The following is a 56,870-nucleotide window of genomic DNA, read 5'->3' on the forward strand; positions in this document are numbered from 1 at the left end:
GTCGAGGATATCGATCCCAACAGAATCGTCGGCACCTACGTCGAGGCCAAGGACTGGAACGCGCTGATCTCGGATCCCGAGACCATCGTCATCGATACGCGCAACGATTACGAGACGGCGATCGGCATCTTCAAGGGCGCAGTCGATCCCAACACCAAGACGTTTCGCGAATTCCCGGACTGGGTGAAAAACAATACCGGCCTGCACAACAAGCCGAAGATCGCCATGTACTGCACCGGTGGTATCCGCTGCGAAAAGGCGACAGCCTTCATGAAGCAGCAGGGTTTCGAGGACGTCTACCACCTGAAGGGCGGCATCCTGAAATATCTCGAGCAGGTGCCGGAAGAAGAAAGCCTCTGGGAAGGCGCCTGTTTCGTGTTCGACGAGCGCGTCTCCGTTGAGCATGGCCTGAAGGAAGGCAACCACAAGCTCTGCCACGCCTGCCGCAACCCGATCACCGCTGAAGAGATCACCTCACCCAAGTATGAGGAAGGCGTTTCCTGTTCCCATTGCTACGACAGCCGCACCGAGGAAGACCGGTTGCGCTACCGTCAGCGGCAGTTGCAGATCGCCCTCGCCAAACAGCGCGGCGTCAAGCATATCGGCAGCTAAAGCGTCCGCGAGAAGGATGGACTAACCTGAAAAACATCCTTTTTGTCTGCAGCCAGAACAAGCTGCGGAGCCCGACGGCGGAGCAGGTTTTCGCTGAGTGGCCCGGCTTCGAGGTGTCGTCCGCCGGCACCAACAATGATGCCGAAAACCCTCTCTCAGCCGAATTGATCGAATGGGCCGACATCCTGTTCGTCATGGAACGGACCCACCGGGCAAAGATCCAGCAGAAATATCGCTCGCAGCTCAAAAGCAAGCGGCTGATCTGTCTCGATATCCCCGACGACTACGGGTTCATGGATGCGGGCCTGGTTGCGATCCTGAAGACAAAGGTGCCGCGGCATCTCTAGCCTGAGACGTTTTCAGGCAATCCGCTTTCCGTCCCGTCCCCGGTCGGTGCGGTAGATGACGTCGATCTCATGGGCTTCCATCGGCCGACCGAAGAAATAGCCCTGCAATTCATCACAGCCCGTCATCCGCAACTTCAACGCCTGGTCCTCGCTCTCGACGCCTTCCGCCGTCACCGGCATGCCAAGCGAACGGGCAAGCGCCACGGTCGCCTGCAACGTCTGAACCGCGTGGTCACCCTCGGACATCGCATGCACCAGCGAGCGATCGATCTTCATCCGGTCGAAACCGAACTGCCGCAGATATCCGACGCTCGAAAAACCAGCGCCGAAATCGTCGAGAGCGATCTCGACACCGAGCTTTTTCAGCCTGGCAATCGCTGCGCGAGCGCGGTCTGGGTTCTGAATGAAATACCCCTCGGTCATTTCCAGCGTGATGCGCGACGGATCGGTTCCGGTCTTGCGGAACATCGAGGCCACATGCTGCGAAAATTCGGGATCACGGAACTGGCCGGGCGAGATATTGACGGCAAGCTTGATGCCGGGCCAGTCGGCGATGCGCTCGCAGGCCCGGTGCATGACGAACAGACCCAGCTGGTCGATCAGTCCGCTTGATTCCGCAATCGGAATGAACACATCCGGCGGCACCGGTCCGTAACCCTTGCGGGTCCAGCGGGCGAGCGCCTCGACGCCGATCAGCCGCCAGTTCGTTGCATCCACCACGGGCTGGTAGACGATGTTGATTTCGCGCCGCTCGATGGCGATCCGCAGGTCCACTTCCAGCCGGTTGCGCTCCTCGCGCTCGGCATCCATTTCCGGCCGGTAATTCTCATAGCGACCGCGGCCGGTTTCCTTGGCACGGTACATCGCCATGTCGGCCCGACGGACAAGCTCCTCTCCCGGCACGTTGCCGCGCGGCGAGATGGCGACACCGATACTGGTTCCGATCACAGCCACGCGCTCGCCGATGACGAAGGGCTCGCCGAAGAAGCCGAGAATGCGGTCGCAGAGAACAGGTGCCACCGGAGATGCCCCCATCACCGGCAGAGCGATGGCGAATTCGTCGCCGCCGACGCGCGCCAGGATCGCCTCGCTGCCAACAAGCGTCTTCAACCCGGCCGCCACGCCGCGGATCAGCTTGTCGCCGGTCCCGTGACCATAGGCATCGTTGACTTCCTTGAAGCCATCGAGATCCAGATAGAGAAGCAAAACATGCGCGCCCTGCGCCCGGCTTTCGAGAACAAGGGCGTCGAGAGCGGTAAAGAAACCTGACCGGTTCAAAAGCCCGCTCAACCGGTCGCACATCGCGAGCCGTCTCGCATCGGCTTCGTCGCGCTTGAGCTGATTTAGGGTGATGCTGCCACTGACCACGAGCAGCAGGAAAAACAGCCCGACCATGGCAAGCGCGCCGTAGACCAGAGGCTGCACCTGGGAGAAGCCGAGGTCGCCCGGACGCCGCGGCTGCCACGAAAGCTTGACCAAAAGCTTGCCGTGCAGGTTGCGAAGTTCGACGCTGTTGCTGGTCTGATCTGTCTTGTCGATGAACCGCAAACCCTCGACAACATAGGTCCTTGCAAGTTCCGCCACCTTTTTTTCGTCCAGCTGGCGGGCAAAGACGAGAAACCGTCTCTCCGAGAGCGGCTTGTCGAGCGCGCCGGATTTTTCGCGCACCAGGGCGACGCCGACAGCCGCAACGCCGTCGCGTGTCTGAACAAAGCCCGTGGCTTCCGGCAGACCGTCGCGACCCGTGGACAGGACCCGATCGAACAAGGTCCAGAGCGACGTATCGAAATACTCGCGCGGGTTCCATTCTGCCGGACGTCCCTCCTGATAGGACATCAGCACGTTGCGCTCGGTGTCCATCACGATCGCGATATCGAACAGGCCGCTGTTGGACGTCATATCGCCGTAATTGCTGACAACCCAATCCTGGCCGTCCTGGGCATAGACGAACTCGGCAGCATCATCCCATGCCGAATAATCGTTGAGGGTGGCCTGAAGCTGGGTTCGGAAGGTCTGCAGCGCGCCTTCGGTGGTCTGCATCGAGCGGCTGTCGTCATACCGGTTGGCATAATCTGCAATGCGGCCGACGGCCGTCAGAATGAAGACGGTCACGAGCGTGACGACGACTGCGAACAGGACAAGTTGCATCGCCACGACAGACCGACGGCCGGCCGGAACGGAACGCCGGAAATGTGACGGCATGAACAACAATAGCCCGCCCCTTCATTAAGGGGGCCACATTGGACGGCGATCTCTTCAGATATCGTTAACTTCAATAAGAAAAGCCGGTCTCCGCGGAGACCGGCCTCGATTAGATCACTTCACTCTGAGATCCTACCGTCTTTCGACGTGTTACCAGGACGGAATGACGACGCCCTTGAACGTGTCGAGCACGAACTGCTTCACCTCAGGGCTGTGATAGCTGTCGACCAGCGTCTTCACCCAGGCGGCATCCTTGTCCTTCGCGTTGATCGCGATGATGTTGATGTAAGGTGCCTTTTCGCCTTCCTTGGCGATCGTGTCCTTGGCCGGGTTGAGACCACCCTCGACCGCGAAGTTGGTGTTGATCACGGCCGCATCGACGTCATCGAGCGAACGCGGAAGCTGAGCTGCGTCGAGCTCGGCAAATTCGATCTTCTTCGGGTTTTCGGTGACGTCGGCCGGCGTTACCTTGAGGCCCTTTTCGGCATTGAGCTTGATGAGACCCTTGTCGGCCAGGATCAGCAGCGCGCGACCGCCATTGGTCGGGTCGTTGGGGATCGAAACCGTAGCACCTTCCTTCAGTTCGTCGAGGCTCTTCACCTTCTTGGAATAGACACCCATCGGGAAGTTGACGGTTGTGCCGACGGCGATCAGGTCGAACTTGCGGTCGGTCACCTGATTGTCGAGATACGGCTTGTGCTGGAAGGAATTGGCCTGAAGCTCGCCATCAGCCAGCGCCTGGTTCGGGACGACATAGTCGGAGAATTCGAGGATATCGATGTTGAGGCCCTTGGGGGCTGCGATTTCCTTGACCTTTTCCATGATCTGCGCGTGCGGACCGGGCGTCACGCCGATCTTGATGTCTTCGGCAAAAGCCGATGCGGCAGTGATGGCGCTGAAGGCGGCCGCGAGAATGATGTTCTTCATGTCTGTCTCCTTGGATTTTAAAGAATGAATGGCTTGTTCTTGATCAGGTCTTGCGGTTGCGCCTGTCGAAACGGCGGGCGAGACTGTCGCCGGCGCTCTGGACCAGCTGAACGAGAACGATCAGCACCACGACGACGGCAAGCATGACTTCCGGCATGAAGCGCTGGTAACCGTAGCGGATCCCGAGATCGCCGAGACCACCGCCGCCGACCGCACCGACCATCGCCGAATAGCCGATCAGGCTGACCATGGTCATGGTGAGTGCTAAGATCAGGCCGGGCCGGGCTTCCGCGAGCAGCACCTTGAAGACGATCTGCATCGGCGAAGCCCCCATGGCGCGGGCCGCCTCGATGAGACCGCTGTCGATCTCGCGGATCGCCGCCTCCACGAGCCGCGCAAAGAACGGAATGGTGGCGATCGTCAAAGGCACGATAGCCGCATTGGTGCCGATCGAGGTTCCCGTGATCAACCGGGTAAACGGTATGATCGCAACGACCAGAATAATGAACGGCGTCGAGCGCGCGGCATTGACGATGAGGCCGATGACGCGGTTGGCGGTCGGCGCCGGAAACAGCTCGCCACGGCCGCTGGTGGCGAGAAAGATGCCGATCGGCAGCCCGATGGCCGAGCCGATCAGGCCGGCGATCGCCACCATCTGCAGCGTCTGGGTCAGCGCCTTGGTGAGAAGGTTGATGAGCATCTCAAGCGACATAGCCGAGCACCTCCGTCTTCAGGCCGGTCTCGACATAGAATTGTTGCGCCCGCGCCATCACGGCCGGGTCAGCGGAATAGGAAACGACCAGCGATCCGAACGGCTCGCCCGCGATCTCCTCGATCGCACCCGCCAGAATGTTGACGTCGGCGCCCAGTTCGGCAACCAGACGTCCCGTCAAAGGCTTGAAGGCCGTATCGCCGAAGAACACCAGCCGCACCAGCGCCCGGTCCCCCGCCGATGGTTGCCGTTTGATGCCGTTGCGCAGCCATTCCGGCAGGTTGAGCGAAGAGGCAAGCAGCGTGCGCGTCGTCTCGTGCCTGGGGTCGGCGTAAACCTCGAACGTGCGCCCGGCCTCGACGATGCGACCCGCATCGATCACCGCCACATGGCTGGCGACCGTTTTCACCACTTCCATTTCGTGCGTGATCAGAAGCACCGTCAGCCCGAGTTCGGCGTTGATGCGCTTCAGAAGATCAAGGATCGAATGCGTGGTCTCCGGATCGAGCGCCGAGGTGGCTTCGTCTGAGAGCAGCAGTTTCGGATCGGTCGCCAGCGCGCGGGCAATGCCGACGCGCTGCTTTTGCCCACCCGACAGCTCGGACGGGTAACGCCCGGCCTTGTCGCCGAGACCGACGAGATCGAGCAGAGGCCCGACCTTGGCCTTGATCGCCGCCTTGTCCACACCGGCAATCTCGAGCGGCAGCGCCACATTGTCGAACGCGGTTCGCGAGGATAGCAGATTGAAATGCTGGAAAATCATGCCGACCTGACGGCGCAGCGAACGCAGTCCGTCTTCGCTAAGCCCGCCCACTTCGACGCCATCGACCACGACCGTGCCGGACGTCGCCTTTTCAAGCCCGTTGACCAGCCGGATCAGCGTCGACTTTCCGGCCCCGGATCGGCCGATGATACCGGCGATGGAGCCGCGGGCGACCGAAAAATCGATACCGTCGAGCGCGGTAAATTCGGGCTGCCCGGACGCACCGCCGAACCGCTTCACCACCTTTTCGAACGACACCATGGGCGCAGCATTCGCCACGTCAGGCGAAGCGGCATCGGCCACGGCAGTAACAAGTGTCATGATAAGCTCACACGTTCAGTCAGGTCATCCCGGCGACAAGGGTCGCCGTCTCAATTCATGCAGCCAAGCGGCACATTCGATGACAGGTGACTTTGCGGAGCATTCGATCGGCTTTCAATGAAGCCGGGAGGCCTCGTTATTGATGGCGCATCAATGCCCCGCCTGCGCCACATTTTACAGGGATGAGATTTCAAATTCGGCGAAAACGAGAAAAAATCTTCTACGCAGCGCAAAATTAAGCCGGTGCGTGGTTACCCTTGGGGAACTCTGCAGCCAGATCCCGATACCATTTGCCGCTCTGCTTGATCGTGCGAACCTGCGTCTGATAGTCGACATGGACGAGGCCGAACCGCATCTGATAGCCCTTGGCCCACTCGAAATTGTCCATCAGGCTCCACGCGAAATAGCCCTTCATCGGATAACCGTCGCGGGCGAGATCCGCGACGACGCCGAGATGTTCGACATAGTAGTCAAGCCGCATCGTGTCATCGATTGTGCCGTCGGCGCCAAGATCGGTATTGTCGCAGGCACCGTTTTCCGTGACGTAGCATTCCGGCAGGTCGTAGCGACGGTAGAGATCCTCGACCAGCAATTTCATGGCGGGCGCATAGATCTCCCAGCCGATATCGGTCACCGCCGTTTCGACGAAGGGCGCAGGCTGCGTTGCCGGGAATTCCGCACCCTCAGCGGTATCGGCAAGAACGCGCATCGGCGTGTAATAATTGAGGCCCCACCAGTCGAGTTTCTGGTTGATGACGGCAAGATCGCCGTCTTCCACTTTCGGCATCCGATCGCCAAGCGCCGACATCAGCGACGCCGGATATTCGCCCTTGAACACCGGGCCGAAAAAGGCGCCGTTGTGGAAGTCGAAGGCACGCTCGGCAGCAGCGCTATCTTCGGCGCTATCGGAACCCGCAATGACGGAATGTGCGTTGAGGACGAGACCAACAGGCACATTCGGCGTCACATGCCGGATCGCTTCGACCGCCAGTCCATGCGCGAGATTGGTGTGGTGCATGGCGGCAAGGGCCGCCTCCATGTTGCGCTCGCCCGGCGCATGCTCGCCGTAGAGGTGGCTCAGCCACACCGAGCACCACGGTTCGTTGAATGTCGCAACCGAATCCAGCCGGTCCCCGAGACGCGCCATCACCACCTTGGCATAGCGCTGGAACGCGTAAGCCGTCGATCGCGCGGCCCAGCCGCCGTCGCCCATCAGCGCCAGCGGCAGGTCCCAGTGATAGAGCGTCGCGAAGGCCTTGATGCCGCGCGCCTTCAATCCGTCGATCAGCTTGTCGTAGAAATCGAGCCCCTGCTCGTTGATCCGGCCAGTGCCCTCAGGAATGATCCGCGGCCAGGCCAGCGAGAACCGGTAGGCGGAAACACCCATCTCCGCGATCAGATCGAGATCCGCTTCCCAGCGATTGTAGTGATCGCAGGCAATATCGCCATTATCGCCATTATGCACCCGCCCCGGCATGTTGGAAAACGCATCCCAGATGGAAGGCTTCCTGCCATCCGCCTTGGTCGATCCCTCGATCTGGTAGGCGGCGGTCGCAACGCCAAAGGTGAAATCGCCTGGGAAACGGGCTGCGAGGGTCTGTGGATCAGTCATCAGGATGCCGCCATATGGAGGTGCGACCGAGACAATGACCCCGGCCGTCATAGCAGCGACGTGTACCCAAATGCCCGCCCGTTGTACAGGTTTTGGAGCGCGAAAACCCGTTCAGCGCGACGAGCTCGTTCGCGATTATCGTCTTAAGTACGCTCTATACTATCTCTCATAGTGAAAACGGCACTGGATGATTTGAAGTTGCTGGGTGCTTCCTTTACCCGACACACAATACACCAGTCGATGCTCCCCAAGAATGCGCCTCGACCAAAACCCGGAGAGACTGCCCTTCAGCGGTTCCGGTTTTCCAAGCCCCTTGAAGGGCGATCTCTTCGTATCCCTGATCAGCTCGTTGATTTTCTCGACCATCGATTGATCGACGCTTTGCCAGTATTGGTACTCTTCCCAGGCGTTTCCCGTCCAGAGAAGGTTCATGTCAGAGAGTCGGGTCTTTTTCGATCAGCTCTTCTCCGCGAAGCTGCGCAATACTCTCGCGCAGCCGATCAGAATTCGCTGGAGTGGAAAGAAGGTGCAGAGTTTCCTGCATGCTCTCGTATTCGCCCTCAGCAATCAGAACCAACGCCTCTGACCCCTGACGCGTGACCAGCAAAGGAGCGCGAGAGGCGATCACGTTGTCGAAGTGGGTCGCAATGTTCTGCCTAAACTCGGTCAAACGAACGTGGGCCACAATGCTCTCCTCTCAGAATGTACATATATCTGTACAGATTGAATGGAAATGTCAATATTGGGCTCCTGACACTGGAGGTAGATCCGGCCGCGGCGAGGGTTCCAACGCCTATCCGGGTGCCGCCACCTCTTCCCCAGGCCCCTCATCCGGCTGCGTCCTGCGGACCCTTCTCTCCGCAGTTGGGGAGAAGGTCCTTTGCCGCACGCGCCTTGCCCCGATCGAGCCACGTCCCCTCTCCCCGTCTACGGGGAGAGGGTTAGGGTGAGGGGCAGACGCCGCCCACCAAGTCTTTACACCTTCACCCAAGCACCATTGTTCCGAGACGACTCCACACAGGCCTCGACAAAGGCCACACCCTTCACGCCGTCATCGACGGTCGGATAGATCACCGCCTCGTCCAGTTTCGCTCCCGTCCGGTGGGCGTGGATTGCCAGTGCCGCTTCCGTGTAGATCGTTGCAAAGGCTTCGAGATAACCTTCCGGATGACCCGATGGAATGCGGGAGACACGCGCAGCAGCGGCGCCGGAACCGGCGCCATTGCGGGTGATCAGCCGCTTTTCTTGCCCGAACGGCGTGAACCACAGGTAGTTCGGATCGGCCTGCACCCATTCGATGCCGCCCTTGGTGCCGTAGACGCGGATCTTCAGGCCGTTCTCGTGGCCCGGCGCCACCTGGCTGCACCAGAGCATGCCCTTGGCCGGCTTCTCGTCGTGTCTCGCCGCAAACCGCAGCATCACATGCGCATTGTCGTCGAGCCGGCGGCCCTCGACGAAACTGTCTAGATCCGCGGCAAGGCTATCGAGCTTCAAGCCGGTGATGAAGCAGGCAAGGTTATAGGCATGCGTGCCGATATCGCCGGTCGAGCCGCCGGCACCCGATTGGGCCGGATCGGTACGCCACACCGCCTGCTTGGCGCCGGTCTGTTCGACCGCCTCGGTCAGCCAGTCCTGCGGATATTCCGCCTGGACGATACGGATATCGCCGAGCACGCCACTCTCGACCATCTCGCGGGCCTGGCGCACCATCGGATAGCCGGTGTAGTTGTGGGTGAGGATGAACAGTGCGCCGCTCTCGTCGGCTACCTGCTTCAGCGCCTTCGCGTCGGCAAGGTTGGAGGTCAGCGGCTTGTCGCAGATGACGTGGATGCCGCGCTTGAGAAACGCCTTGGCGGCATCGAAATGAACATGGTTCGGCGTGACGATCGACACCGCCTCGATGCCGTCTTCGCGCTCCGCCTCGCGGCTCGCCATCTCCTCATAGGAGCCGTAGGTTCGCTCCGTATCAAGCCCGAGTTCCCGCCCCGATGCCGCCGATTTTTCCGCCGTCGAGGAGAGAGCGCCCGCGACGAGTTCGAACCGGTCATCCAGCCGCGCCGCCATCCGGTGCACCGCGCCGATAAAGGCACCTGATCCGCCGCCGACCATGCCGAGCCGGATACGGGGTGCGCGTGTCTGTTCGTCCTTGGCTTCGATGGTCACGATGATGTCTCCTTGGAAATTCATTGCGGGGAAAGTCCCCCTCTGGCCTGCCGGCCATCTCCCCCACAAGGGGGAGAGACCCCTCCGCACCGTCTCGGGTCATGACCGAAGGGTGCGGCAGGTTAAGCCCTCCCCTTGTGGGGAGGGGTTTCTATGAAAGCCCCAGCATCCGCCTGTTGGCCGCCTCGTCCGTGCCGCCGGCGGCAAAGTCGTCGAATGCATGTTCCGTCACGCGGATGATGTGGTGCTTGACGAATTCCGCGCCTTCGCGGGCTCCGTCTTCGGGATGCTTCAGGGCGCATTCCCATTCGACCACGGCCCAGCCGTCGAAATCGTTGGCCGCCATCTTGGAAAAGATCGCCCCGAAATCCACCTGACCATCGCCCGGCGAACGGAACCGTCCGGCCCGGTTCACCCAGCTCTGGAAGCCGCCATAGACGCCCTGCCGCCCGGTCGGATTGAACTCCGCGTCCTTGACGTGGAACATCTTGATCCGGTCTTTGTAGATGTCGATGTTGTCGAGATAATCCAGGCATTGCAGCACGTAATGCGACGGATCGTAGAGCATGTTGGCGCGCGGATGGTTCTTCACCCGCTCCAGGAACATCTCGAACGTGACGCCGTCATGCAGGTCCTCACCGGGATGGATCTCGTAACACACGTCGACGCCGTTTTCGTCCGCATGATCGAGGATCGGCGTCCAGCGGCGGGCAAGCTCGTCAAAGGCGGTCTCGACCAGACCGGCCGGGCGCTGCGGCCACGGATAGATGTAGGGCCAGGCGAGCGCGCCGGAAAAGGTGGCATGCGCCGTGATGCCGAGATGCTTCGAGGCTGTGATCGCCATCTTCACCTGCTCGACCGCCCATTCCTGACGTGCCTTCGGATTGCCGCGCACTTCCGGCGCAGCGAAGCCGTCGAAGGCGTCATCATAGGCCGGATGCACGGCGACCAGCTGCCCCTGAAGATGGGTGGACAATTCGGTCACTTCGACACCGTTCTGGCGGGCGACACCGGCGAACTCGTCGCAGTAATCCTTCGACGAGGCAGCTTGTCTGAGGTCGATCAGCTGGCCAGCCCAGGTCGGCACCTGCACACCGAGATAACCCTTGTCGGCCGCCCATTTGGTGATGCCGTCCCAGCTGTCGAACGGCGCCTTGTCTCCGGCAAACTGACCGAGAAAAATGCCCGGACCCTTGATCGTCTTCATGGTGTTTCCTTTCCGATATGCCGCCCTCGATGTCGGGCTCGGTGCGTTCCGCAAACTCTCCGGCATTCCTGTGCTTGTCACAGGAATCCAGTGACCCGATGTCCGTCGGGTCAGAGAAACTTTCTTCAGCCCAGCGACTTGGGCTGGCTTAAATCCCTGGCACGAGCACAGGGATGACGCGAGGAAAGAGGGCGTCTTGCGACAAACGCCCCCTCTCGCCTTGTCGATCTCAGAACGGCGAGTCGGCGAAGTAGAAGTTCTGCGCATTCTCCTTCGTCACCAGCGTGGCGTCGAGGATATAGTTGCCGCTGACCGGGACCTGATCGTAGAAGTTGGCAGCCGTCAGCTGCATGGCCGTTGCCACCATCGCCGGCGGATAGAGCACGTCGACCGGCATCATCTTGTCGCCGTCCATGACGCGCTTGATCATGTCCTTGGAGCCGGCACCACCAACGACATACTGAATGTCGGTGCGCTTCGCCTGCTCGATCGCCTCCAGCACGCCAACGGCCATGTCGTCGTCCTGGCACCAGACCACATCGATCTTCTGATGCTTGGTCAGGAAGTCCTGCATCACCTTGAAGGCGTCGTCGCGGCTCCAGTTGCCATACTGGCGCTCCAGCACCTTCACCTTGGAACCGGCAATCCCCTTGTCGAAACCGTCCTGGCGCTGCTGGTCGATCGGAATCGGCAGGCCGCGGATCACGACGACCTGCGCTTCCGGCGTCTTCTCGGCGATGTACTTTCCAGCCACTTCGCCAAGCGCCGGGTTGTTGCCGGCCACGTAGAGATTGCGGATCGTGTTGTCGTTGACCGATGGTGCACGGTCAACCAGCGCCACGAACTTGCCGTCGTCCTTCACCTGCTGGATCGCGGTGACGAGCTGATCCGGATCGCTCGGCAGGATGACGAGCGCATCGATGCCCTGCACCGCCAGATCCTGCACCGCGTTTGCCTGGCTCGCCGGATCCGCCGAGGTCTTCACGATGACATTGAGCCCCTTGTGCTCCGCCATCAGCAGTTTCGCGACGCGTTCGGCATGAAACACCACGCCGGCCGTCCAGCCGTGGTCGGCCGCCGGAATGGACACGCCGATCGTCACCTTCTTCGCTTCCTGTGCAAGCGCGAGACTTGGTGCCGCCGCAACCGACGCTGCAAGTCCTGCAACGCCGAGACCGAATGTTCTTCTATGCATGTTCTCTCTCCCAGAGTTTAAGGGGTCATCCTCCCGAAACCGAACCCGCCCCAGAGGCCCGGCCAAACCATTGGTCTCAGCGACCCGAAACCCCTCCCCGCCCTGCCCACAAGGGGGCGGGCTTAACCCGGCAGCTATCGCCAACACTCGATCGAGGCAGGCGATTGCGGCAAGTCTTCTCCCCCCTTGTGGAGGGATGGCCGGCAGGCCGGAGGGGATCCCGTAACCTCTTACTTTCGCATCAGCGACCTCTGAACCAGCATGGCAATGATAATGATCGCGCCCTGGATCGCCCCGATCAGATATTCCGACACGAAGTTCGACAGGATCATGATGTTGCCGACGATTTCCAGAATGAAAGCGCCGCAGATCGTGCCCCAGATGCGACCCACCCCGCCCCGAAGTGCCGTCCCGCCGACGACGACCGCGGTGATCGCCTGCAGCTCCCACAGGATGCCTGTCGTCGCGGACGTCGATCCCAGACGCGGCACGTAGATCATGACTGCAACGGCAACGCAGAGGCCCTGCACTACATAGGCGATGGTGCGCACCTTGTTCACGGAGATGCCCGAATAGCGCGCCACTTCCTCGTTCGATCCGACGGCGATCACATGACGGCCATACCGGGTGCGGTAGAGTACGAAGGCCGCGAGTGCCGCCGTCACGAAGATCACGATGATCGGGATCGGCACGCCGAACACGTCGCCGAAATAGACCGGCCGGTAAAGCTGCTGCAGCTGCCGGTCCTTGAGCGTGATCGCGCCGCCCTGGGAAAGCCAGGTCGTCAGGCCGCGATAGATGCCCATCGTGCCGAGCGTCGCGATAAACGGCTCGATCCGCCCGAGCGTGGTGATAAGCCCGTTCGCCAGCCCGCAGGCAGCCCCCAGAACCAGCGCCACCGCCATGCCGGCCATCAGCATCAGCATCGGATCGGCAATCACGCCGGAATTCATGAACAGGATCATCAGGCTCGCGACAAAGGCGACCATCGCTCCGACCGAGAGATCCAGTCCCCCGGCCGAAATCACATAGGTCGCCCCAAGCGCGATCACCGCGATAAAGGCGCTGCGGGTGATGACATTGGTGAGGTTGGCAAGCGACACGAAATTCGGGTTGGCGAAATAGCCGAGCACCAGAAGCAGGGCCAGCGCCACAAACGGCGCGATGGCCGCCATGTCCCAGTCGCGCGAAGTCTTCGGCGCCTTCGTCTCAGTTACGACCGCACTCATGCCGCCTCCCCCGCATCACGGCCGACATTGACCCCGGTTGCAAGCTGGACGATCTCGTTTTCCGTCATGTGGTCTCCCTGAACTTCGCCGACGATGCGGCCGCCGCGCATCACCAGAATGCGGTCGCAGATGCCGATCAGCTCCGGCATTTCGGAAGAGACGACGATGATCGAGCGCCCTTCCGCAGCCAGAGAGGCGATGAATTTGTAGATCTGTTCCTTGTTGCCGATATCGATGCCGCGCGTCGGCTCGTCGATGATGACGACCTGCGGATCGAGCAGCATCATCTTGGCAAGCAGCAGCTTCTGCTGGTTGCCGCCGGAAAGCTGGCCCGCAAGGATCGTCTTCGTGCCGGTCCGGATGTCGAAATCCTCGATCGCCTTGTCGAGCGCCTGTGCTTCCCGCTTGCGATCGATCTGCAGGCCGCGGATGAACTTGCCAAGCGAGGCGAGCGTCAGATTGACGGTGAGGTCCTTGGTGAGAAGCAGGCCCTTGCCCTTGCGGTCTTCGGAAAGATAGGCGACGCCCGCCTTGAGGCTCGAATGCACGTCGGTAAACTGAACCGGCCGCCCCCGCAGCGTCACCTTGCCCTTGGCCGGTCGAAGTCCGACCAGCCCTTCCATGAGCTCCGTGCGACCGGCGCCGATCAGCCCGGCAAAACCGAGGATCTCACCCTTGTGCAGGGTAAACCCGGCATCGCGCGCATAGCCCGGCACGTCGAAACCTTGAACCTCGAGCACCGTTTCGGGCGCGATGGCCGCCTGCCGGTCCGGATAGAGCTTTGCCACGTCGCGACCCACCATCAGCCGCGCCATGTCGGCCGGTTCCAGCTCGCTTGTCGGGTGCGAAGCGACCAGCCGCCCGTCGCGCAGCACCGTCACGCGGTCGGCGATCTCCTTTACCTCCGGCAGCCGGTGCGAGATGTAGAGCACGCCGACGCCCTTGGCGCGGATATCGGTGATGACCTTCAACAGCGCTTCGGTTTCGTGCGGCGTCAGCGAAGCCGTCGGTTCGTCGAAGATGACGATGCGATGCGGCACCAGCAGGACCCGCGCGATCTGCACCAGCTGGCGCTGCGCGATCGAAAGTCTTGAGACGATGGTCTCGGGATCGATATCGGCACCCAGATCGCGGATCGCGTCTGCTGCGCCCGCATTCATCGCCCGGTCATCAAGCGCGATGCCCTTTCGAACCTCGCGACCGAGATAGATGTTCTGCGCCACCGTCAGATCCGGTGCGAGAAGGATTTCCTGATGCACCAGCACGATGCCATGCTTTTCCGCATCGACCGGCCCCGAAAAGCTGACGACCTGCCCGTCGATCGCAAGTTCGCCGCTTGTCGGCTGATGGTTGCCGGCAAGGATCTTCATCAAGGTGGATTTGCCGGCGCCGTTTTCGCCGATGATCGCGTGGACCTCTCCGGCACGAACAGTGAGCGCGATATCCTTGAGGACTTCGACAATGCCGAACGTCTTTGAAAGGCCGCGCGCATCGAGCAGAGGCGCAGCCGTTTGCCCGGGCGCATCAACCATGCACCGGCCTCAAAATCAGAAGCGTCGTGAAGCAGCCGCAACGCGGCACGCCCACAACACCTGCCTCCTCGCAAGTGGTGTGATGCACTGAAATTCCTCCCTGAATTTCAGGCTATCGAAGAATTTGAGGTACGTAAAGCAGTTTCAGCTCATGAGCTTCGTTCACATTCGCGACACCACCGGAAGTGGCGTTAGCGGCCGCGATAGACGAATTCAGGCGGCTCGGCGCGGCTGTCGATCTCTGCCTGCTCGACCAGGAGATGGCGCATCGGCGACAGGATGCAGACCGGGTCGGTGGTGGCGGCGTCGCCGGCCAACGCCATCGCCTGGCAACGGCAACCGCCAAAATCCACGCCCTTGCGATCGCAGGACCGGCAGAGATCCGGCATCCAGCTATCGCCCCTGTAGGCGTTGAACGCCTGGCTGTCATACCAGATGTCGGTCAGCGACATGTTGCGCACGGTCTCGAAGTTGAGCGACGGAATGCTTTCGGCTGCATGGCAGGGCAGAACCTTGCCCGATGGCGTCACATTGAGACCCGTGCGTCCCCAGCCGCCCATGCAGGCCTTCGGAAAAGTCGAATGGTGATCGGCCGGCACGTAATCGATGACGATGATGCCTTCCAGCCGCTTGCGCGCTTCCTCGACGAAAGCGTTGGCGTGCAGCACCTGTTCCTTGGTCGGCATCAGCGCCTTGCGGTTCTTCTCGGCCCAGCCGTGAAACTGCACGGTGGCGATCTCTATACGGCGCGCACCGAGTTCCACGGCAAGATCCAGCATGGCGCCCAGCTCGTCCATGTTCTGCTTGTGGCAAACGGCGTTGACGGTGAGCGGAATGCCGGCCGCATGTGTCCACTCGGCCACCGCGATCTTGCGATCATAACCGCCTTTGTAACCACCCACCTTGTCGGCCAGAACAGGCGTCGCGCCCTGGATCGAAAGCTGCAGATGGTCGAGGCCTGCTGCGGACAGCTCGGCGATGCGCTTCTCATTGAGGCCAATGCCCGACGTAATCAGGTTGGTATAAAGCCCGGCCTTGGCGGCAGCCGCCGTCAGCTCCACCAGATCGCGCCGCGACGCCGGTTCGCCGCCGGAGAGATGGAGATGCAGCACGCCAAGCGCTGCTGCCTCCTGAAACACCCGGATCCATTCCTGCGTGGAAAGCTCGGTACTGATGCCTTCCAACTCCAGCGGATTGGAGCAATAGGGGCAGGCCAGCGGACAGCGATGCGTCAGCTCCGCGAGCATGGCGATCGGTGCCGGAATGCGGATACGACCCGTCACGCCGTCCCGGTCGGTCCATTCGCTCGTTCTGTCGGTGGTCTTGGCACTTGTCCGCGCAATGCTGACATGCTCGTTCACGACTTCAACTCCAGCATGCGCCGCTTGGAAAACTCGTCGACGAAAGCAATGACGTCGACCAGGATCTGCTCCTTGGGCGCTTCGAATTTCACGGAGAACTCCTGCGCGATCGCATCGAGATCACGCTCGCCGTCGAGCGCGTTGACGATCATCACAGCGATCTCGTCAAGCGCCAGCGCCCGTTCCGGCGCAAGCAGCACCGTCTGGCCGCGCACCGGGTCTTCCCGAAGCCGCACACCGCGGGCGAGTTTCGCGATCGTCTGCGCCGTCACGGTGACTGCGGAAGGCTCACTCATTCCGCCGCTCCCCGGACCGGTTCTCTCAGAGCCGGCTGATCGAGAGCGCCGATCACGCCCTCCTTGCCGTCCCATCCACCCGGCGGCAGAAGTGCCGGCGATACGTAAGCGCTCTGCAACGCATCGAGCTGCGCCCAAAGCACATCCGTCTTGAAGGTCAGCGCAGCGGCAGCCGCATCCTGCTTTTCCAGCGTGTCGGCATGGTCGAGCACGTAGTTGAGCCCGAACGCGACATCGACCGGCGCCTCGTCCAGCCGCTTGCGGAAATAGGAGAGCGCGTCTTCATTCGCGAAAGCGTAGTGCTCGAGCAGTCCGGCGATGCGGTTCTTGTGGATCGTCGGCGCGAAAAGCTCGGTCAGCGACGCGGCAACCGCATCGAGCATCGGCATGTCGCGCACGAAACGCACATAGGCGTCGCAGGCAAACCGCGTGCCCGGCAGAACACCGCGGTTGGACGCGACGTAATCCGGATCAAGCCCGACCGCCTCGGCAAGCTTCAGCCAGCGCCGGATACCGCCGCCCTCTTCCCGCCCGCCGTCATGGTCCTCGATACGCTTGCGCCACGCGCGCCGGATCGAGATATCCTCGCAGCGCGACATAAAGGCGGCATCCTTCAGCGGAATACGGCTCTGATAATAGAACCGGTTGATCACCCAGGCGCGCACCTGCGTCATCGAGCATCCGCCACCATGCAGCATGCCGTGAAACGGATGCTTGTCGTGATAGCGCGCAGCACCGATGGCGCGCAGCCGGGCTTCAAAATCGGTTCTGTTCAGGGCAACATTCAGGGCGTCAGGCAAGTTCGATCTCCATGCCGTCATGGCCGACTTCGAAGCCGGCGTCTGTGACCGCGTCCCGCTCCGGGCCTTGGCGCCAGATCGGGTTCGTATTGTTGATATGGACATAAACCATGCGGCCTATGCCAAGCTTCGACAGCGCTTCTAGGCTACCGACACCGCCGGTGTCGTCGCCAGTGATCGGCATATGCCCCATGCGCTGGCCGGTCTTGATGCCGGTACCGACGCGGATCATCTCATCATCGGTAAACACGGTGCCATCGAAGAACACGAGGTCGGCGCCGCTTATGCGCTCGCAAAGCCAGTCCGGAAGCGTCGCACAGCCCGGAATATAGTAGGCGCGCTTGCCGTTTGCCACGAACTCGACGCCGATTGTCTGCTCGCCTTCGAGACCAAGCTCAGGCTCGCCATCCTCGAGAAACAAGGCAACCTTGCCCGGCACCGCGAATATGCGTGCCTCTAGCCCGTCGAGCGGTGAAAAATCCTCGTCAAGACGGATCGTCTTGCGCGCCACGAAATCAGGATCGAGCACCCGGAAGACAGGGCTCGCATCGAGCACCGAGCCGATCGCGGCCGTCGAAAACAGCGAAAACGCCTGCTTCTCGCGGATCGTCAGGAGACCGCCGATATGATCCACATCGGCATTGGTGATGACGACGCTTTGGATCGGGCTGTGGCGGAGGGCTTTCGGATGAAGATGCGGCGTCTGCTGGATTTGCTGGCGAATATCCGGCGAGGCGTTGAAGATCGCCCAGGTCTCTCCGTCAATACTTACCGCGAGAGACGACTGCGTCTGCGGCAGGATCCCCGAAGACGGATCGCGGGCGGCGGCGCAGTTGGAACAATTGCAGTTCCACTGCGGTAATCCGCCGCCGGCTGCAGAGCCGAGCACCAGAAACCGGAGACCGGTCATGGGTCCCGTGCTCGTCATGATTAAAACAGAACCGGCTCGCTGCCGTCTGCAGGTGCGTAACGGTTGATTTCCATGCCGCAGCTTACTTCGACAAACTTAGGTGCAGTCCACTTCATGTCATTCTCCTTCGTGTCGTTGGAGGCCTTTGCCGACCGCTTTCGCGACCGAGGCCTCGGCAGAACTCACGTTTGAAAGGGTCGCAGGATGATCCCGTTCGCCAAGCCTTAACATAAGCACGGGATCAAACGTTTCCAGCCCCGAAATGTTGCGCGATTTCTCGCCATTCCGGGGCCGTTCACGCCTTTGTCACAAGGGGACTAGGCTGCTTGTCTCAGACGTAGCGGTTTATCACGTTTTCGAGATATTCCTGACGTCCGGACTTCGGCTCGGGATTGATCCCTTCCTTCTCGACGCGGGCAGCGATTTCGTCGAGCTTGTACTCGCCGCGCAGCATCTTTTGCGCCTCCGGGCTGTCCCACTTTTCGTAGCGCGCATCGAGCGGCGTCTTCAGTGCACCGTCATCGATCATCTTCGCCGCTGCCTTCAGGCCACGGGCGCAGCAATCCATACCGCCGATATGACCGATCAGCAGATCTGCCGGATCGAGCGACTGGCGACGCAGCTTGGAATCGAAGTTGGTGCCGCCGTTCTTGAACCCGCCACCGGCGAGAACGTGATAATAGGCCAGCGCCATTTCCGGCACGTTGTTCGGGAACTGGTCCGTATCCCAGCCGGACTGGTAGTCGTTGCGGTTCATATCGATCGAGCCGAAAATGCCGAACGTGTTCGCCATGGCGATTTCATGCTCGAAGGAATGGCCGGCAAGAACCGCATGGCCCTGCTCGATATTGACCTTCACTTCCTTGTCCAGCCCGTGCTTCTGCAGGAAGGCATAGACGGTGGAAACGTCGTAGTCGTACTGATGCTTGGTCGGCTCCTGCGGCTTTGGCTCGATCAGGATCGTACCTTCAAAGCCGATCTTGTACTTGTATTCGACGACGAGGTTGAGGAAGCGGCCCATCTGGTCGAGTTCGCGGGTGAAATCGGTATTGAGGATCGTCTCGTAACCCTCGCGACCGCCCCACAGGACATAGTTCGCACCACCGAGACGCTTGGTGGCGTCGAGGCAGGTTTTGACGGTCGCCGCCGAAAAGGCAAACACGTCGGGATCGGGATTGGTGGCAGCGCCGGACATATAGCGGCGATGCGAAAACAGGTTCGCCGTGCCCCACAGAAGCTTCACGCCGGTCTCGGCCTGCTTCTTCTCGAAATAGTCGACGATCTCGTTGAGGTTCTTCGTGTTTTCCGCAAAATTTGCGCCTTCAGGACGCACATCCGCGTCGTGGAAGCAGTAGTAAGGCGAACCGAGCAGATCGAAGAATTCGAACGCTACATCCGCCTTCAGCTTGGCCGCCTGCATGCTGTCGTCGAACCACGGACGCTCGAATGTCTGGCCGCCGAAGGGATCGCCGCCCGGCCATGTGAACGTGTGCCAATAGGCAACGGCAAACCGCAGATGCTCTTCCATCCGCTTGCCGCCGACCATTTCATCCGGGTTGTAGTGCCGGAATGCCAGCGGATTGGTGCTGTCAGGACCTTCGTACTTGATCTTGGTGATATCGCCGAAAAAGCCTGTGCTCATGGTGGTTTCCTCCTTGGTAGAAACTTGGTTCTGGTAAATGCGCCACCGTGAGGTACGTACCTCACTATAGCCGGTAAAGCGTGGTTCGAGTTGCCCGACTTGCGGGGAGGAGATGTCTCCTCCCCTTTGCCGGTTAGTTCATCAAGCCGCGAATTGCAGGATAGGCAGCCCGGTAGCGCTGGTATGCAGCCTCATAGGCATCGTGAAGCCCAGCCTCCGGCTCGATCACCGCTTCCGTTTTGGGAGCGGAGCAAACGGCAACCGGATCGGCACCGGTTGCCGCGATCAGTCCGAGCCGGGCCGCGCCAAACGCCGCACCGAAATCGCCGTCGGCCGGAATATCCACGGGAACGCCAAGCGAGGTCGCAATCGACGACAGCCAGTAGCGCGAGCGCGAACCGCCGCCGATCGCGGTCACGCGGGAAATCGAGGTTCCCGCCGATTTCAGCGCTTCGAGATTGTCGCGGATCGCAAAGGTCACGCCTTCGAGCACCGCCTGGGTCAGCACCGCACGGCTGCTCTCATGTTCGAGCCCGAGAAAGGCGCCGCGGATGACGGCATCGTTATGCGGCGTGCGCTCGCCGGAAAGGTAGGGCAAGAAGGTGACGCCGGTCGGGGCCTTGAGGCCATCGCCAAGCTCGGCCACCAGATCGGCAGCGGCTTTGCCGGACACTTTCGAATGCCAGTTCAGGGCATCCGTGGCTGACAGGATGACGCCCATCTGGTGCCAGGTCTTCGGCAGCGCGTGGCAGAACGCATGTACGGCACTTTCCGGCTTCGGCAGATAGGAGGCGTTGGCGGCAAACAGCACGCCGGATGTTCCGAGCGAGACGAATGCATTCCCCTCGGCGACCGTCCCCATGCCGCAGGCAGACGCCGCATTGTCGCCGGCCCCACCGGCCACCACGACATCGCCGGCAATTCCCCATTTCGACTTCAGCTCGCCCCGCAGGCGCCCGGCTTCCTCAGTGCCCTCGACCAGCGCCGGCATCTGATCCTCGGTAAGATCGGTCGCCGCCAGGAGTTCCGATGACCACTTGCGCGCGCCCGTATCGAGCCAGGACGTGCCGGCCGAGTCGGACATTTCGGACATGTGCTCACCCGTCAGCCAAAGCCGCAGGTAGTCCTTGGGCAGCAGAACCTTGGCGACCTTGGCAAAGATCTCCGGCTCGTTGTTCTTCACCCAGGCAAGCTTCGGCGCGGTGAAGCCCGGAAACACGATATTGCCGGTGATGGCCCGGAAACGCGGATCCGCATCGAGCGCTGCTGCCTCCTTAAACGAGCGCGTATCGTTCCACAGAATGCAGGGCCGCAGCACCTTGTCCTCGGCATCGAGCAGCGTCGCGCCATGCATCTGGCCGGAAAGGCCGATGCCTTTGACTGCGGCAAGCTCCCTAGGAAACTTCGCCTTCAGCCCGTCGATCGCCTCTTCGCAGGCGCGGATCCAGTGAGCCGGCTCCTGTTCCGACCAACCGGAATGCGGGCGCGATACGTCGAGCGTCCCGTTCCCCGAGCCGATGATCGTCTGATCGCCGTCGATCAGCATCGCCTTGACGCCGGAAGTGCCCAGATCGAGACCGAGATACATGCTTGCCTTCTCCTGTTGCTGCCGCGTTTCGGCAGATCTTTGTTTCGCCACGCGTCGTGTCCGAGCCGCTTAACACGTTCCGGAGCGCGATTTGCCCGTCAGGGCAGGTTATCCTTCAAGAATATGTCGATACGAATGCGCTCCTGCGCGGCGATCACGGGAAGCCCGTCCGCCTTCGCCTTCAGCACCCTTATGGCGCTGCGCACTTCATGGCCCGCATCCTGGTTCAGCACCGCATCGACGACACCGTCGGCCAGCGCTGCCCGCGTCGATCGCGTCAGCTCATGCGCGATGATCACAGGTCTGCGTGCTTCCGGCAGGCTGCGCACAGCCTTCAGGATCCCGCGATTGCCAGCGCCGAGGCTGTAGAGCCCGATCACATCCGGATAGCGGCGAAACAGGCCCGTCACCAATTCCTCGGCAATAGCAGGATCGTCGCGCGCTTCGATCACCGGCAGGATGGCAAGCCGCGGAAAATCCTCCGATAGCACGGACAGAAACCCTTCCAGCCGCTCGCGGTGATCGCGCACCAGCATCGATCCGGCAACCATCGCCACCCGCCCGTCGCGACCGCTGAGAAACCTTCCGAGGAGATTGGCAGCGGTGCGCCCCGCCGCCTGGTTGTCGATACCGGCAAAATGGTGCCGCTGCGAGCCCGGCAGGTCCGACACCAGCGTCACGACGGCAATGCCCGCCTCCCGCAATCGTGCGACCGCTGCCTGCACGTCGCTGCTTTCCACCGCCACGAACGCGACGCCGTCAGGCCTGTCGGCAAGCACGCCGTCCAGCATGGTCGACAAGGCCTGCCCGTCGAAAGGCGGCACATCGACAACACTAATCCTGGTTCGCTCGGCCCCGGAGCGACCGACCGCCTGCTCCACTTCCTCGCGGAGGCCGATCATGAACGAGTTGTCGTTCTCAGGCAGCACGAAGGTGAAGGCGTAAGTCCGTCCCTTGGCAAGGTTCGCCGCCGCCACGTCGCGCACGTAGCCGAGGACGGCGATCGCCTCCTCGACCTTCTCCTGGGTGATGCGCCGCACGCCCGGCCGACCGTTCAGCACACGGTCGACGGTCGCCAGGCTGACGCCGGCGCTACGCGCGATATCGTGTACGGTTGGCTTCATGCGGTCCTCCGCCGATCTTCGTAACGGAGAATTTGAGGTACGTAAATCAAATTTATTCGAACAACGCGCTGGATGAATCGCAAAGGGGCCGCCGCGGTTTGCGACGACCCCTCTGCAGGCGGTGGTTCTTAGAAATCTTCAGCGCGAAGTCCGCGATCAGTGGCCGCTACCACCGCCACCGCCCTGGGGGGCTGGCTTTTCGATGGCGGCAACGCCGAGGATCATCATCGCAAACAGCACGGTCAGGATCAGGAAAACGTCCGAGAATGACATCACCACGGCCTGCTTGGTCACCAGCTGCACCATCTGCCGGATCGCGCCGGTCGCGCCATCTAGACCGTAGGTGTTCAGATTGGACGCCATCGAGTCGAGCTGGTCGGAAGCGATCCGGTTGCCCCAGTCGAGATGTTCGCGCAGCCGCTCGTAATGCACGTCCTGGCGGTTGGACAAAAGCGTGCTGATGATCGCAAGCCCCACCGCGCCACCAAGGTTGCGGGTCAGGTTGAACAGGCCGGACGCCCCCCGGATGCGGGCCGGAGACAAAGTGCCAAGCGCGATATTATTGATCGGCACCATGCACATCATCAGGCCAAAACCGCGCAGGATCTGCGGGATCAGAAGCTCGTAGAAGTCCCAATCGGCGGTGATGCCGGTCATGATATAGGTGCCGGAGGCAAAGCTGATGAAACCGATCACCATCATCGCTCTCAGGTCCATCTTGGTCGACAGCTTGCCTGCGATCGGCGCCGTGACGAACATGGCAAGACCCGAGACGAACATGGTCTCGCCGATCATCTGGCTGTCGTAACCGCGGATGCGGCTGAGATAGACCGGGTAGATATAGGTGAGCCCGTAGAGCCCGATACCCATCACGAAGGAGAAGATCGAGCCGAACGCGAAGTTCCGGTTCGTAAACGCCGTCAGGTCCACGACGGGAAATTCCGAGGTAAAGGCGCGATAGAAGAAGACCAGGCAGCCAAGCCCCGATGCGATGGCACCGATGACGATCATATGGTCGTTGAACCAATCGTTGGAATTGCCCTCTTCCAGCACATACTCAAGACCGCCGAGGAACACGCCCATCGCGGCAAGACCCCACCAGTCAAACTTCTTGAACAGCGACAGTTCCGGCTTGTCGAAGTCGATGAACCGCCAAGTCAGGATCGTCACGAAGATGCCGGGAATGATGTTGACCAGAAACAGCCAGTGCCACGAAAACGCATTCGAGAGATAGCCGCCGACCGTCGGCCCGATGGTTGGCGCAAGCGTCGCGATCAGCCCGATGATTGGGGAGACGAACGCCCGCTTCGACGGCGGGAAAATGGTGAAGGCTGCCGCAAACACAGACGGAATCATGCCGCCGCCGATAAAACCCTGGATCGCGCGGTAGACGATCATCTGGTCGATATTGGATGCCGTCGCCGCAAGCGCGCTCGCAGCCGTAAAGCCGGCCGCCGAGAACGCAAACAGATAGCGCGTCGAGACGATACGCGCCAAGGTGCCAGAAAGCGGGATCATGATGACTTCGGCGATCAGATACGACGTCTGCACCCAGCCGATCTCGTCGGAACCTGCCGAAAGGCCCGCCTGGATTTCAGACAGCGAGGCAGACACGATCTGGATGTCGAGGATCGACATGAACATGCCGACGACCATCGCGAAAAACGCGATCAGCCGGCCGGTCGGCATCTTCTCGTCCACTTTTGGCGCAGCCGATGCCGGCGCAGCAGACGATATCGATCCTGCAGTTGTCGTTGCGCTCCCAGCCATGGGACCACCTCCGCCCCGATGGGGCTGTTAGGCCAAAGCCCAGTTACGTCTTGGGTGCGGTGCGGATGTCCACGTCGACGACAACGCTCAGACCCGCCCTGAGACGACCGCTGTCGAGCGCATCCTGCGGCAGGGCGATCCTGACCGGAACGCGCTGGATGATCTTGGTAAAGTTGCCCGTCGCGTTTTCCGGCGGCAGCAGCGAGAATACCGAGCCGGAAGCCGGCGCAAGCGATTCCACCGTGCCGATGATCGGCTCCTCGCTATAGGCATCTACATGCACTTCCACCTTGGAGCCGATCTCCAGATGCTGGATCTGCGTTTCCTTGAAATTGGCGTCGATATAGAGCTGGCGCGTCGGCACCAGCGCCATCAGCCGCTGTCCCGGCGAAACGAGATCGCCTTCCTGCACCGAGCGATTGCCGACAATCCCGTCATAGGGCGCCTTCAGAACGGTAAAGGACAAGTCGCGGGCCGCTTTGTCGCGCTGCAGTTCCAGCGTCCGGACCTGGCCTTCGGCTTCCTTGCGCTGCGCTTCAAGAATGGTGATGTTGGCTTCTGCCGACTTGATCGACGCATCGCCGCCGACAAGGTTGGCCTTGGCCTGATCGAGCGCAATCGTGGCGCTGTCGAGATCGGCGGTCGTGCCGACCGACTTTGCGGCAAGCTCGGTCTGGCGCTTGAGCGTGATCTCGGCACCGCGGACCGCTGCCTGCAGTGCAACCTTGGAGGCCTGCGCCTGGGCAAGGGTTGCCTGCGCACCTTCGACCTGTGCGTCGATGCGGGTCAGCGACAGCTTGCCGGTTTCGATGGCGGCATTGGCCTGATCAAGCGCATTCTGGTAATCGCCATTGTCGAGCGTCGCCAGCACATCGCCGGCCTTGACCTGCTGGTTGGCGGCGACATTCACTTTCGAAACGAAAGCCGTGACCTTTGGGGAAATCGTGGCAATATCGCCTTCGATATAGGCATCGTCCGTCGACACCATGAACCGGCCCGTCGTCCACCACTGATATCCATACCAGCCGCCACCGGCGAGCAGCGCCAGCACGATGATCGGCAGGATAAGGCCACGCTTGCCCTTCTTTGCGGGTGCGTCGGCCTTGGCTTCGGGCGATGGCGTTGCAACAGGTGCCGCAGGTTTCTCGGCAGCCGGCGACGCGTCGTCGCGCGCCGTGTCATCGGCATTCACATCTTCGTTTTTTACGGTGCGCAGCGCGCCGGCATTCTTGGAGGCCGTCATTGTCGTAACCATCTTTGAAAAGCGAAAACCGATCGAACCGATCAGTTCGGAGCGTTGACATAAAGCCTTCGATCACACATATCAAGACCACATCGAACCAATCGGTTCGAAAAAAACCGGAATGCTGAATTATAATGCCGAAACCGTTAAAGAGATCCGCGCCGCGAGACACGTCCCCCCGCACTGCAGGGCGTTTTGCTGCGGGCGAGGATCCAGCCAAGCGCAGCCAGATTATGGAAGGCGCGACGCGGGTTTTCATGAAGCTTGGTTTCGAAGCCGCAAGCATGAACGACATCACGCGCGAGGCCGGCGTTTCGAAGGGAACGATCTACGTCTACTTCCAGAACAAGGAAGATTTGTTCGTCGCCATGGTGGAACAGGAGCGCGCCGCCTTCCTCGCCACTGTTCGGTCCGTTCTGTCGACCAACGGCAATGTGGAAAAGAGCCTCTACGATTTTGGCGTCTCGTTCCTCAGCCACATGACGGAAGAGAAAATCATCACCGCGATGCGCACCGTGCTTGGCGTCCGTGAGCGTATGCCGGACCTGTGTCGGCGCTTTTTCCGCGGACCCGAAAATCTGCGCACCGTGATGCGCGACTTTCTCGCCCTCCACGTCGAGGCCGGCAGGCTGAATATCGACGATATCGAACTTGCCGCAGGCCAGTATATCGACCTCGTCAGCGGCGGCTATTTCAAGGTTCGTCTGTTCGGGTCGATGGAAGACGCCCCGTCAGACGAGGAAATCCACCGGACCATCCAAGGTGCAGTCCGCGTTTTCATGGCGGCCTATGGTTGTCATAACAAACCCGTGATCGATAATGGGGCTGATTCCGCCTGATTCTGGTCGGTCCATATTCAACCTACTCTTGTTTTTAATGGGTCGATCCCCAAATGCGGCGGGAAATTGCGCCCTTTGATTGAAAACAGGAGAGATGGATGGACATTGCAGCGCTGGTAGCAGACCCGACGGCCTGGGTAGCGCTCGTTACACTTGTGGTCATGGAAGTGGTGCTTGGCATCGACAACCTGATCTTCATCTCCATCCTCACCAACAAGCTGCCACCGGAGCATCGGGAAAAGGCACGCAAGATCGGTATCGGCCTGGCGCTGGTCATGCGTCTTGGTCTGCTTGGCACCGTTGCCTGGATCGTTCAGCTTACCAATCCGGTCTTTGAAGCCTTCGGTCACCCCTTCTCCTGGAAGGACATGATCCTGATCGCCGGTGGTCTGTTCCTCGTTTACAAGGCGACCAAGGAAATCCACCATTCCGTGGATGTGGTCGACAACAAGGAAGACATGGTCGGCGCCGGCAAGGAAGTCGTGCAGATGAGCTTCAGCGCCGCCATCGTGCAGATCCTGATCCTCGACCTGGTTTTCTCGATCGACAGCATCATCACCGCAGTCGGCATGACGCCGCATCTGCCGATCATGATCGTGGCCGTCGTCGCCGCTGTCACCGTGATGCTTCTGGCAGCAACCCCGCTCGCCAACTTCATCGAGAGAAACCCGACCATCGTCATGCTGGCTCTCGCCTTCCTGCTGATGATCGGCGGCACCTTGATCGTCGAAGGTTTCGGCGTGCACGTTCCGAAGGGCTATATCTACGCCGCCATGGCCTTCTCGGCCGGCGTCGAGGCCCTCAACATGTTCGCGAAAGGCGCCCGCGCCAAGAAAAAGGCCTCCGGCACGCTGCATTGACGTTGCTACAAACATCGACACGCAAAGGGCGCCCGCGAGGCGCCCTTTTTTGTGTTCAGTCCAAACGCCTGGTCCCGGCGGATCACCGCTCGGACAGTTCCCGGTCCAGCGCTTCGAGCAGCCGGTTATCGTCTGCGGTCACGTCAGGCGCGAAGCGTGACTTGATCCGGCCATCGCGTCCGATCAGAAACTTTTCGAAATTCCAGACGATCTCGCCATCCTTGACCTCCATGCCGCGGCCGCGCAGGCGCGCCTTCATCGGACCGTCGCCGGTGGTGGGCACCGGATCTGCGGTCAGCGCCTTGTAGAGCGGATGCTTGGCATCGCCCTTGACGGAAATCTTTGAGAAGATCGGAAACTTCACGTCATAGGTCAGCTGGCAGAATTCGACGATCTCCGTATCCGAGCCGGGCTCCTGCCCCATGAAGTCGTTGGCCGGAAAGGCTGCGATGACAAAGCCCCTGTCCCGCTTTTGCTCGTAGAGTTTTTCCAACCCTTCATACTGCGTGGTCAGGCCGCATTTGGACGCGACGTTGACCACCAGCATGACTTTTCCACGGTATTCGGCAAGCGTCGTGTTCCGGCCGTCGGCAAGCTTGACGGGGATGGCAAGGATATCGGTCATGACGGCTCCGGGTGCTTTGGCGCAGGGGAATTGGCGCAAACAACTGCAGTTGATATCGTCTACTTATGCGTCCACCACGGTTTGTCCAGCAGACACGCCCTGAGCGGCGATAGACGCCTTTTGCGAAACGTCATCAGACTTTGCAACATTTGTGGCACTGGGGCATTCTAGGGCACGATCTTATCACCACGCCGATCATCGCCTCTCGCTGCATCCCATTTCCAGCGCCCCCGGAGCCACATGACAACCCAGCAGATCCTTGCCTTTTCCGTCATCGCCGTGATGATGGCCGTCTTCATCTGGGATCGCTTCCGCTACGATGTGGTCGCCTGCTGTGCGCTCGTCGTGGCGGTGACGGTGGGGATCGTTCCGGTCGACCAGGCGTTTTCCGGCTTCTCGGATGATATCGTCATCATCGTCGGCAGCGCGCTGGTCGTTTCGGCAGGCGTTGCCCGCTCCGGCATCGTCGACATGGCGATCAAGAAATTCTTCCCCAACCTAAACACGCTGCATACCCAGCTGGCACTGCTGATGATCGTCGTCGCCGTGCTGTCGGCCTTCATCAAGAATATCGGCGCGCTTGCCATCATGATGCCGGTGGCGTTCCAGTTCGCCCGCAAATCCGGCGCCTCGCCGTCGAAATACCTGATGCCGATGGCTTTCGCCGCTCTGCTCGGTGGCCTGATGACGCAGATCGGCACCTCGCCCAATATCGTCGTGTCGCGGATCCGCCAGGAACTGACCGGCGAATCCTTCACGATGTTCGACTTCACCCCGATGGGTGCGATCCTCGCCTTTGTCGGCATTACTTTTCTTCTGTTCTTCCACTGGTTGGTGCCCAGCCGCACAAAGCAGAACGATTCCCTCGAGGAAGCAGTCGAGATCACCAACTATACGTCCGAGGTGATGATTACCCCGCTGTCGACTGTTCTTGAAAAAACGGTCGCCGAGCTGTTGAAGATCGGCGACGGCGAGGTGATTGCCAATGCCGTACTGCGCGGTCCATCGCGCATGGCACCCTTCCCGGACCTCATCCTGCGTGAAAACGATGTCGTGCTGCTCGAAGGCCCGTCAAAGGCGCTCGACCGGATGGTCTCCGGCGGCAGGCTGCAGCTCTCCGGCAAGCCGCTGATGGAAAACGGACAGGCCCAGGCCGATGTCATCTCCATCGAGGCGATCATCACCCAGGATTCGCCGCTCAAGGGGCTTTCAGCCAAGGAACTGGCGCTCTCCTACACCCGTGGCGTCAATCTTCTGGCAATCAGCCGGCATGGCGAACGCCTCAAGCAGCGTCTTGGCACCATCACCCTGATGGCGGGCGACGTGATCGTGTTGCAGGGCAGCCGCAAGAACATGCCGACGGTGATGCAGGACTTCTCGCTTTTGCCGCTCGCTCAGCGCGAAGTGCTGCTCGGCACGCGGAGGCAGGCCTTCATTCCACTGATCATCCTGGCACTGGCGATGGGCACGACGGCGGTCGGGCTTGCCCCTGTGCCGGTCGCTTTCTTCGCGGCCGCTCTCGGTATGGTGGTTTTCCGCGCCATTCCGTTGACCGATTTCTACAAGTCCGTCGACGGCCCGATCCTCGTCATGCTAGCGGCGCTCATCCCGGTTTCGGATTCTCTGCGAACCTCCGGTGGCAGTGAACTGATCGCCGGATGGCTCGGCCAGGCCGCGGCGACCTTGCCTGCCTGGGGCGCGATCGGTCTGATCCTCATCACCGCCATGGCCGTCACGCCCTTCCTCAACAACGCCGCCACCGTGCTGGTCATGGGGCCGATCGCCGCAAGCTTTGCCACCAATCTCGGCTTTCGCCCCGAGCCCTTCCTGATGGCGGTGGCGATCGGCGCAGGCTGCGATTTCCTCACCCCGGTCGGCCACCAGTGCAACACTCTGGTGTTCGGCCCGGGCGGCTACAAGTTTTCCGATTACCCGCGACTTGGCCTGCCTTTGTCGTTCCTGATCATTGTCGTCAGCGTCCCGGCCCTCCTCTATATCTGGCCGGTGAACTAGTCCTTTCCGCGCTCGACCCACCCAGGCTGACCCAGTCCCTCAATGAGGGGCTGGGTGCGGCCGTTTTCGCCAAAAACCTTGACGCTCTCGCCTGAATATGGCCTAAGCCTGCGCCAATCCCTATTCAAAGGCACAGGCTTTGCGCAGCCATGCGCGCCGTGGAAAGAGCAGTATCCATGATCAATCCGACCCCTCGCGTCCGCATCGCCCCATCGCCCACCGGCGAGCCCCATGTCGGCACCGCTTATATCGCCCTCTTCAACTACCTGTTCGCGAAAAAGCACGGCGGCGAATTCATCCTGCGCATCGAAGATACCGACGCGACCCGCTCGACGCTCGAATACGAGCAGAAGGTGCTGGACGCGCTGAAATGGACCGGGCTTACCTGGGCGGAAGGTCCAGATATCGGCGGTCCCTACGGCCCCTACCGCCAGTCGGACCGCAAGGACATGTACTGGCCGCACGCCCAGGATCTGCTCGACAAGGGCCACGCCTTCCGCTGCTTCTGCACGCCGGAGCGTCTGGAGCAGATGCGCGAAGGCCAGCGCGCCGCCGGCAAGCCGCCGAAATACGATGGTCTCTGCCTGAAATACTCGGCCGAGGAAGTCACGGAAAAGATGGCGGCCGGCGAACAGTCCGTCGTGCGCATGAAAATCCCGACCGAAGGCTCGTGCGATTTCACCGACGGCGTCTATGGCGATGTCTCGATCCCGTGGGATTCGGTCGACATGCAGGTCCTGATCAAGGGCGACGGCATGCCGACCTATCATATGGCCAACGTCATCGACGACCATCTGATGAAGATCACCCATGTGGCGCGCGGCGAAGAGTGGCTGGCATCCGTGCCGAAGCACATCCTTCTCTACCGCTATTTCGGCTGGGAAGCGCCTGTCTTCATGCATCTCTCCCTCATGAGAAATGCCGACAAGTCGAAACTGTCGAAGCGCAAGAACCCGACCTCGATCAGCTATTACTCGGCGCTCGGCTACCTGCCGGAAGCCCTGATGAACTTCCTCGGCCTGTTCTTCGTGCAGATCGCAGAAGGCGAAGAGCTTCTGACCATGGATGAGATGATCAGCAGCTTCGATCCGGAAGCCCTGTCCAAGGCCGGCGCCATCTTCGACCTGCAGAAGCTGGACTGGGTGAACGGCCGCTGGCTGCGCGAAAAGCTGTCGCCGGAAGAGTTCGTGTCACGCACGCTGGAATGGGCGATGGAAAACCAGCGCCTGATCGAGGGTCTGAAGCACTCGCAGAGCCGCGTTTCCAAGCTCGGCGACCTACCGAACCTCGCAGGCTTCCTGCTCGCCGCCGACGTCAACCTGACACCGGCCTCGTTTGCTGGCCTCAAGACCTCGCCGGAAGACACGCTTGCCATCATCACCATGGTCCAGGCCGACATCGAGAAGATGATCGAATGGAACGTCGAGGCGATCGATGCCGAACTGCGCGCCGTTGCCGACAAGCTCGAAAAGAAGCTGCGCGTCGTCACCCCGCCGCTGTTCATCGCCATGTCCGGCTCGCAGCGCTCGCTGCCGCTGTTCGACAGCATGGCAATCCTCGGCCGCTCGGTCGTGCGCCAGCGCCTGAAGATCGCCGCCGCCGTGGTGTCGTCCATGGTGGGTGCGCAGAAGTAATACCTGCGGCGACAGCTTCCCTCCCCCGTGTGGGGAGGGTTAGGGAGGGGCCTTTTCTTTCGCAATCCGGGATACCCCTCCCCGTCGCTGCGCTCCGACCCTCCCCACAAGGGGGAGGGTTAGCCGAGCCCGCCGCATCGGCGAACCAGAACAACCAGCCTCGAAGGCAAAAACCATGACCGAGAACACCAAGACCGAAACCGCCCTCTCCTCCGACGCGACCGAAGTGCGCGCCCAGAAACTGGCAAAGCTGCGCGAAACCGTCGGCGACGTCTATCCGGCGCATTTCCACCGCACCATGACCAATGCGGAACTGGCGGAAAAGTACAAGGACCTCGAGGCCGACGTCGAAACCACCGATGTCGTCACGGTTGCCGGCCGCGTGTTTTCCTCGCGCAATTCCGGCATGTTCATGGATATCCATGACGCCGGCGGCAAGATCCAGATCTTCTCCCACAAGGACGTGACGCCCGAGGAAGCAAGGGCGATGCTGTCGATGATCGATCTTGGCGACATCATCGGCGTCACCGGCATCGTGCGCCGCACCAAGCGCGGCGAGTTGTCCATCAGCGCCCGCGAAATCACCATGCTGACCAAGTCGCTTCTGCCGATGCCGGAAAAGTGGAACGGAATTGCCGATGTCGAGATCCGCTACCGCAAGCGCCACCTCGACATCCTCAGCAACGAGGAAAGCAAGCTGCGCTTCCAGCAGCGCTCGAAGATCGTGTCGGGCATCCGCCGCTTCATGGAAGACGACGGCTTCATGGAAGTCGAAACGCCGATGCTGCACTCCGTCTATGGCGGTGCCACGGCCGAACCCTTCAAGACCCACCACAACACGCTGAAGCTCGACATGTACCTGCGCATCGCGCCGGAACTGTTCTTGAAGCGCACGCTGGTGTCGGGCCTGACCGACAAGGTGTTCGAGATCAACCGCAACTTCCGCAACGAAGGCGTCTCCACCCGGCACAATCCTGAATTCACCATGATGGAATGCTACTGGGCCTATGCCGACTACGAGGACATCATGGACCTCGTCGAACGCCTGTTCGCCGACCTTGCCATGAAGATCCACGGCTCGACCGAGTTCGCCTATGGCGACAAGCAACTGTCGTTCAAGGGCCCGTTCAAGCGCGTGCCGATGCCAGACGCCGTCAAGGAAGTCACCGGCATCGACTTCCTCGCCATGAAGACCGACGAGGAAGCCCGCACTGCAGCCAAGGCCGCCGGCTTCGAAGTCGAGAAGGACTGGACCTGGGGCGAATGCCTCGCCTTCATCTTCGAGGAAAAGGTCGAGGCCACGCTGATCCAGCCGAGCCACGTCACCCATTTCCCGAAGGACATCTCGCCCTTTGCCAAGGAAGTCCCGGGCGAACCGCGCCTCGTTGAACGTTTCGAGACCTATTGCAACGCCTGGGAACTGGGCAATGCCTTCTCCGAGCTGAACGATCCGGAAGAACAGCGCAAGCGCATGGTCGAGCAGCTCGAACAGGCCCACGCCCGCGGCGAAAAAGACAAGCAGCTGGACGACGAATTCCTTGACGCCATCGACCAGGGCATGCCCCCCGCCGGCGGCCTCGGCATCGGCGTCGACCGCCTGATCATGCTGCTCACCAACGCCCCGTCCATCCGCGACGTCATCCTCTTCCCGGCCCGCCGCGCCAAGGCGGATTGATCAGACAGACCTGCTCCTCTCCCCTGAAACAGGGAGAGGGTCAGACTGCCGACAAACGCTGAATAAGCTTGTTTGGCGAGAGGGACACCACACTCTCCCTCATCCCCGCCCTTGTGGCGGGGAGCCAGCGACACGACGTCCGTCGGGTCAAAGACTCTCTTAGCTCAAGGACTTGAGCTGACGGGATCCCCGCCAAAAGGGCGAGGATGAGGGGAGGTTGCGAACCGCATCGGTTCCAAAGTGACATCAAGAGTTGTTTGATAAAACCTTTGTCAGCAGCCTGACTCCTCTCCCTGAAACGGGCAGAGGATTAGTGGATCTTCTCGCAAGTTCCGACCATACGCAGCAACAGCCACCATGCTGTTCCCGGCCCGCCGCGCCAACGGGGCTCGATGGCACGGGCCTCTCTGGACGATGGAGCAACCGGCAGGTTGCTTTTTTTAGGGCTTGCTGGCCGAACCAGCCTGTTGCGCCCGCAGCTTCTCAAGCCACGCGGCACCGGCCGCATCCGCGGCATTGGACCCGCCTGCTGCCGCGCCCGGCTGATCCGACGCGACCGTAGCGGCTGGCTCGGCGGCCTTGTCGTCATGCACGGCGTCGGCAGCCGAAGGCCCGCCGGAACGGATCTCGTCGTTGCCATCCTGCTTCGACCAGCGCTTGCCGCCCTCGGCAGAGGTGCGGGGCTCTGGCGCGGGCTCGGTCTTTGGCGAAGCCGGCTCAGCCGAGGCTTCGTCATGTGTGGCATCGGGCGCCGCGTCCGGAGCCTTGTCACTGGAACCGAAGAGCATCTCCTTCATGGAAGAGACAAAACTCTTCTCTTCGGTCGGTGCAGGTGTTTCTGCCGGCGCAGAGATAGGCTCACCCTTTGCGGCATGCTCTTTCGAACCCTCGGCTGTGTCATCCCCCGCTGCGGCTGGAGCTGGTGCATGACCATCCTGCTTCGAGTCGATTGGATGCTCGCCGCCTTGCGGTGCAGCGTGCCCCTCGCCGTCCGGCGCATGCGCGGCGGCGGCAGGCGCTGCTTCCTCTTTCGAACCGAAGATCAGGCCGGTCACCGAACTCAGGAGACCGCCGCTTTCCTTGGCGGCAGGTTCCCCGCCCTCGCCATGGCCCGAGGCCGCTGCCTCGCCATGTCCTTCGGCAGGCGCGCTGCCGTGCTCGGCTGCCGACGCCTCTCCGTCAGCTGCAGGTGCGTCATGCCCACCGGAGGCTTCGCCATGTCCGGCAGGTTCATGCCCCTTGGCAGGCTTCTTGTCATGCCCCTTGGCCGCGCCATGTCCTTCTGCGGCTGCAGCCTCGGCTGCGGCGAGCGCCACGGGGTCGATACAATCGGTCTTGTCGGTGAGACTTGCTTCGAGATGCTCGATATCGGCGAGCGGCATGTCGATGCGCTGGCCGTAATACTCGCCCTTGGATGTCGCAGCACCCTCGACATAGAATGCGGAATAGGGTTCCCGCGCTGCGCCATCAGGTGCCTTGGAAACATCTGGAATGTAGACGACCTGCGCGCCGATCATGCGGCCGCGCATTTCGGCGCGGTCCTTCGGACCCGCCTTGTCGACCATCGCCACCTGCACGATGTCGGCCTTTTCCTTCTCCTGGATGGATTTTGCCACGCGCAATGCGGTGCGGATGCGGGCCATGCCGTCACCAACGCCATCCGCCGAGGCAACCTCGTCGGCATTCACATAGCGGCGCACCCAGGTGCGTCCGTCGCGCTTGGTCGTGAACGTCTGCAACACCGAACAGGTCAGGCCGTTGAGATCGGCGTAGGACGGGCCGAAAAACTTTTCCTTGCCCACGAACACGGCCGCCGCGCCGCTGCCGGCGCAGAGCACGGAAACACCGCCGACGACCGCGAGCAGCTTTTTCGATAGCCGTATCTTCACGCGCCGAACTCCGGCATCTTCACCCCATCACGCACAACAAGACATGGAATACTCAAGCCGCAGTCTGCGCTACTCTGATTGAAGAAGCTTTAAGCCTGGGCTTTTCCTTCGCCCAACGCCTGTCCCGGAATGAGGCTCACGAGGCGCATCCACGCTCCGGCCGGCCCATCGCCCATCATGCTTGACCTTCAGACGACAAAAGGCCCGCATGACGCGGGCCTCTCCACCGGTCCGCTCGCTGTTGCGTCAGGCGGCCCTGCGGCCGCCGCCGGCACGCGGTGAACCCGTTTCGCGCATTTCGCCGCGCCTGTTGAGCTTGAAATGTCCGACCAGTTCCGACAACAGAGCCGCGCCGCTTGCAAGCTGGCGGCTGATGCCGGTCGTGTGCTCCACCATCGCCGCGTTCTGCTGCGTCATCCGGTCCAGCTGCGAAACCGTCTGGTTGATGTCGGACAGGCCACCCGACTGTTCCTGCGCCGCAGTGGCCAGCGACTGGACATTCTGGTCGATCGAGGCGACAAACCGTTCGATCTCGTGCAGCGCGGCGCCCGTCGCGTCGACAAGGCGCACGCCCTCCGTGACCTGCCGGCCGGAATTCTCGATCAGTCCCTTGATCTCCTTGGCGGCTTTGGCGGAACGCTGCGCCAGTTCACGCACCTCCTGTGCCACAACCGCAAAGCCCTTGCCCGCCTCGCCCGCACGGGCCGCCTCGACGCCGGCATTGAGCGCCAGAAGATTGGTCTGGAACGCGATCTCGTCGATCACGCTGATGATCTTGGTAATCTCGGACGATGCGCCTTCGATCCGCTTCATCGCCGTGATGGTTTCCTGCACCACGCAGGAGGACGTGGTCGCAGATTGCAGCGCCCCCTTGACCAGCTTGCGGGTTTCCTCCGCATTGGTGTTGGAGGACCTTACCGTCTCCGTCACCTGCTCCAGCGCCGCCGTCGTTTCTCGAAGCGACGCTGCCTGCTCCTTGGTGCGGGCGGACAGCTGGTCGGCCGCCACCTGCATGTCCTGGCTGCTGTCGTTGAGGCTGGAAGTCTGCTGCAGGACCCCCATCAGCGTCTTCTGGAACGCCCCGATCGAGGCGTTGAAGTCCCGGCGCAGCGGCTCGAATTCCACGATGAAGGGCGTATCCAGCGTCTGCTGGATATTGCAATCGGCGAGACGTGCAAGTCCGGTGCCGAGATCGTTGACCACCCTTACCCGTTCGCTCACATCCGTTGCGAACTTGACGACCTTGAACACCCGTCCGCTGTCGTCGATGATCGGGTTGTAGGATGCCTGGATATAGATCTTCTCGCCGGTCTTGGTGATGCGGGTGAACTGATCGGCCGAAAAGGTGCCGCGTCCGAGCTTCTTCCAGAACTCCTGATAGTCCGGCGAGCGCGCATAGTCGGGTTCGCAGAAGATAGAATGGTGCTTGCCGACGATCTCATCGAGACGGTAGCCGACGGCGGCACAGAAATTGTCGTTGGCGTTGAGAATCTTGCCTGTCGGCGAAAATTCGATGATCGCCTGCGCCCGCGACAGTGCCTCAAGCTTGCCCCGGTCCTCGAGCGCCCGCTTGCGCGCTTCCGTGATGTCGGTCGCAAACTTCACGACCTTGTAAGGCTTGCCGCCTTTCAGAATCGGATTGTAGGTGGCTTCGATCCAGATCTCGCGGCCGCCTTTGCCCACGCGTTTGTATTTGCCCTGATCGAACGCACCTGTGGAAAGCCGTGCCCAGAACGCCGAGTAATCTGAGGAAGCTGCATCGGCCGGATCGACGAACATGCTGTGATGCCTGCCGACGATCTCGTCCAGGCGGTAGCCGAGCGCATTGCAGAAGTTTTCGTTGGCATCGAGTATGATGCCCTTCAGGTCGAATTCGATGATCGCCTGCGACCGGTTGAGGGCCTTGATCACGGCGGCGTTGGACAAGATACGGCCAAAAGGAATCCCAGCCATCGATGCGCTCCAGCTTCAAAGTGATTTGTAGGCTGAAAGATCTAGGAGTTCCGGCTAAACGTTCGGTTAACCCTGTGCCTCGGCCGTGCACATTAGGAAAACGAAAAAGACCCGCACGAGGCGGGCCTTGTCATTGGAAAACGTTGAGGAAATCAGGCCGCGGCGCGGACCAGTTCCTTCTTCACGAGCTCGCGAAGCGCGCCGAGATCCTTGTTGAACGCCCGGATACCGTCCGAAAGCTTTTCGGTCGCCATCTGGTCTTCGTTGAGCATCCAGCGGAAGGTCTTTTCGTCCATCTTGATCGGCGCGGCCGGCTCGAACTTTTCAGGCGAAAGCTTGCGCTCCAGCGTGCCTTCAGCCTTGTCGAGCTCGTCGAGCAGGTTCGGCGAAATCGTCAGGCGATCGCAACCGGCAAGAGCTTCGATCTCGCCGACATTGCGGAACGAGGCGCCCATGACGATCGTCGAGATGCCGTTCGCCTTGTAGTAATTGTAGATCGAACGCACCGAGACGACGCCCGGATCGGTCTCGGACGTGTAGTCTTCACCAGTCGACTTCTTGTACCAATCGAGAATGCGCCCGACAAAGGGCGAGATCAGGAACGCCTTGGCGTCCGCGCAGGCAACGGCCTGGGCGTGGCTGAACAGAAGCGTCAGGTTGCAGTCGATCCCTTCGGCCTGCAGAACTTCGGCGGCCTTGATGCCTTCCCAGGTCGATGCCAGCTTGATCAGGATGCGTTCGCGCTCGATGCCGCGATCCCTGTAGGCTGCGATGATCTTGTGCGCCTTGGTGATCGAACCTTCGGTGTCGAAGGAAAGGTCGGCGTCGACTTCGGTCGAAACACGGCCGGGGACAATCCCCGCAAGTGCCGCGCCCACGTCGATCGCCAGCTTGTCAGCCACGGCAACCGTGATCGCGTCGTCGCTGCCGCCCTGTTTGCGGCCCCAGGCTACCGTTTCCTGGAACGTGTCGGCAAATGCCGGCGAACCGATCGCCTTCAGAACGATCGACGGGTTGGTGGTGCAATCGACCGGCTTGAGGCGGGTCACCGCCTCGATGTCGCCCGTGTCGGCGACGACCGTTGTCATGGAACGAAGCTGCTCTAGTTTCGACGTCATCCGAATAAATCCTTGTTAAGCGAATACAAACGCTCGGGGCGTCGTATGGTTTCTGGATCGCTGTTGACCGGATAACAACCCTTCAGGGTAAAGAAGTCAAGACATTTGTCCTTCACAATTGACATATGTTTCACGTCAGCCCTATGGTCCTGAATGAAAAAGGACATCAGAATTTGGCCAAGCTGAGACGCGATACCCACACCGCATATTCGGAAGCGTCCTCGCTGCGGCTTCGCGCTGCCTGGCTCTACTACAACCAGGGCCTGACGCAGAAAGAGGTAGCCGAGCGGCTCGGCATCAGTCGCTCGACCGTCATCCGCCTGCTCGACGAGGCAATGAAACGCTCCGAAGTGCAGATCTGGATCTCGGAAGGCATCGACACCTGCGTCGAGCTGGCGACCAAGCTTGAACGCGCCTACGGACTGGATGAGGCGGTCGTGGTGCCCGCCCCGCGCGACAACAGCGCCGATGCACTGGCCGGCGCCGTCGGTCTGGCGCTCGGCCAGTTCCTGTCGGAAGCAATCCAGAACGACATGACGATCGGCGTCGGCTGGGGCCGCACGATGACGGCAGCGCTTTCGAGCTTCCGCCCGCCCCGTCGCGAACGCTGCAAGGTCGTCTCGCTGCTCGGCGGCATCGTCGCCGTCCACCAGACCAACCCGATCGACTTCACCTGGCGCTTTGCCGGTCAGCTGGGCGCCGAATGCTTCATGTTCCTTGCCCCGCTTCTGGTCGACAGCGTCGCCACCAAACGGGCTCTGATCGACAAATGCGGCCTCGATGCCGTCTATGACCTCGCCGAGAACCTCGATCTCGCGGTCGTCAGCTGCGGTGATATCGGCCCGCATTCGACCTCGCTGTCGGAGGGGTTCATTTCAGCCACCGAACTCGAGCGGCTGATCGCCGCCGGCTGTGTCTGCGACACGATGTTCAATTTCCTCGACGAGGAAGGCCGGTCCGTCGATCAGAAGCTCAACGAGCGGGTCATGTCTGTCGATCTCGATACGCTCGCCAAGGCAAAACACATCGTCCTCTCCTCCGGCGGCACACACCGCGCCATCGCCATCCGCGCCACCATCCGACGCATCGGCTGCAACACCCTCATCACCGACGAAACCGCCGCAGTGGAACTGCTGCGGCTGGCGGAGGTGGATTAGGACCGCCCGCTTTCATCGTCGAATGCTGACGGGAGGTGCCTTTCGAGATCGACAGCGTCATGAAGCACGCGACCGATCCCGATAAGCGACAATTCAAGATACCGGTAGAGAATGAAGTGGCGAGGCTGCACGACCAGTCCGCTTGCGTGCTTAGCCCTCGTCCGGCTACGCCTGAGATGGAAGCTGCGTATGCCTAACCCAAGCTCCGCCCTATCGATTGAGCCCGGGTCCGGTCTTGCGACAAATCGCGAAAGGCAGTCACGAGAAGCTGTTCGTCACGGCGCCTTGCGCCGCGTCCGAAGTTCTCATCCGTATAGGCAATGATCTTGGTGATGTCGGCCTGGGCAGTCGCGGAAAAGCGGACTGTTGCCATACCCACTAACGTTGGTTCGGCGTGTCGCCAAGACCGGCAATGAATTGCTCCAGCCCGGTCACCGGCACATCGGCAAAACGGCCGTTTTCTAGGTCGTCGAAACCGGTCGCTGCGGCGCTCTGCAATAGCGCGAGTTTTGCCCCATCTAGCGCTTCACGCTGCGCGATCACCTGCTGGTGGTGCTCTGTCAGAACGACGTTGCATGGTGGCATGATGGCTCCTTGGAACTGGCCTAGATCCTAGCGCATTGGGCACGACCCGCCAACTGCCGGCAGAGTTTCCCAGCCTCGGCCGCAACGACGTCAGAGATCGATATCCGTTGTCAGCAATGCAATCCTGTCGCGCCAGGAATGGTGCTCGAGCCGCTCCCATGTCCTGTCCATGGCATAAGCCGACGAGATGACCGGAATGCCGATATGGCCGAAGTAGAGGGAAAGCTGGCGCTCGGCGATCTCTTCGGACATGCCGGCAATCTCGCTGCTGTAAAGTCCGGCGGCAAGGCCGGTGCGGTCGGAACCCGAGCGGCAATGGATCAGGATCGGCTTCGGTGCGTCCCGCATCATCGTGACAAGCCGGTCCGCCTCCGCTTCGCTCAACTGCCTGGAAGCCGACATCCGGAAATCGAGATGCGTCAGGCCAAGCCTTTTTGCGGCGGAGACCTCCTCGGCATACCATCCGGCCTTGTCGTCCTCGCCGCGCAAGTTGACGATGGTGCGGATGCCGTAGGTCTTTGCATAGGTCTCGATATCGGCGGCACTCGGCTGGGCAGACCGGTAGAGCTCGCCGTCGATCACCGTATGGAAATTGCCGCTGAGCTGCAGATACCCGAGATAGGCCCCCAAACCCAGAGCGGCAGCGAAAATCGCCGAGGCTCCCATGCGAAACCAGCTTCTGACGCGTGACTGTTCCATGCTGCCGTCCGTTGAAGTGCAGGATGGCAATCATTTCGGCCTGTTTGCTGACACGCACCTGAAGGACGGCAGGTTGTCGGGCGGACTGTGCGGCTCAGGCGTTGCCTGTCTCCCAGCCCAGGATCGCCCGCTTGCGGGTCAGACCCCAGTGATACCCGGTCAAAGCCCCGTTCTTCGCCACAGCCCGGTGGCAGGGCACGACGAAGGAGATCGGGTTGGCGCCGATTGCGGCACCCACTGCCCGGCTTGCCGTCGGCTGGCCGATATCGGAGGCGACGGCGGAATAGGTGACCGCCTTGCCGAACGGGATCTTCAACAGGCTTTGCCACACCTTGAGCTGAAAATCAGTGCCGATCAGAACGACATTGAGCGGCCGGTCGGCCGTCCATTGGCCCCGGTCGAAGATGCGGCCGATATAAGGCGCCGTCGCTTCACTGTCCTCGACATAGGCCGCATTCGGCCAGCGCCGCACCATGTCCTCGAAGGCCGGCTTTTCGCCGCCGAGATCGGAAAACGCCAGGCCAGAAAGCCCACGCTCCGTCGCCATGACAAGCGCCATGCCGAATGGCGACGGGTGGAACCCGTAGCGGATCGTCAGACCCGCGCCCCTTCCCTTCCATTCGCCCGGCGACATCGCCTCATGGGTCACGAACAGATCGTGCAGGCGGCCGGGTCCCGAGAGACCGAGTTCATAGGACGTCTCCAGAAGCGGCAGACCTTCCTGGCCGAGCAGCCGCTTGGCATGATCGAGCGTCACCGCCTGCAGGAAGGCCTTGGGCGACAGACCCGCCCAGCGGGTGAACACCTTTTGCAACTGTGTCGGCGACTGGCCAAGTTCGGCAGCGATCGTTTCGAGCGAAGGCTGCGCGCGATAATCGAGCGTCAGCATCTCGATGACACGCCGCACCGTCTCGTAGTCGGAGCCATCAGGCGTCACGTCGATGCCGGGTGCGGACATGTCGGGCCTGGAAAGCGAAGCAAGAGCGTTCATGGCAATCTCCCTGTGCCCTATAGATGCACGCTCGATCCCATCAGAGCCACCCGTTTCTTGACAGGATCACAACCGTCTCGTGACGGTCGCAAGCGCTCCGCGAAATGCCCTCGCAAAGCTCTCACGATCGTCCGGGTTCAGAAACGAACCGATTTCGGTCTGCCGTCCCTCACCCGAGACCTGCATCGCCGTAATCCCGAATTCCTCGTGCCTGCTGACAGTAAATCGCGCCCAAAACGGGTTGTAGCGATGCTCCACCATCCGCCCCGTTGGTGAAAATTTCCGGATCGACAGATTGGTCCTCGACACCGTGACTTCCTCGCGCTGCCGGCCGGAACGGTAGCTGAGTTTCAGCGCGCCATAGAGAAGCAGGAAATCAAAACCGAGGAACAGCCCGATCGGCCAAGCGCCGGTCGCCAGGAAGAAAAGGCCGTAGAACAGGCAGACGGCACCCGATATCGACAGCACGACGAAAAACCCGCGTCGGCCGAGCGACCGATAGGGCGTCAGTTCGGCCGCAAAGACCGGTTTCTCATCCTCGGCTGCGCGTTGATTTCCGTCATGGGGCGAGACTATACAGTGTCATGGCCCTTGCGAAAATCAAATCCACGAAAACCCCGGCGACAAAAAGCAGCACCACCAAAGGCCGGAAGCCGAAACGCTTCAAGCCGGCCTATACGCCTGACGAAATGGTGGAGATCTTCCGCCGCTTCTCGGTGCAGCGGCCGGAGCCGAAGGGCGAGCTCGAGCACGTGAACCCGTTTACGCTCGTGGTCGCCGTGGCGCTGTCGGCGCAGGCAACCGATATCGGCGTCAACCGGGCGACACGCGAGCTGTTCAGGATCGCCGACACGCCGGAAAAGATGCTGGCACTCGGCGAGGACGGCGTCATCGCCCATATCAGGACGATCGGCCTCTATCGCAACAAGGCCAAGAACGTCATCGCGCTCTGTCGCATGCTGATCGACGAGTTCGGATCCGAGGTGCCAAGCACACGCGAGGACCTGGTGCGCCTGCCGGGCGTCGGCCGCAAGACGGCCAATGTGGTGATGTCCATGGCCTTCGGCATCCCGACGCTTGCCGTCGATACCCACGTGTTTCGCATCGGCAACCGCTGCCTGATGGCGCCCGGTAAAACGCCGGATGAGGTCGAAGAGCAGTTCCTGAAGGTCATCCCCGACCAGTACCTGTTCCACGCCCATCACTGGCTGATCCTGCACGGCCGCTATACCTGCAAGGCCCGCAAGCCCGAATGCGAGCACTGCGTTATCGCCGACCTCTGTCGGTCGCCCGAAAAGACCTGTCCTATCCCAGCGCCGCTTATCGAGCTACCGCCTCAGGTGATCGGCGCCTGAAGCCGGAAGGACGGATCGCGCTTCGATACCTTCTTGTGCAGATGCACCATCAGCCCGGCTGCAAACAGCGGCGTCAGCAGGTTGACGAAGGGGATCGCCAGGAAGCCGGCGATCAAAAGGCCCGCCACGAACACGGTGGAGGAATGCTTCGAGCGGAAAGCCCGCGCCTCTGCCGGCGGCCGTAACCGCATCGCGGCGAACTCGAAGAACTCCCGCCCCAGCAGATACCCGTTCACCAGGAAGAACGCGATGAGGTTGACGCCGGGAATGAACAGCAAAAGCAGCGCGATGATATTGCCGATGATGACGATGCCGAGAAACTGGATCGACCCTAGGATCGCCTGTCCGAGCGGCATTTCCCGGCCCGGCACGTCATCGGGATAGTCCCGTTTTTCGATCACTGCCGCCACATCGTCGAGAAACAGACCCGCGATGAGCGCAGTGATCGGCGCGATCAGCAGAGCCAGCACCAGCGCCAGCCCGATGCCGGCCGCGATCGCCGCAAACAGCGTCAGCCATCCCGTCCAATCAGGCACATCCGGAAAGAAGGCGGCAAACCAGGGCCAGAGATAGAGCGCAAAGAGCTCGCGCAAGCCGAACCACAACCCGATCAGGATCAGGAATGTCAGCCCCAGCGTCTTCCAGAAGGCCGATCTCGTCTCGGGCGCAAACAGGTTGATCAGCGATAGGCGTGCGGCGTCGAGGATCATCTGCGTCTCCAGGTTAGGCCCGCACCATGTAGGTCAACCATCGCTCTGGAACAAGCGCCGGTGGATATAGGAATCTCGCCGCGAGAATCATATACTCACCGGCAGACACCCGCACCGGGCGTGGTAGTGACGGAGATCCGCATGACAAGCCTGCTGCTCCTTGGCGCGACCGGATTGGTCGGCGGCCACGTCCTCGAACTGGCGCTCAAGGACGACCGGGTCACCCGCGTCGTCGCGCCCACCCGCCGGCCGCTGCCTCCGACGGCCTTGCCGGCCCATCCGAAGCTCGAAAATCCCATCACCGATCTTAGCAGCGGTCTTCCCGACGCGGACTGGTGGACCGTCGACGCGGTCATTTCGGCGCTCGGCACCACGCGGGCAAAGGCGGGATCGGACGAGGCCTTCCGTCTGGTGGATTACGCCACGCCGCTCGGTGCGGCCCGGCGCGCGTATGAACGAGGTGCAACCCGTTTCTCGCTCGTCTCGTCCACCGGCGCCAATTCGAAGTCCAGCCTGCTTTACCTGCGCACCAAGGGCGAGCTTGAAGATGCCATCCGCGGCATCGGCTTTTCCACGCTCACCATTGTCAGGCCCGGCCTTCTCGGCGGCGACCGCAGCGAATTCCGGCTCGGCGAACGGCTTGCAAGCATGGCGCTGAAGATCGCCCATCCCATCCTGCCGCGACGGCTGCGCCTCAGCCCGGCCCATGTGGTGGCAAAAGTTCTGCTGGATGCGGCAATCGGCGGTGAAAAGGGAGAGCGCATCGTCGAGGCGGATCAGCTTTCGGGCTGAGTTGCAGCTTAGTCCAGCGACCGCAGCTCTTCGCGGTGACGGATCATCGCAAGGAACCGCCGGTAGTCGCGCTCATAAAGGTCTCGTCCCGTGCTGGGTAGCCGCTCGCTGCCGCCGCTGTTCATCGCATGTCCGGCATCAAGCAACGAGCCGTGCAGACCGCCCGCGACCGCGGCAGCCATGGCCGTTCCAAGCAGAACCGCGTCGCGGTTGTTCGGGATGACTACCCTGCAGCCCGTAACATCCGCATAGAGTTCCACCAGCAGCGGATTGTTCACATGCCCGCCGGTCACGTGCAGCGTCTCGAACCGGTACCCAAAGTCAGCCATCGCATCGAGAATATGACGGATGCCGAGCGCGATCGACACGCAGGTCCGCCAATAGCGGCGGCAAAGCCCGTCGAAGGACGTATCGAGCGTCAGCCCGCTGATGACGCCGGTCGCATGCGGGTCGGCAAGCGGCGAACGGTTGCCGTGAAAATCCGGCAGAATGTGCAGATCCGGCGCGATCTCCTCGCCGCCTGCCGCTGCACGCATCTCGCCGACACGGGCAATGATCCGCTCATGCAGCTCGGTGGTCGGCTCGCCGCCGGCTGCGTGCATCATGACGATATGATCGAGCAGCGCGCCCGCCGCCGACTGTCCGCCTTCGACCAGCCAATGGTCGGGCAGTACCGCCTCGTAATATGGGCCCCAAAGGCTGCGACCGGGTTTCGGCTCCCTGGTGAAGGCGACGATGCAGCTCGATGTACCCCCGATCAGGGCAACGCTCGTCTCCAGCGACGAGCCTGGAAAGCTTTTCGCCCCAACACCGCCAAGCACGCCATAGGCACCCGCGTAAGCGTCGATCATTCCCGGCGCGACCTGAACGCCGGTATCGAGGCCAAGTTCGGCCGCCGCCTTTTCGCTGAGCGGTCCGATCGAGCCGCCGACACCGATCGTATCGTCCGGCAGACCGCCCTTCTCAATAAGGTCGTCGAGCCCGGCAAGCGCCAGATAATCCGCGCTCCAGCCCGGCGTCTCATGCGCCAGGTAATTCCATTTGGCCGTCAGCGTGCAGCGCGAACGCGACGCGGAACCTGTGGCTTTCCAGGTCAGGAAATCGGCAAGATCGAAGAAGTAACCGGCCCGGCTCCAGCTGTCTGGAAAGTTCTGCTTCAGCCACATCAGCTTGGGCATTTCCATTTCCGGCGAGATCGATCCGCCAGCGAAATCAAGCACCGCATGGCCGCTTCTTGACAGCGTCTCCGCCTCGGCGATTGCCCGGTGGTCAAGCCAGACAATCGTATCCTGATATGCGTTGCCGCTGACAGATACGCTCAACGGTGCGCCGTCGCGGTCCCGCGCCACAAGCGAGCAAGTCGCGTCAAAGCCGATGGCCGCCACCTGGGATGCAGAAATCCCAGCCTCGGCCAACGCCGCTTTCACGGAGATGCAGGTTGCGGACCAGATGTCTTCGGAGGAATGTTCGGCGTGCTTGTCCCGCGGGCGGAACATCAGGATGGGATGTTTGGATTTCGCAATCAGCGTTCCGTCGCGGCCGAACACGCCGGCACGGGCGCTTGCCGTGCCGATATCGACCGCAACGAGAAAATCACGCATCCCGATTTGTTTCCTGTCCCTGTAAGTCGCGCAGACTGTCCCCGTCGCGTCCCGCCAGCCTGAAAGCCGAGCTTCAGGTGTTTGCGGAAACCGAACCGTTGCGATCCTCGATATATTTTTGGACAAGGTGGAGCAAATCCGGCATCGCGTCAAACACGACGTCGGGCGATAGCGCCTCGATCCGGTCACGGTATCCGGAAGTGTGGGTGTGCGATCCGCCGGTAAAGGCGAATGACGCCATGCCCGCCCGCTGGGCCGCCTCGATGCCCGCGGGGCTGTCTTCAATGACGATGCAATCTTCCGGCGCGAACCCCATTTCGCTTGCTGCCAGCAGGAAGAGGTCCGGCGCGGGCTTGCCGTTCTTCACCATTGTGGCGCTAAAGATATGGGGATCGAGCTTGTCGATCAGGCCGGTGATCGTCAGCGACAGCCGGATGCGGTCGGGATTGCTGGAGGATGCGACGCAGGCTTGAAGCCCGAGCGCCTCGAGCGTTTCGGCGATGCCGGGGATCGGCTTCAGCTCGGCCTTGAACAGGCTGTAGAGATCGGTGCGCATACCCTCGAGAAATTCCGGCCCGGTGTGGAAACCGTATTCCTCGTCCATGACCTGGCGCATGGTCGCCAGGCTGCGGCCGAGGAAGCGCTCATAGGCTTCCTCCTCGGCCATTTCGATACCGTGGCGGTTGAGCGCAGCCACCAGAACCCGCACCGACAACGGCTCGCTGTCGACAAGGACGCCGTCGCAATCGAAGATCACGAGATGGCGTGGTTTGATTGCGCTAATTCCCGTCACGGTGTTCACCTCAATCCTTGACGAGCTGGTCGTCGAGATAGAGCTGCAGCGTCTTGGCCGTGCCCTCCGTCCAGAGCGTCTTCAGCGCATGCGCGAACCGCTTGCGGAACAGGTCCGACGTCGAGACTTCGCCGAAGATCTCGTCGAACACGAGAAACGCATCCGGATCGTCCTTGGCCTTGATCGCGGCAGCCTGCAGTTTCTCGGCACTCGTATCGTTGAACACGATCTGGCGACCGCTATCCGACGTGCCCGCAAAATAACGGCACCACAGCGCCGACACAAGCGACAGGCCGACGATGTCGAGACCCTGGTCCAGCCGGTCGCGGGTCGATGGCAGGATGAACTTCGGCTGGCGGTTGGAACCGTCCTGCGCCAGGCGCGGAATGGTGTCGCCGATCTTCGGGTTGAGGAAGCGGTGCTCGATCAGGTCGAAATAGTCGTCGAGGCTCGTATCTGGAACCGGCGGCACGATCGGGATGATCTCTTCCTTCTCGAGCTTTGCAAGGAAGGCCCGGATCAGCGGATGCTCCATTGCCTCGTGCACGAAATGGATGTCCAGCAACTCGCCGGGATAAGCGATCGTCGCATGGCCGCCGTTGAGGATGCGCAGCTTCATCAGCTCGTAGGGCGCGACGTCGGGCACGAACTGAACGCCGACTTCTTCAAGCGCCGGACGGCCGAGCGGGAAATGATCTTCCATCACCCACTGCTTGAACTCTTCGCAGAATACCGGCCAGTTATCGTCGATATTGTAGTCATTCTTGAGGATATCGACTTCGCGCGGACCGGTGGCCGGCGTGATGCGGTCGACCATCGAATTCGGGAACGCGACACTGTCGTGGATCCAGGTCGCGAAATCCGGATCCGAAAGCTTGGCGAGACCAACGACGGTGTTTTCCGTCACGTGACCGTTGCCGGGAATGTTGTCGCAGGACATGATCGTGAATGGCGCAAGGCCGCGCGAACGGCGAAGCTTGAGGCCGGCAAGGATCAGCCCGAACACCGTCTTCGGCGCACCCGGGTTGCTGCCGTCTTCCACCATGGCCGGATGGGCCGGGTTGAAATGGCCGGACGCGTCGATGAAATAGCCACCCTCGGTGATCGTCATGGAGACGATGCGGATGGTCGGATCGGCCAGCTTCTCGATCAGCGCCTGCTTGTCGTCAGGCGCGATGATGTCGATCATCGGCGCGGTCACGCGGGCGCCGGTCTTGTTGTTGTCCTGCTCCACGACGGTGGTGAGGAAATCCTGCGCCTTCAGCTTGTCGCGCATGGCCGCATCGGACGGCATCACGCCTGCGCCGATGATGGCCCAGTCATGGCCCTTGCCGATGTTGAACAGGTCGTCCAGGTAGATCGCCTGGTGGGCGCGGTGGAAGTTGCCGACGCCGAAATGTACGATGCCGGGGGAGAGTGTCTTCGGATCGTAGGCGGGCACGCCAGCGGTCGCTGCGGCATCCTTGAGAGTTGCCAACGAAAGCTTCACAGTCATTTTCTCATACTCCGATTGGCCTGCTGTTCAGGCCTTTGGGATCATTCAGGCCCGGATCGCAAGACCCTTGTCGTCGAAGCGATGCAGTTTGGTTTCATCCGGCGTCAGGTAGACCGTGTCGCCGTAGCTCGCGCCGAACTCGCCGCCGGCACGCGCCGTGATCGGGCCGATACCATCAACGTCGAGATGCAGGAACGTGTCGGCGCCCAGATGTTCGGCAACCGAAACCCGGCCGGTCCACAGACCGCTGTCCTTGGAAAGCCCGATATGTTCGGGACGTACGCCCACGGTCTTGGCGTTCCTCGCCTTGGCGTAGTCACCTTCCAGCAGGTTCATCTTCGGCGAACCGATAAAGCCCGCGACAAACAGATTGCGCGGCGACTTGTAGAGCTCGAGCGGCGAACCGACCTGCTCGATATTGCCGCGGTTGAGCACCACGATCTTGTCGGCCATGGTCATGGCTTCGATCTGGTCGTGCGTAACGTAGACCATCGTGGTCTTCAGCTGGTTGTGCAGGTCGCTGATCTCCAGACGCATCGTGCCGCGCAGTGCCGCATCGAGGTTGGAGAGCGGCTCGTCGAACAGGAAGGCCGAAGGTTCGCGCACGATCGCACGGCCGATCGCCACGCGCTGGCGCTGGCCGCCCGAAAGCTGGCCGGGGCGACGCTCGAGATAATCGGTGAGGTTGAGGATGTGCGCCGCATCGGCGACCTTCTTGTCGATCGCCGACTGTTCCATCTTCGCCATCTTGAGCGGGAAGGCGATGTTCTTGCGCACGCTCATATGCGGATAGAGCGCATAGGACTGGAACACCATCGCAAGCCCGCGTTCGGCCGGAGCGGCGTCCGTCACGTCGCGACCATCGATCTTGATCTGGCCGCCGGTCACGTCTTCAAGCCCCGCAATGAGACGCAGAAGCGTGGACTTGCCGCAACCCGAAGGTCCGACGAACACGACGAACTCGCCGTCGTTGATTTCGAGATCGATCGACGGGATGACCTTGGCTTCGCCGAACGTCTTCGACACTTTGGAAAGAGTAATGCTGCCCATGAAAGTGATCCTTACTTAACCGCGCCAAACGTGAGGCCGCGAACGAGTTGCTTCTGGCTGAACCAGCCGAGGATGAGGATCGGCGCGATGGCCATGGTCGAGGCCGCCGAAAGCTTTGCCCAGAACAGACCCTGCGGCGAGGAGAAGGAGGCGATGAAGGCCGTCAGCGGAGCCGCGTTTGTCGTGGTCAGCTGGATCGTCCAGAACGCTTCGTTCCAGGCAAGGATGATGTTGAGGAGCAGCGTCGAGGCGATGCCGGGAACCGCCATCGGCGTCAGCACGTAGACGATTTCCTTCCACAGGTTGGCGCCGTCCATCCGTGCCGCTTCCAGGATTTCGCCCGGAATTTCGCGAAAGTATGTGTAGAGCATCCACACCACGATCGGCAGGTTGATCAGCGTCAGCATGATGGTGAGGCCGATGCGGCTGTCGAGCAGGCCAAAGTTGCGAAACAGGATGAAGATCGGCAGCAGCACCGCCACGGCCGGCATCATCTTGGTCGACAGCATCCACATCAGGATGTCCTTGGTACGCTTGCCAGGTGCGAACGCCATCGCCCAGGCCCCGGGGATCGCGATGATCAGCGCGAGGATGGTTGAGCCTACCGACAGGATCACCGAGTTCATGAACGGCTTGAAGTAATCGCGCTGCGTCTGCACCGTGATGTAGTTCTCAAGCGTGCCCGACGGGATCAGGCTGAAGCCGGCGATCGCTTCCTGCTCCGTCTTCAGGCTGGTGATCAGCGCGTAGAGGATGGGGAAGAAGATCAGGAGTGCGACGACCCAGGCCAGGATTGTCCAGCCGATCTTCGCTCCGGTTGTTACTTTGCGAGCCATGATCGTTCCTCCTACTTGTCCAGGTTCTTGCCGACGGCGCGCATCAGGAAGAAGGCGACGATGTTGGCAAGCACGACGGCGATGATACCACCCGCTGCACCCCCGCCGACGTCATAGCCGAGACGTGCAGTGCGGTAGATGAGGAAGGTGAGGTTGGTGGACGCATAGCCCGGACCGCCATTGGTGGTGACCAGGATTTCAGCGTAGATGCCGAGCAGGAAGATCGTCTGGATCAGGATGACGACCGTGATCGCGCGCGAAAGATGCGGCAGCGTCAGGTAGATGAAGCGGTTGAAGAAGTTGGCGCCATCCATTTCGGCTGCTTCGCGCTGCTCGCTGTCGAGCGACTGAAGCGCCGTCAAAAGGATAAGCGTCGCAAACGGCAACCATTGCCAGGCGACGATGATGATCACCGCAAACAGCGGATACTGGGCAAACCAGTCGATCGGTTGAACCCCGAAGAACCGGGCGAGATCCGCCAGCACGCCGTAGCCCGGATGCATGATCATGTTCTTCCAGATCAAGGCCGCCACCGGCGGCATCACGAAGAACGGCGAGATCACCAGAATGCGCACGATACCCTGGCCGAAGATCGGCTGGTCGAGCAGAAGCGCGATCGCGACACCGCCTATGACGGTAATGCCGAGCACGCCGAGCACCAGCAGCATCGTGTTCCAGATCGACTGGAAGAAGGCCGGATCGGTGTAGAAATACTGGTAATTGAAGAAGCCTGCGAAGCTCACGTTCTGCGGCGTCAGCAGGTTGTAGTTCTGGAACGAGTAGTACAGCGTCATTGCGAGCGGTACGGCCATCCAGACCAAAAGAACGATGACGGAGGGCGCCATCATCAGGCGTGCCAACGTCTTGGTATTTTGCGTTGCCATCTTTGAGGCCCCTCCCCGGAGGTAAGCGCGCCGCACGCGGCCAGAGGAGGACGCGAAGGCATGATCTTGTTTTTATAGGGTAGCGTGCTGGAACAGCGAGATGCAGTTCAGCATCCAATCGTCATCCTGTGATCTGCTGCCCGGCACGGATGCCGGACAGCAGTGTCTTGACCAAGCTTACTTGATGTAACCGGCGCGGGTCATGTCGCGGGTTGCCGTTGCCTGAGCGGCGGCAAGCGCGTCGTCGACCGTGGACTGGCCGGCGATGACAGCCGAGAACAACTGACCGACAGTGGTGCCGAGAGCCTGGAATTCAGGGATCGCGACGAACTGGCCACCGGTATAAGGCACCGGCTTGACGGTCGGCTTGGTGATGTCGGCAGCGTCCATGGCAGCAAGCGTCGGAGCTGCGAAGGCGGCTGCCTTCTGGTAGTCCGCGTTCTTGTAGAGCGAGGTGCGCGTGCCCGGAGGAACGTTGGCCCAGCCTTCCTTGGCAGCAACAAGCGTCGTGTATTCCTTGCTGGTTGCCCAGGAGATGAACTTCTGAGCCGATTCAGCCTTCTTGGACGATGCCGGAACGGCAAGGTTCCAGGACCACAGCCAGTTGCCGTGGTTGGCGACGCCTTCCTTGCTTGGGAAGAGCGCGTAACCGACCTTGTCGGCAACCTTGGAGTCCTTCGGGTTCGATACGAACGATGCAGCGACGGTCGCGTCGATCCACATGCCGCACTTGCCCTGCTGGAACAGCGTCAGGTTTTCGTTGAAGCCGTTGGACGAAGCGCCTGACGGGCCGGAATTCTTCATCATGTCGGCGTAGAAGGTAAGTGCTGCCTTCCATTCCGGCTGATCGAACTGCGGCTTCCAGTTTTCGTCGAACCAGCGTCCGCCGAACGAGTTGGTCAGCGCCGAAACGAAGGCCATGTTCTCGCCCCAGCCGGCCTTGCCACGAAGGCACATGCCGCTGATGTCGGCCTTGCGGTCGGTCATCTTCTTGGCAGCGTCAGCGATGAATTCCCAGGTCGGGGTTTCCGGCATTTTCAGGCCGGCTTTTTCGAACAGGTCCTTGCGGTACATGATCATGGCGGATTCGCCGTAGAACGGTGCCGCATAGAGCTTGTTTTCAACCGAAAGACCGCCGCGGATCGCTGGCAGCAGGTCGTCCATGTCGTACTTGTCGCCGAGACCTTCGAGCGGCAGAAGCCACTTCTGCTTGGCCCAGATCGGAACTTCGTAGTTGCCGATCGTGACGATGTCGTACTGGCCGCCACCAGCCGCGATATCGGTCGTCACGCGTTCGCGCAGGACGTTTTCTTCGAGCGTGACCCACTCGACCTGGATGTCCGGGTTCGCCTTGGTGAACTCGGACGTCAGGCCCTGCATGCGGACCATGTCGCCGTTGTTGACTGTCGCAATGGTGAGGGTTTCGGCAGATGCAGTCGTGGCCACAAAGGCCAGAGCTGAGCAGGCGCCCAGCAGAATAGTTTTCATGGTCATATCTTCCTCCCGAGAAGATGGAATGCGAGCATTCGCTTTGCTCATGGGCAATTACCCACATAAAGCTAGCGCAAGTCAATGGGAATTCATCGCTGCGATGCAACCGAAAGCGACAATTCACTGAAATTTCAGGCAGAATTCTATCTGCCGCGCTTAAGCAGTAAGCAGATACCGCGCGGCGGCCTCGTCGGTGATGATGCCGTTGAGCAGTCCGCCTTTCAGGGCTGCGCGCATGGCGACCCATTTCTTCTTGCCTTGGGCAATGCCAATGACACAGCATGTCTCGCGCGACGGGATCGGCACGGAGGCCACCCGGCCGTTGACGGCATTGTCGAGCAACTCACCCTGCTGATCGTAGATCCAGCCGCAAATTTCGCCCGCGGCACCGCGATCGACCAGCGACACCATTTCGTCGCGCTCCAGAAATCCGTCGACGCAGAGCGGCGCATCGACGCCGAGTTCGCCGATCCCGACAAAGGTGACGTCGGCTTGTGCCCCGAGCGCAAGTGTCGAGCGCACGAGCGCCTGGTCATGCAGCGTGTCGCGCTCCTCGATGGAGGCACAAAGGACCGGCAGCGGCATCGGAAAGTGCCGCGCCTTGATGGCATCGGCCATCGAGAAGATGACGTTGTAGTAGGCGGCCGACCCGTCCGGCCCGATATTGCCGGTCAGCGACACGATACGGTGCTGCGGGCATTCCATCGGCGGCAGCTGATCGACAGCGGCTTTCAGCGTCCGACCTGTCCCAACCGCAATGATGATCGGATCCGGCCGTTTCAGCCAGCGCTCGATCTCGCCCGCGCCCGCTTCGGCGATACCGACCGTGGATGAACTGCCCCCCGGATCGCTCGGCACGATTTCCGCATGCTTGAGATCGTATTTCTTGCGCAGCCCTTCAGCGAGTTCGAGACAAGCGGAGATCGGATGGTCGAGCCGGACCTTGATCAACCGCTCGGCAACCGCAAGCGACACGAGCCGCTGGGCCGACTGGCGGGAAATGCCCATGGCATTGGCGATCTCGTCCTGGGTCCTCCCCGCGACGTAGTAGAGCCAGCCCGCGCGCGCAGCATCGTCAAGCCGGCCTTGGGTATCACTCCGTTTAGCCATGGCAGTAAATCTCCTCTGGTCGATTTGCTGACATGTTTTTTGAGGGGCTGTCAAATGGGGATGGGGAAACCATGCCCTCAGGGAGAGCTTTTGCCCAAAGCCTCGGAGAGGACAGTCTCCATCATTTGATAATTGCTAATCTGCGCCTGTTTCGAAGCCTCGATCCAACCTGCGGGATCGATTTTCGTCAGATCGAGCCAATGTCCGGCCTGTCCGCAAAGCTGTTTCAGATAATGTGCCTGCGTGCGGCCATTGCCCTCGCGGAACGGATGGACATAGTTCACGTCGCCAATAATCGGCGCGACTTTCGCGGCAAATTCAGGCCTCTGGAGACCACGGAGATAATTGCCTGCCGTGATGCGTCGATGGACATCGGCCATGCCGGTCTCGATATACTGCCGGAACTGGAACTGGCTCGACCCTTTGGAAATCTCCACGGTCCGGACCTCGCCAGCCCAGTCGTACATATCCTGAAAGAGATGACGGTGGATGGCCCGCAGATGCTTCAGGTCGAAATTACCCACGGGGATTTTCTGGCGACTACGCATCGTCACGATTTCGCGCTCGTGATAATCAAGCTTATCGACGTCCGAAATTCCTAGTTTATTTTTAAGCGTGCGCGTCCCCGGATAAACGTAGGGGTCGTCGTTCATTCTGCAGCGTCGGAAAGCGATGCATCGCGTGCACGCCCCAGAATATAAGCAACCTGTTTTTCTTCAGGCCAGCGTTCCCGATCGAACATTTCGAACATGGCAATTTGCTCAGCGTCGAGCGGGTTGCCCTCGATCATCTGCAGGTGCGCTGCTTCCAGTGTCCGCTGGCGGATATCATCCCTGTCGCTCATGCAGCCATCATACTGCAGATCGCGAAATCCGACAAATGATAGATGCGAGGCGGCGCCCCAGTTTGCGCCGCCTTCGCGTTCGTTCCGGGCCGTCCGACGTCAGGCCACCTGCACGACGTGGCCTGCGCCGACTTCGCGATATTCCCGCACCGGCGGCACGAAATCGACCGATCTGATCGGGCTCTTGATCTCTTCGGTGGAAAGGTTGCGCTTGATCCGGCGCCGTGACGGATCCGGCACCGGCACCGCCGACATCAGTTTCTTCGTGTAGGGATGCTGCGGGTTTTCAAACACCGCCGCACGCGGGCCGATCTCGACGATTTCGCCCAGATACATCACTGCCACCCGGTGGCTCACGCGCTCCACCACGGCCATGTCGTGGGAGATGAACAGGAAGGCGAGGTTCAGAGACTGCTGCAGGTCGAGCAGCAGGTTGCAGACCTGCGCCTTGATCGACACGTCCAGCGCCGACACCGCTTCGTCGGCAACGATCACCTTCGGATCGAGCATCAAAGCCCTGGCGATCGCGATGCGCTGCCGCTGGCCGCCTGAAAACTCGTGCGGGAAGCGCCGCATCATGTCGGCCGAAAGTCCGACCTTTTCGAGAAGGTTCGCCGCCTTTTCGCGCGCCTGCGCCTTGGTGCCGAGCTTGTGCTCGATAAACGGTTCGGCGACGGCAGACCCCACGCTCATGCGCGGGTTCAAGGAAGCGAACGGATCCTGGAACACCATCTGGATCGACCGGCGCATTGTTCGAAGCGCATGCTGATCGAGGCTCATCACGTCATATCCATCAACCTGCACGGTACCGCTGGTCGGCGTGATCAGCCGCGTCACGGACCGTCCGGTGGTCGACTTACCGCAACCTGATTCACCCACCAGCGCAAGCGTTTCGCCGGCATAGAGATCGAACGAGACCTTTTCCACCGCATGCACCGCCCCGGACTTGCGTCCGAGAAGGCCGGAATGGATGTCGAACCGCGTCGTCAGGTCCTTCACGTCGAGGATCGGCGTCTTGCCCTTGGCGACCGTGTCGAACACTTCGCCCAGAACCTGCTGTTCGCCGGTGTTGACGTCGATCAGCGGAAACCGCATCGGCAGCTTGCTCTGCCCCATCGAACCCAGCCGCGGCACGGCGGAAAGAAGCGCCCGCGTATAGGCATGCTGGCCGCGGTGGAAAATATCGCCGGTCTGGCCGGTTTCGACCGCGTCGCCACGGAACATCACGATTGTCCGGTCGGCCACTTCCGCCACCACGCCCATGTCATGGGTGATGAACAGGACGGACATGCCCTCTTCTTCCTGCAGCATCTTGATGAGGTCGAGGATCTGCCCCTGGATCGTCACGTCCAGCGCCGTCGTCGGCTCGTCGGCAATCAGAAGCTTCGGCTTGGCCGCAAGCGCCATGGCGATCATCACGCGCTGGCGCATGCCGCCGGAAAACTGGTGCGGATATTCGTCGAACCGGCTTTTGGCATTGGGGATGCGGACTTTTTCGAGAAGCCGTATCACCTCTGCCTTTGCCTCGGCCTTGGAGATGTTGGTGTGAACCGTCAGCGCCTCGGCAATCTGCTTTCCGATCGGAAAGATCGGATTGAGCGAGGTCATCGGCTCCTGGAAGATCATCGAGATATCGTTGCCGCGCACGCGCCGCATCTCTTCCTCCGGCAGGGCCAGAAGCTCCTTGCCCTGAAGAAAGACCTGACCCTCGATGCGGCTCGAATTCTTCTGCAACAGCCGCATGATCGACAGCGACGTTACCGATTTTCCGGAGCCGCTTTCGCCCACGATCGCAACCGTCTCGCGCGGTGCCACATCGAACGAGATGTTGCGCACAACCGTCTTCCATTCGTCGTTCACCTTGAACGACGTCGTCAGGTTCTTCACAGACAGGACCGGAGTGACCGATCCGCCAGACTGTTCCATCGCAGGTCCGGAAAGCAGCATGCATGTTTCCTTGGTTTAGGCGGCCCCGTCGCGACTGAGTGGCGGCATCGCGAGGGGCCGGTCGGAAGAGGTGACGATCAGGCGGCGAGCGCCGTTTCGGCAAGCGAAACCCAGTAGCTCACGCCATAGGGGATGGCCTCGTCGTTGAAGTCGTAGGCGGCATTGTGAAGATTGGCGGTATCGCCATTGCCGAGGAAGATGAAGGCACCCGGCCGCTGCTCCACCATGTAGGAAAAGTCTTCGGCGCCCATATGCGGTGCCGCATTGGCGTCAACCTTGCCCTGGCCCGCCACTTTCGAGGCGATCCCGACGGCGAAATCGGTCTCGTTGTCATGGTTGAAGGTGACCGGATAGCCGCGATTGTAGGT

At 61.2% G+C, this 56,870-nt stretch carries 53 protein-coding genes (2 of these 53 cut by a window edge); 10 read left to right on the plus strand and 43 right to left on the minus strand.

Annotated elements, in window-relative coordinates; translation table 11 throughout:
* A protein-coding gene (locus ACQY1P_RS19280) for a rhodanese-related sulfurtransferase (RefSeq protein ID WP_430254952.1) crosses the window boundary here: on the plus strand, positions 1-612 show its 3' portion. Its footprint begins 333 nt before the window's first position; 612 of the gene's 945 nt are visible here — the last part of the coding sequence; its start codon lies beyond the left edge, outside the window; the stop codon is at positions 610-612.
* A 26-nt stretch (positions 613-638) separates the two neighbouring features.
* Complete coding sequence (locus ACQY1P_RS19285) at positions 639-959, plus strand: low molecular weight protein tyrosine phosphatase family protein (RefSeq protein WP_430256738.1); 321 nt, start codon at positions 639-641, stop codon at positions 957-959.
* Between the two features lie 12 nt (positions 960-971).
* On the opposite strand, the gene ACQY1P_RS19290 is transcribed toward ACQY1P_RS19285, so the two are convergent.
* From ACQY1P_RS19290 to ACQY1P_RS19395, 22 genes are all read right to left on the minus strand, one after another.
* Positions 972-3,161, minus strand: coding sequence for a bifunctional diguanylate cyclase/phosphodiesterase (locus tag ACQY1P_RS19290; RefSeq protein ID WP_430254954.1), 2,190 nt, complete (start codon positions 3,159-3,161; stop codon positions 972-974).
* A 150-nt stretch (positions 3,162-3,311) separates the two neighbouring features.
* Entirely contained in the window at positions 3,312-4,088 is a 777-nt protein-coding gene (locus ACQY1P_RS19295; RefSeq protein WP_113167546.1) for a MetQ/NlpA family ABC transporter substrate-binding protein, read from the minus strand.
* A 43-nt stretch (positions 4,089-4,131) separates the two neighbouring features.
* Positions 4,132-4,800, minus strand: a complete 669-nt coding sequence (locus ACQY1P_RS19300; protein ID WP_430254956.1) for a methionine ABC transporter permease — start codon at positions 4,798-4,800, stop codon at positions 4,132-4,134.
* Positions 4,790-5,824, minus strand: coding sequence for a methionine ABC transporter ATP-binding protein (locus ACQY1P_RS19305; protein ID WP_430256739.1), 1,035 nt, complete (start codon positions 5,822-5,824; stop codon positions 4,790-4,792). The genes ACQY1P_RS19300 and ACQY1P_RS19305 overlap by 11 nt, the downstream gene beginning before the upstream one ends.
* 295 nt (positions 5,825-6,119) lie before the next feature.
* Complete coding sequence (locus ACQY1P_RS19310) at positions 6,120-7,496, minus strand: GH1 family beta-glucosidase (protein ID WP_430254958.1); 1,377 nt, start codon at positions 7,494-7,496, stop codon at positions 6,120-6,122.
* A 159-nt stretch (positions 7,497-7,655) separates the two neighbouring features.
* Positions 7,656-7,928 carry a Txe/YoeB family addiction module toxin gene (locus ACQY1P_RS19315; RefSeq protein ID WP_062461172.1) on the minus strand — a complete coding sequence of 91 codons (273 nt, stop codon included), beginning with the start codon at positions 7,926-7,928 and terminating at the stop codon, positions 7,656-7,658.
* Position 7,929: 1 nt separating this feature from the next.
* Positions 7,930-8,181: a type II toxin-antitoxin system Phd/YefM family antitoxin gene (locus ACQY1P_RS19320; RefSeq protein WP_092659709.1), complete on the minus strand. Its 252-nt coding sequence runs from the start codon at positions 8,179-8,181 to the stop codon at positions 7,930-7,932.
* Positions 8,182-8,471: 290 nt separating this feature from the next.
* Entirely contained in the window at positions 8,472-9,659 is a 1,188-nt protein-coding gene (locus tag ACQY1P_RS19325) for a Gfo/Idh/MocA family protein (protein WP_430254960.1), read from the minus strand.
* Positions 9,660-9,810: 151 nt separating this feature from the next.
* A complete protein-coding gene (locus ACQY1P_RS19330; protein ID WP_062461174.1) occupies positions 9,811-10,866 on the minus strand; it encodes a sugar phosphate isomerase/epimerase family protein in 1,056 nt (351 codons plus the stop codon).
* A 229-nt stretch (positions 10,867-11,095) separates the two neighbouring features.
* Positions 11,096-12,061 (minus strand): substrate-binding domain-containing protein, encoded by a 966-nt coding sequence (locus tag ACQY1P_RS19335; RefSeq protein WP_430254962.1) that lies wholly within the window; start codon positions 12,059-12,061, stop codon positions 11,096-11,098.
* A gap of 230 nt (positions 12,062-12,291) precedes the next feature.
* Positions 12,292-13,290: an ABC transporter permease gene (locus ACQY1P_RS19340; RefSeq protein ID WP_062461179.1), complete on the minus strand. Its 999-nt coding sequence runs from the start codon at positions 13,288-13,290 to the stop codon at positions 12,292-12,294.
* Positions 13,287-14,822 (minus strand): sugar ABC transporter ATP-binding protein, encoded by a 1,536-nt coding sequence (locus ACQY1P_RS19345; protein ID WP_430254964.1) that lies wholly within the window; start codon positions 14,820-14,822, stop codon positions 13,287-13,289. The genes ACQY1P_RS19340 and ACQY1P_RS19345 overlap by 4 nt, the downstream gene beginning before the upstream one ends.
* Positions 14,823-15,013: 191 nt before the next feature.
* Positions 15,014-16,105 carry a pyrroloquinoline quinone biosynthesis protein PqqE gene (gene pqqE / locus ACQY1P_RS19350; RefSeq protein WP_430256740.1) on the minus strand — a complete coding sequence of 364 codons (1,092 nt, stop codon included), beginning with the start codon at positions 16,103-16,105 and terminating at the stop codon, positions 15,014-15,016.
* A 74-nt stretch (positions 16,106-16,179) separates the two neighbouring features.
* The gene (gene pqqD, locus ACQY1P_RS19355) at positions 16,180-16,479 is read right to left on the minus strand and encodes a pyrroloquinoline quinone biosynthesis peptide chaperone PqqD (protein ID WP_113111905.1); all 300 of its coding nucleotides are present in this window, start codon (positions 16,477-16,479) and stop codon (positions 16,180-16,182) included.
* Positions 16,476-17,267, minus strand: a complete 792-nt coding sequence (pqqC, locus tag ACQY1P_RS19360) for a pyrroloquinoline-quinone synthase PqqC (protein ID WP_430256742.1) — start codon at positions 17,265-17,267, stop codon at positions 16,476-16,478. The genes pqqD and pqqC overlap by 4 nt, the downstream gene beginning before the upstream one ends.
* Before the next feature lie 4 nt (positions 17,268-17,271).
* Positions 17,272-18,189 (minus strand): pyrroloquinoline quinone biosynthesis protein PqqB, encoded by a 918-nt coding sequence (pqqB, locus tag ACQY1P_RS19365; RefSeq protein ID WP_430254967.1) that lies wholly within the window; start codon positions 18,187-18,189, stop codon positions 17,272-17,274.
* Positions 18,190-18,209: 20 nt separating this feature from the next.
* Positions 18,210-18,305, minus strand: a complete 96-nt coding sequence (pqqA, locus tag ACQY1P_RS19370) for a pyrroloquinoline quinone precursor peptide PqqA (RefSeq protein WP_062461193.1) — start codon at positions 18,303-18,305, stop codon at positions 18,210-18,212.
* Positions 18,306-18,520: 215 nt separating this feature from the next.
* Positions 18,521-19,831 carry a xylose isomerase gene (gene xylA, locus ACQY1P_RS19375; RefSeq protein ID WP_184654438.1) on the minus strand — a complete coding sequence of 437 codons (1,311 nt, stop codon included), beginning with the start codon at positions 19,829-19,831 and terminating at the stop codon, positions 18,521-18,523.
* Between the two features lie 133 nt (positions 19,832-19,964).
* Positions 19,965-21,419 carry a xylulokinase gene (gene xylB / locus ACQY1P_RS19380; RefSeq protein ID WP_430256743.1) on the minus strand — a complete coding sequence of 485 codons (1,455 nt, stop codon included), beginning with the start codon at positions 21,417-21,419 and terminating at the stop codon, positions 19,965-19,967.
* A 98-nt stretch (positions 21,420-21,517) separates the two neighbouring features.
* The gene (locus tag ACQY1P_RS19385; protein ID WP_430254970.1) at positions 21,518-22,543 is read right to left on the minus strand and encodes a LacI family DNA-binding transcriptional regulator; all 1,026 of its coding nucleotides are present in this window, start codon (positions 22,541-22,543) and stop codon (positions 21,518-21,520) included.
* Positions 22,544-22,699: 156 nt separating this feature from the next.
* Positions 22,700-24,313, minus strand: coding sequence for a DHA2 family efflux MFS transporter permease subunit (locus ACQY1P_RS19390; protein WP_430254972.1), 1,614 nt, complete (start codon positions 24,311-24,313; stop codon positions 22,700-22,702).
* Between the two features lie 43 nt (positions 24,314-24,356).
* Positions 24,357-25,556: an HlyD family secretion protein gene (locus ACQY1P_RS19395; protein WP_174196079.1), complete on the minus strand. Its 1,200-nt coding sequence runs from the start codon at positions 25,554-25,556 to the stop codon at positions 24,357-24,359.
* 134 nt (positions 25,557-25,690) lie between these two features.
* Between ACQY1P_RS19395 and ACQY1P_RS19400 the strand changes: the two genes are divergently transcribed.
* Both ACQY1P_RS19400 and ACQY1P_RS19405 read left to right on the plus strand, forming a co-directional pair.
* Positions 25,691-26,395 carry a TetR/AcrR family transcriptional regulator gene (locus ACQY1P_RS19400; protein WP_062461212.1) on the plus strand — a complete coding sequence of 235 codons (705 nt, stop codon included), beginning with the start codon at positions 25,691-25,693 and terminating at the stop codon, positions 26,393-26,395.
* Between the two features lie 98 nt (positions 26,396-26,493).
* Positions 26,494-27,255: a TerC family protein gene (locus tag ACQY1P_RS19405; protein WP_062461215.1), complete on the plus strand. Its 762-nt coding sequence runs from the start codon at positions 26,494-26,496 to the stop codon at positions 27,253-27,255.
* Positions 27,256-27,337: 82 nt separating this feature from the next.
* Here the strand turns inward: ACQY1P_RS19405 and ACQY1P_RS19410 are convergent, their stop codons facing one another.
* Complete coding sequence (locus ACQY1P_RS19410) at positions 27,338-27,880, minus strand: glutathione peroxidase (RefSeq protein WP_430254975.1); 543 nt, start codon at positions 27,878-27,880, stop codon at positions 27,338-27,340.
* Between the two features lie 240 nt (positions 27,881-28,120).
* On the opposite strand from ACQY1P_RS19410, the gene ACQY1P_RS19415 reads away from it, so the two are divergent.
* From ACQY1P_RS19415 to lysS, 3 genes are all read left to right on the plus strand, one after another.
* Positions 28,121-29,893, plus strand: a complete 1,773-nt coding sequence (locus ACQY1P_RS19415) for an SLC13 family permease (RefSeq protein ID WP_062461221.1) — start codon at positions 28,121-28,123, stop codon at positions 29,891-29,893.
* Positions 29,894-30,069: 176 nt separating this feature from the next.
* Positions 30,070-31,527, plus strand: a complete 1,458-nt coding sequence (gene gltX, locus ACQY1P_RS19420) for a glutamate--tRNA ligase (protein ID WP_174196077.1) — start codon at positions 30,070-30,072, stop codon at positions 31,525-31,527.
* A gap of 175 nt (positions 31,528-31,702) precedes the next feature.
* On the plus strand, positions 31,703-33,202 hold the full coding sequence (lysS, locus tag ACQY1P_RS19425) for a lysine--tRNA ligase (RefSeq protein WP_062582068.1): 1,500 nt from the start codon (positions 31,703-31,705) through the stop codon (positions 33,200-33,202).
* Positions 33,203-33,642: 440 nt separating this feature from the next.
* Here lysS and ACQY1P_RS19430 read toward each other — a convergent pair whose 3' ends face one another.
* The 3 genes from ACQY1P_RS19430 to tal form a co-directional block, all read right to left on the minus strand.
* Positions 33,643-35,091, minus strand: coding sequence for a hypothetical protein (locus ACQY1P_RS19430; protein ID WP_430254977.1), 1,449 nt, complete (start codon positions 35,089-35,091; stop codon positions 33,643-33,645).
* 246 nt (positions 35,092-35,337) lie between these two features.
* Positions 35,338-37,044: a methyl-accepting chemotaxis protein gene (locus ACQY1P_RS19435; RefSeq protein ID WP_430254979.1), complete on the minus strand. Its 1,707-nt coding sequence runs from the start codon at positions 37,042-37,044 to the stop codon at positions 35,338-35,340.
* Between the two features lie 152 nt (positions 37,045-37,196).
* On the minus strand, positions 37,197-38,162 hold the full coding sequence (tal, locus tag ACQY1P_RS19440) for a transaldolase (protein WP_430254981.1): 966 nt from the start codon (positions 38,160-38,162) through the stop codon (positions 37,197-37,199).
* A 173-nt stretch (positions 38,163-38,335) separates the two neighbouring features.
* On the opposite strand from tal, the gene ACQY1P_RS19445 reads away from it, so the two are divergent.
* Positions 38,336-39,319, plus strand: coding sequence for a sugar-binding transcriptional regulator (locus ACQY1P_RS19445; RefSeq protein WP_092659685.1), 984 nt, complete (start codon positions 38,336-38,338; stop codon positions 39,317-39,319).
* 378 nt (positions 39,320-39,697) lie between these two features.
* Here ACQY1P_RS19445 and ACQY1P_RS19450 read toward each other — a convergent pair whose 3' ends face one another.
* The 4 genes from ACQY1P_RS19450 to ACQY1P_RS19465 all read right to left on the minus strand — a co-directional run bounded on the left by ACQY1P_RS19450 (position 39,698) and on the right by ACQY1P_RS19465 (position 42,170).
* On the minus strand, positions 39,698-39,904 hold the full coding sequence (locus tag ACQY1P_RS19450) for a type II toxin-antitoxin system ParD family antitoxin (protein ID WP_430254983.1): 207 nt from the start codon (positions 39,902-39,904) through the stop codon (positions 39,698-39,700).
* Positions 39,905-39,994: 90 nt separating this feature from the next.
* On the minus strand, positions 39,995-40,603 hold the full coding sequence (locus ACQY1P_RS19455) for a dual specificity protein phosphatase family protein (protein ID WP_430254985.1): 609 nt from the start codon (positions 40,601-40,603) through the stop codon (positions 39,995-39,997).
* Between the two features lie 94 nt (positions 40,604-40,697).
* Complete coding sequence (locus tag ACQY1P_RS19460) at positions 40,698-41,594, minus strand: methylated-DNA--[protein]-cysteine S-methyltransferase (protein ID WP_174196071.1); 897 nt, start codon at positions 41,592-41,594, stop codon at positions 40,698-40,700.
* 66 nt (positions 41,595-41,660) lie between these two features.
* Entirely contained in the window at positions 41,661-42,170 is a 510-nt protein-coding gene (locus ACQY1P_RS19465) for a DUF2244 domain-containing protein (protein WP_430256744.1), read from the minus strand.
* Positions 42,171-42,178: 8 nt separating this feature from the next.
* Between ACQY1P_RS19465 and nth the strand changes: the two genes are divergently transcribed.
* The gene (gene nth, locus ACQY1P_RS19470) at positions 42,179-42,949 is read left to right on the plus strand and encodes an endonuclease III (protein ID WP_430254987.1); all 771 of its coding nucleotides are present in this window, start codon (positions 42,179-42,181) and stop codon (positions 42,947-42,949) included.
* On the opposite strand, the gene ACQY1P_RS19475 is transcribed toward nth, so the two are convergent.
* Positions 42,931-43,659, minus strand: coding sequence for a sulfate transporter family protein (locus ACQY1P_RS19475; RefSeq protein ID WP_430254989.1), 729 nt, complete (start codon positions 43,657-43,659; stop codon positions 42,931-42,933). The two genes, nth and ACQY1P_RS19475, sit on opposite strands and share 19 nt — an antisense overlap.
* A 141-nt stretch (positions 43,660-43,800) precedes the next feature.
* On the opposite strand from ACQY1P_RS19475, the gene ACQY1P_RS19480 reads away from it, so the two are divergent.
* Entirely contained in the window at positions 43,801-44,451 is a 651-nt protein-coding gene (locus tag ACQY1P_RS19480) for an NAD(P)H-binding protein (protein WP_430254991.1), read from the plus strand.
* A gap of 8 nt (positions 44,452-44,459) precedes the next feature.
* On the opposite strand, the gene ACQY1P_RS19485 is transcribed toward ACQY1P_RS19480, so the two are convergent.
* The 12 genes from ACQY1P_RS19485 to ACQY1P_RS19540 all read right to left on the minus strand — a co-directional run.
* Positions 44,460-46,052 carry an FGGY-family carbohydrate kinase gene (locus tag ACQY1P_RS19485; protein ID WP_430254993.1) on the minus strand — a complete coding sequence of 531 codons (1,593 nt, stop codon included), beginning with the start codon at positions 46,050-46,052 and terminating at the stop codon, positions 44,460-44,462.
* A gap of 73 nt (positions 46,053-46,125) precedes the next feature.
* Positions 46,126-46,836, minus strand: a complete 711-nt coding sequence (locus ACQY1P_RS19490; protein ID WP_174196854.1) for an HAD-IA family hydrolase — start codon at positions 46,834-46,836, stop codon at positions 46,126-46,128.
* A 19-nt stretch (positions 46,837-46,855) separates the two neighbouring features.
* Positions 46,856-48,340, minus strand: a complete 1,485-nt coding sequence (locus ACQY1P_RS19495; RefSeq protein ID WP_430254994.1) for a mannitol dehydrogenase family protein — start codon at positions 48,338-48,340, stop codon at positions 46,856-46,858.
* A gap of 45 nt (positions 48,341-48,385) precedes the next feature.
* Positions 48,386-49,390, minus strand: a complete 1,005-nt coding sequence (locus ACQY1P_RS19500) for an ABC transporter ATP-binding protein (protein WP_325263279.1) — start codon at positions 49,388-49,390, stop codon at positions 48,386-48,388.
* 11 nt (positions 49,391-49,401) lie between these two features.
* Positions 49,402-50,226: a carbohydrate ABC transporter permease gene (locus tag ACQY1P_RS19505; RefSeq protein ID WP_062461266.1), complete on the minus strand. Its 825-nt coding sequence runs from the start codon at positions 50,224-50,226 to the stop codon at positions 49,402-49,404.
* 11 nt (positions 50,227-50,237) lie between these two features.
* Entirely contained in the window at positions 50,238-51,110 is an 873-nt protein-coding gene (locus ACQY1P_RS19510; RefSeq protein WP_062461269.1) for a carbohydrate ABC transporter permease, read from the minus strand.
* Between the two features lie 177 nt (positions 51,111-51,287).
* A complete protein-coding gene (locus tag ACQY1P_RS19515; RefSeq protein ID WP_092659665.1) occupies positions 51,288-52,604 on the minus strand; it encodes an ABC transporter substrate-binding protein in 1,317 nt (438 codons plus the stop codon).
* Positions 52,605-52,757: 153 nt separating this feature from the next.
* Positions 52,758-53,711 carry a sugar-binding transcriptional regulator gene (locus ACQY1P_RS19520; protein WP_113167285.1) on the minus strand — a complete coding sequence of 318 codons (954 nt, stop codon included), beginning with the start codon at positions 53,709-53,711 and terminating at the stop codon, positions 52,758-52,760.
* A 77-nt stretch (positions 53,712-53,788) separates the two neighbouring features.
* Positions 53,789-54,364 carry a Fic/DOC family protein gene (locus tag ACQY1P_RS19525; protein ID WP_430254997.1) on the minus strand — a complete coding sequence of 192 codons (576 nt, stop codon included), beginning with the start codon at positions 54,362-54,364 and terminating at the stop codon, positions 53,789-53,791.
* A complete protein-coding gene (locus ACQY1P_RS19530) occupies positions 54,361-54,555 on the minus strand; it encodes a hypothetical protein (RefSeq protein WP_062461281.1) in 195 nt (64 codons plus the stop codon). Before ACQY1P_RS19530 ends, ACQY1P_RS19525 begins: the two co-directional genes overlap by 4 nt.
* A gap of 99 nt (positions 54,556-54,654) precedes the next feature.
* On the minus strand, positions 54,655-56,502 hold the full coding sequence (locus ACQY1P_RS19535) for an ABC transporter ATP-binding protein (RefSeq protein WP_192077696.1): 1,848 nt from the start codon (positions 56,500-56,502) through the stop codon (positions 54,655-54,657).
* Positions 56,503-56,579: 77 nt separating this feature from the next.
* A protein-coding gene (locus tag ACQY1P_RS19540; protein WP_430255000.1) for a M20 aminoacylase family protein crosses the window boundary here: on the minus strand, positions 56,580-56,870 show its 3' portion. The gene runs 873 nt beyond the window's last position; 291 of the gene's 1,164 nt are visible here — the last part of the coding sequence; the start codon falls outside the window, past its right edge; it ends in the stop codon at positions 56,580-56,582.

The organism is Neorhizobium sp. DAR64872/K0K18 (assembly GCF_050500175.1).
GTDB classification, from domain to species: Bacteria; Pseudomonadota; Alphaproteobacteria; order Rhizobiales; family Rhizobiaceae; genus Neorhizobium; species Neorhizobium soli.

What these genes read in the sequence shown, in the direction of transcription:
- lysS (WP_062582068.1), top strand. Translation starts at nt 31,703, where the DNA reads ATGACCGAGAACACCAAGACCGAAACCGCCCTCTCCTCCGACGCGACC.
- pqqB (WP_430254967.1), bottom strand. Translation starts at nt 18,189, where the DNA reads ATGACCGGTCTCCGGTTTCTGGTGCTCGGCTCTGCAGCCGGCGGCGGA.
- ACQY1P_RS19480 (WP_430254991.1), top strand. Translation starts at nt 43,801, where the DNA reads ATGACAAGCCTGCTGCTCCTTGGCGCGACCGGATTGGTCGGCGGCCAC.
- tal (WP_430254981.1), bottom strand. Translation starts at nt 38,162, where the DNA reads ATGACGTCGAAACTAGAGCAGCTTCGTTCCATGACAACGGTCGTCGCC.
- ACQY1P_RS19535 (WP_192077696.1), bottom strand. Translation starts at nt 56,502, where the DNA reads ATGCTGCTTTCCGGACCTGCGATGGAACAGTCTGGCGGATCGGTCACT.
- ACQY1P_RS19335 (WP_430254962.1), bottom strand. Translation starts at nt 12,061, where the DNA reads ATGCATAGAAGAACATTCGGTCTCGGCGTTGCAGGACTTGCAGCGTCG.
- gltX (WP_174196077.1), top strand. Translation starts at nt 30,070, where the DNA reads ATGATCAATCCGACCCCTCGCGTCCGCATCGCCCCATCGCCCACCGGC.
- nth (WP_430254987.1), top strand. Translation starts at nt 42,179, where the DNA reads ATGGCCCTTGCGAAAATCAAATCCACGAAAACCCCGGCGACAAAAAGC.
- ACQY1P_RS19450 (WP_430254983.1), bottom strand. Translation starts at nt 39,904, where the DNA reads ATGCCACCATGCAACGTCGTTCTGACAGAGCACCACCAGCAGGTGATC.
- ACQY1P_RS19340 (WP_062461179.1), bottom strand. Translation starts at nt 13,290, where the DNA reads ATGAGTGCGGTCGTAACTGAGACGAAGGCGCCGAAGACTTCGCGCGAC.
- ACQY1P_RS19520 (WP_113167285.1), bottom strand. Translation starts at nt 53,711, where the DNA reads ATGGCTAAACGGAGTGATACCCAAGGCCGGCTTGACGATGCTGCGCGC.
- ACQY1P_RS19415 (WP_062461221.1), top strand. Translation starts at nt 28,121, where the DNA reads ATGACAACCCAGCAGATCCTTGCCTTTTCCGTCATCGCCGTGATGATG.
- ACQY1P_RS19395 (WP_174196079.1), bottom strand. Translation starts at nt 25,556, where the DNA reads ATGACGGCCTCCAAGAATGCCGGCGCGCTGCGCACCGTAAAAAACGAA.
- xylB (WP_430256743.1), bottom strand. Translation starts at nt 21,419, where the DNA reads ATGTATCTCGGTCTCGATCTGGGCACTTCCGGCGTCAAGGCGATGCTG.
- ACQY1P_RS19345 (WP_430254964.1), bottom strand. Translation starts at nt 14,822, where the DNA reads ATGGTTGATGCGCCCGGGCAAACGGCTGCGCCTCTGCTCGATGCGCGC.
- ACQY1P_RS19315 (WP_062461172.1), bottom strand. Translation starts at nt 7,928, where the DNA reads ATGAACCTTCTCTGGACGGGAAACGCCTGGGAAGAGTACCAATACTGG.
- ACQY1P_RS19330 (WP_062461174.1), bottom strand. Translation starts at nt 10,866, where the DNA reads ATGAAGACGATCAAGGGTCCGGGCATTTTTCTCGGTCAGTTTGCCGGA.
- ACQY1P_RS19290 (WP_430254954.1), bottom strand. Translation starts at nt 3,161, where the DNA reads ATGCCGTCACATTTCCGGCGTTCCGTTCCGGCCGGCCGTCGGTCTGTC.
- ACQY1P_RS19510 (WP_062461269.1), bottom strand. Translation starts at nt 51,110, where the DNA reads ATGGCAACGCAAAATACCAAGACGTTGGCACGCCTGATGATGGCGCCC.
- ACQY1P_RS19400 (WP_062461212.1), top strand. Translation starts at nt 25,691, where the DNA reads ATGCCGAAACCGTTAAAGAGATCCGCGCCGCGAGACACGTCCCCCCGC.
- xylA (WP_184654438.1), bottom strand. Translation starts at nt 19,831, where the DNA reads ATGAGCACAGGCTTTTTCGGCGATATCACCAAGATCAAGTACGAAGGT.
- ACQY1P_RS19460 (WP_174196071.1), bottom strand. Translation starts at nt 41,594, where the DNA reads ATGAACGCTCTTGCTTCGCTTTCCAGGCCCGACATGTCCGCACCCGGC.
- ACQY1P_RS19485 (WP_430254993.1), bottom strand. Translation starts at nt 46,052, where the DNA reads ATGCGTGATTTTCTCGTTGCGGTCGATATCGGCACGGCAAGCGCCCGT.
- ACQY1P_RS19525 (WP_430254997.1), bottom strand. Translation starts at nt 54,364, where the DNA reads ATGAACGACGACCCCTACGTTTATCCGGGGACGCGCACGCTTAAAAAT.
- ACQY1P_RS19475 (WP_430254989.1), bottom strand. Translation starts at nt 43,659, where the DNA reads ATGATCCTCGACGCCGCACGCCTATCGCTGATCAACCTGTTTGCGCCC.
- ACQY1P_RS19455 (WP_430254985.1), bottom strand. Translation starts at nt 40,603, where the DNA reads ATGGAACAGTCACGCGTCAGAAGCTGGTTTCGCATGGGAGCCTCGGCG.
- ACQY1P_RS19405 (WP_062461215.1), top strand. Translation starts at nt 26,494, where the DNA reads ATGGACATTGCAGCGCTGGTAGCAGACCCGACGGCCTGGGTAGCGCTC.
- ACQY1P_RS19410 (WP_430254975.1), bottom strand. Translation starts at nt 27,880, where the DNA reads ATGACCGATATCCTTGCCATCCCCGTCAAGCTTGCCGACGGCCGGAAC.
- pqqD (WP_113111905.1), bottom strand. Translation starts at nt 16,479, where the DNA reads ATGAGTGAGCCTTCCGCAGTCACCGTGACGGCGCAGACGATCGCGAAA.
- ACQY1P_RS19305 (WP_430256739.1), bottom strand. Translation starts at nt 5,824, where the DNA reads ATGGTGTCGTTCGAAAAGGTGGTGAAGCGGTTCGGCGGTGCGTCCGGG.
- ACQY1P_RS19515 (WP_092659665.1), bottom strand. Translation starts at nt 52,604, where the DNA reads ATGACCATGAAAACTATTCTGCTGGGCGCCTGCTCAGCTCTGGCCTTT.
- ACQY1P_RS19505 (WP_062461266.1), bottom strand. Translation starts at nt 50,226, where the DNA reads ATGGCTCGCAAAGTAACAACCGGAGCGAAGATCGGCTGGACAATCCTG.
- ACQY1P_RS19385 (WP_430254970.1), bottom strand. Translation starts at nt 22,543, where the DNA reads ATGAAGCCAACCGTACACGATATCGCGCGTAGCGCCGGCGTCAGCCTG.
- ACQY1P_RS19295 (WP_113167546.1), bottom strand. Translation starts at nt 4,088, where the DNA reads ATGAAGAACATCATTCTCGCGGCCGCCTTCAGCGCCATCACTGCCGCA.
- pqqA (WP_062461193.1), bottom strand. Translation starts at nt 18,305, where the DNA reads ATGAAGTGGACTGCACCTAAGTTTGTCGAAGTAAGCTGCGGCATGGAA.
- ACQY1P_RS19500 (WP_325263279.1), bottom strand. Translation starts at nt 49,390, where the DNA reads ATGGGCAGCATTACTCTTTCCAAAGTGTCGAAGACGTTCGGCGAAGCC.
- ACQY1P_RS19390 (WP_430254972.1), bottom strand. Translation starts at nt 24,313, where the DNA reads ATGGCTGGGAGCGCAACGACAACTGCAGGATCGATATCGTCTGCTGCG.
- ACQY1P_RS19310 (WP_430254958.1), bottom strand. Translation starts at nt 7,496, where the DNA reads ATGACTGATCCACAGACCCTCGCAGCCCGTTTCCCAGGCGATTTCACC.
- ACQY1P_RS19530 (WP_062461281.1), bottom strand. Translation starts at nt 54,555, where the DNA reads ATGAGCGACAGGGATGATATCCGCCAGCGGACACTGGAAGCAGCGCAC.
- ACQY1P_RS19300 (WP_430254956.1), bottom strand. Translation starts at nt 4,800, where the DNA reads ATGTCGCTTGAGATGCTCATCAACCTTCTCACCAAGGCGCTGACCCAG.
- ACQY1P_RS19495 (WP_430254994.1), bottom strand. Translation starts at nt 48,340, where the DNA reads ATGACTGTGAAGCTTTCGTTGGCAACTCTCAAGGATGCCGCAGCGACC.
- ACQY1P_RS19435 (WP_430254979.1), bottom strand. Translation starts at nt 37,044, where the DNA reads ATGGCTGGGATTCCTTTTGGCCGTATCTTGTCCAACGCCGCCGTGATC.